The organism is Novosphingobium sp. AAP83 (assembly GCF_001295795.1).
Lineage (GTDB): Bacteria > Pseudomonadota > Alphaproteobacteria > Sphingomonadales > Sphingomonadaceae > Novosphingobium.
Genome location: NZ_LJHY01000016.1, coordinates 287,296 through 344,353, shown reverse-complemented (window position 1 = coordinate 344,353; position 57,058 = coordinate 287,296). Strand labels below are relative to the sequence as shown.

53 protein-coding genes, 3 tRNA genes and 1 other RNA gene (2 of these 57 running past the window's edge) are annotated in these 57,058 nt (G+C 59.0%); 36 read left to right on the top strand and 21 right to left on the bottom strand.

Annotation, left to right across the window (positions count from 1 at the left end):
* On the bottom strand, nt 1-1,170 hold the 5' portion of the coding sequence (locus IP81_RS08370) for an MFS transporter (RefSeq protein ID WP_054107519.1). The gene continues 135 nt to the left of window position 1, outside the view; 1,170 of the gene's 1,305 nt are visible here — the first part of the coding sequence; the start codon lies at nt 1,168-1,170; its stop codon lies beyond the left edge, outside the window.
* A gap of 150 nt (nt 1,171-1,320) precedes the next feature.
* Between IP81_RS08370 and pgsA the strand changes: the two genes are divergently transcribed.
* Nucleotides 1,321-1,914: a CDP-diacylglycerol--glycerol-3-phosphate 3-phosphatidyltransferase gene (gene pgsA / locus IP81_RS08365; protein ID WP_054107752.1), complete on the top strand. Its 594-nt coding sequence runs from the start codon at nt 1,321-1,323 to the stop codon at nt 1,912-1,914.
* A gap of 7 nt (nt 1,915-1,921) precedes the next feature.
* On the opposite strand, the gene IP81_RS08360 is transcribed toward pgsA, so the two are convergent.
* The 4 genes from IP81_RS08360 to rnd form a co-directional block, all read right to left on the bottom strand.
* Nucleotides 1,922-2,221, bottom strand: coding sequence for a CcdB family protein (locus tag IP81_RS08360; protein WP_054107518.1), 300 nt, complete (start codon nt 2,219-2,221; stop codon nt 1,922-1,924).
* Nucleotides 2,221-2,472, bottom strand: coding sequence for a type II toxin-antitoxin system CcdA family antitoxin (locus IP81_RS08355; protein ID WP_054107751.1), 252 nt, complete (start codon nt 2,470-2,472; stop codon nt 2,221-2,223). The genes IP81_RS08360 and IP81_RS08355 overlap by 1 nt, the downstream gene beginning before the upstream one ends.
* Before the next feature lie 32 nt (nt 2,473-2,504).
* Nucleotides 2,505-3,401, bottom strand: a complete 897-nt coding sequence (locus IP81_RS08350) for a hydrogen peroxide-inducible genes activator (RefSeq protein ID WP_054107517.1) — start codon at nt 3,399-3,401, stop codon at nt 2,505-2,507.
* A 129-nt stretch (nt 3,402-3,530) separates the two neighbouring features.
* A complete protein-coding gene (rnd, locus tag IP81_RS08345; protein ID WP_054107516.1) occupies nt 3,531-4,766 on the bottom strand; it encodes a ribonuclease D in 1,236 nt (411 codons plus the stop codon).
* Nucleotides 4,767-4,933: 167 nt separating this feature from the next.
* Here rnd and aspS point away from each other — a divergent pair, with 167 nt between their 5' ends.
* The 8 genes from aspS (at nt 4,934) to IP81_RS08305 (ending at nt 14,670) form a co-directional block, all read left to right on the top strand.
* Nucleotides 4,934-6,715 (top strand): aspartate--tRNA ligase, encoded by a 1,782-nt coding sequence (gene aspS, locus IP81_RS08340; RefSeq protein ID WP_054107515.1) that lies wholly within the window; start codon nt 4,934-4,936, stop codon nt 6,713-6,715.
* A 115-nt stretch (nt 6,716-6,830) separates the two neighbouring features.
* A complete protein-coding gene (locus tag IP81_RS08335) occupies nt 6,831-7,067 on the top strand; it encodes an acyl carrier protein (RefSeq protein ID WP_054107514.1) in 237 nt (78 codons plus the stop codon).
* 163 nt (nt 7,068-7,230) lie between these two features.
* Nucleotides 7,231-8,493: a beta-ketoacyl-ACP synthase II gene (fabF, locus tag IP81_RS08330; RefSeq protein WP_054107513.1), complete on the top strand. Its 1,263-nt coding sequence runs from the start codon at nt 7,231-7,233 to the stop codon at nt 8,491-8,493.
* A 14-nt stretch (nt 8,494-8,507) separates the two neighbouring features.
* Nucleotides 8,508-9,482: an endolytic transglycosylase MltG gene (mltG, locus tag IP81_RS08325; RefSeq protein WP_054107512.1), complete on the top strand. Its 975-nt coding sequence runs from the start codon at nt 8,508-8,510 to the stop codon at nt 9,480-9,482.
* A gap of 291 nt (nt 9,483-9,773) precedes the next feature.
* Nucleotides 9,774-10,295 (top strand): 2'-5' RNA ligase family protein, encoded by a 522-nt coding sequence (locus IP81_RS08320; RefSeq protein WP_369800722.1) that lies wholly within the window; start codon nt 9,774-9,776, stop codon nt 10,293-10,295.
* Nucleotides 10,296-10,328: 33 nt separating this feature from the next.
* Complete coding sequence (locus tag IP81_RS08315) at nt 10,329-11,612, top strand: adenosylmethionine--8-amino-7-oxononanoate transaminase (protein ID WP_054107511.1); 1,284 nt, start codon at nt 10,329-10,331, stop codon at nt 11,610-11,612.
* A 73-nt stretch (nt 11,613-11,685) separates the two neighbouring features.
* Nucleotides 11,686-11,761, top strand: a tRNA-Thr gene (locus IP81_RS08310).
* A gap of 584 nt (nt 11,762-12,345) precedes the next feature.
* The gene (locus tag IP81_RS08305; RefSeq protein ID WP_054107510.1) at nt 12,346-14,670 is read left to right on the top strand and encodes a TonB-dependent receptor; all 2,325 of its coding nucleotides are present in this window, start codon (nt 12,346-12,348) and stop codon (nt 14,668-14,670) included.
* A 95-nt stretch (nt 14,671-14,765) separates the two neighbouring features.
* Here the strand turns inward: IP81_RS08305 and IP81_RS08300 are convergent, their stop codons facing one another.
* Nucleotides 14,766-16,274, bottom strand: a complete 1,509-nt coding sequence (locus IP81_RS08300) for a tetratricopeptide repeat protein (protein WP_054107509.1) — start codon at nt 16,272-16,274, stop codon at nt 14,766-14,768.
* A gap of 17 nt (nt 16,275-16,291) precedes the next feature.
* Here IP81_RS08300 and IP81_RS08295 point away from each other — a divergent pair, with 17 nt between their 5' ends.
* Genes IP81_RS08295 through IP81_RS08260 form a run of 8 tightly spaced genes read left to right on the top strand, consistent with a single transcriptional unit; the run spans nt 16,292 to nt 23,394 of the window.
* A complete protein-coding gene (locus IP81_RS08295; protein ID WP_054107508.1) occupies nt 16,292-16,612 on the top strand; it encodes a putative quinol monooxygenase in 321 nt (106 codons plus the stop codon).
* Nucleotides 16,609-17,370 carry an SDR family NAD(P)-dependent oxidoreductase gene (locus tag IP81_RS08290; protein ID WP_054107507.1) on the top strand — a complete coding sequence of 254 codons (762 nt, stop codon included), beginning with the start codon at nt 16,609-16,611 and terminating at the stop codon, nt 17,368-17,370. Before IP81_RS08295 ends, IP81_RS08290 begins: the two co-directional genes overlap by 4 nt.
* A gap of 31 nt (nt 17,371-17,401) precedes the next feature.
* Entirely contained in the window at nt 17,402-17,848 is a 447-nt protein-coding gene (locus IP81_RS08285; RefSeq protein ID WP_054107506.1) for a cupin domain-containing protein, read from the top strand.
* Nucleotides 17,849-17,851: 3 nt separating this feature from the next.
* A complete protein-coding gene (locus IP81_RS08280) occupies nt 17,852-19,138 on the top strand; it encodes a M24 family metallopeptidase (RefSeq protein ID WP_054107505.1) in 1,287 nt (428 codons plus the stop codon).
* An 18-nt stretch (nt 19,139-19,156) separates the two neighbouring features.
* Nucleotides 19,157-20,152, top strand: coding sequence for a thiamine pyrophosphate-dependent dehydrogenase E1 component subunit alpha (locus tag IP81_RS08275; RefSeq protein WP_054107749.1), 996 nt, complete (start codon nt 19,157-19,159; stop codon nt 20,150-20,152).
* A 12-nt stretch (nt 20,153-20,164) separates the two neighbouring features.
* The gene (locus tag IP81_RS08270) at nt 20,165-21,157 is read left to right on the top strand and encodes an alpha-ketoacid dehydrogenase subunit beta (RefSeq protein WP_054107504.1); all 993 of its coding nucleotides are present in this window, start codon (nt 20,165-20,167) and stop codon (nt 21,155-21,157) included.
* Between the two features lie 10 nt (nt 21,158-21,167).
* On the top strand, nt 21,168-21,407 hold the full coding sequence (locus tag IP81_RS08265) for a biotin/lipoyl-containing protein (RefSeq protein WP_054107503.1): 240 nt from the start codon (nt 21,168-21,170) through the stop codon (nt 21,405-21,407).
* 4 nt (nt 21,408-21,411) lie between these two features.
* On the top strand, nt 21,412-23,394 hold the full coding sequence (locus IP81_RS08260; protein ID WP_054107502.1) for a pyrroloquinoline quinone-dependent dehydrogenase: 1,983 nt from the start codon (nt 21,412-21,414) through the stop codon (nt 23,392-23,394).
* Here IP81_RS08260 and IP81_RS08255 read toward each other — a convergent pair.
* Nucleotides 23,369-24,157, bottom strand: coding sequence for a TetR/AcrR family transcriptional regulator (locus tag IP81_RS08255; RefSeq protein WP_054107501.1), 789 nt, complete (start codon nt 24,155-24,157; stop codon nt 23,369-23,371). The two genes, IP81_RS08260 and IP81_RS08255, sit on opposite strands and share 26 nt — an antisense overlap.
* 179 nt (nt 24,158-24,336) lie before the next feature.
* Between IP81_RS08255 and IP81_RS08250 the strand changes: the two genes are divergently transcribed.
* Nucleotides 24,337-25,956, top strand: a complete 1,620-nt coding sequence (locus IP81_RS08250) for a PQQ-dependent sugar dehydrogenase (protein ID WP_054107500.1) — start codon at nt 24,337-24,339, stop codon at nt 25,954-25,956.
* A gap of 605 nt (nt 25,957-26,561) precedes the next feature.
* Entirely contained in the window at nt 26,562-27,767 is a 1,206-nt protein-coding gene (locus IP81_RS08245; protein ID WP_054107499.1) for a trans-acting enoyl reductase family protein, read from the top strand.
* 214 nt (nt 27,768-27,981) lie between these two features.
* Here the strand turns inward: IP81_RS08245 and IP81_RS08240 are convergent, their stop codons facing one another.
* The 6 genes from IP81_RS08240 to IP81_RS08215 form a co-directional block, all read right to left on the bottom strand.
* Nucleotides 27,982-28,944 (bottom strand): fumarylacetoacetate hydrolase family protein, encoded by a 963-nt coding sequence (locus tag IP81_RS08240; protein WP_054107498.1) that lies wholly within the window; start codon nt 28,942-28,944, stop codon nt 27,982-27,984.
* 3 nt (nt 28,945-28,947) lie between these two features.
* Nucleotides 28,948-29,727: a cyclase family protein gene (locus tag IP81_RS08235; RefSeq protein ID WP_054107497.1), complete on the bottom strand. Its 780-nt coding sequence runs from the start codon at nt 29,725-29,727 to the stop codon at nt 28,948-28,950.
* A gap of 30 nt (nt 29,728-29,757) precedes the next feature.
* Nucleotides 29,758-30,915 carry a S9 family peptidase gene (locus IP81_RS08230; RefSeq protein ID WP_054107748.1) on the bottom strand — a complete coding sequence of 386 codons (1,158 nt, stop codon included), beginning with the start codon at nt 30,913-30,915 and terminating at the stop codon, nt 29,758-29,760.
* Nucleotides 30,916-30,917: 2 nt separating this feature from the next.
* Nucleotides 30,918-31,820: a VOC family protein gene (locus tag IP81_RS08225; RefSeq protein ID WP_054107496.1), complete on the bottom strand. Its 903-nt coding sequence runs from the start codon at nt 31,818-31,820 to the stop codon at nt 30,918-30,920.
* Nucleotides 31,821-31,830: 10 nt separating this feature from the next.
* Nucleotides 31,831-32,946, bottom strand: coding sequence for an FAD-dependent oxidoreductase (locus IP81_RS08220; protein ID WP_054107495.1), 1,116 nt, complete (start codon nt 32,944-32,946; stop codon nt 31,831-31,833).
* A 127-nt stretch (nt 32,947-33,073) separates the two neighbouring features.
* Entirely contained in the window at nt 33,074-33,841 is a 768-nt protein-coding gene (locus IP81_RS08215) for a TonB-dependent receptor plug domain-containing protein (protein WP_054107494.1), read from the bottom strand.
* A gap of 139 nt (nt 33,842-33,980) precedes the next feature.
* On the opposite strand from IP81_RS08215, the gene IP81_RS08210 reads away from it, so the two are divergent.
* The 4 genes from IP81_RS08210 to IP81_RS08195 all read left to right on the top strand — a co-directional run bounded on the left by IP81_RS08210 (nt 33,981) and on the right by IP81_RS08195 (nt 36,506).
* Complete coding sequence (locus IP81_RS08210; protein ID WP_054107493.1) at nt 33,981-34,889, top strand: LysR family transcriptional regulator; 909 nt, start codon at nt 33,981-33,983, stop codon at nt 34,887-34,889.
* Nucleotides 34,890-34,975: 86 nt separating this feature from the next.
* Nucleotides 34,976-35,458: a DUF6379 domain-containing protein gene (locus IP81_RS08205; RefSeq protein WP_054107492.1), complete on the top strand. Its 483-nt coding sequence runs from the start codon at nt 34,976-34,978 to the stop codon at nt 35,456-35,458.
* A 57-nt stretch (nt 35,459-35,515) separates the two neighbouring features.
* Nucleotides 35,516-35,830: a hypothetical protein gene (locus IP81_RS08200; protein WP_054107491.1), complete on the top strand. Its 315-nt coding sequence runs from the start codon at nt 35,516-35,518 to the stop codon at nt 35,828-35,830.
* A gap of 184 nt (nt 35,831-36,014) precedes the next feature.
* The gene (locus IP81_RS08195) at nt 36,015-36,506 is read left to right on the top strand and encodes an MFS transporter (RefSeq protein WP_197274574.1); all 492 of its coding nucleotides are present in this window, start codon (nt 36,015-36,017) and stop codon (nt 36,504-36,506) included.
* A 49-nt stretch (nt 36,507-36,555) separates the two neighbouring features.
* Here the strand turns inward: IP81_RS08195 and IP81_RS08190 are convergent, their stop codons facing one another.
* From IP81_RS08190 to IP81_RS08175, 4 genes are all read right to left on the bottom strand, one after another.
* Nucleotides 36,556-38,433, bottom strand: coding sequence for an ABC-F family ATP-binding cassette domain-containing protein (locus IP81_RS08190; protein WP_054107489.1), 1,878 nt, complete (start codon nt 38,431-38,433; stop codon nt 36,556-36,558).
* A gap of 31 nt (nt 38,434-38,464) precedes the next feature.
* Nucleotides 38,465-38,540, bottom strand: a tRNA-Ile gene (locus IP81_RS08185).
* A 40-nt stretch (nt 38,541-38,580) separates the two neighbouring features.
* Entirely contained in the window at nt 38,581-39,570 is a 990-nt protein-coding gene (locus IP81_RS08180) for a polysaccharide deacetylase family protein (RefSeq protein ID WP_054107488.1), read from the bottom strand.
* 39 nt (nt 39,571-39,609) lie between these two features.
* Nucleotides 39,610-41,358, bottom strand: a complete 1,749-nt coding sequence (locus tag IP81_RS08175; RefSeq protein ID WP_197274573.1) for a HAMP domain-containing histidine kinase — start codon at nt 41,356-41,358, stop codon at nt 39,610-39,612.
* Between the two features lie 275 nt (nt 41,359-41,633).
* Between IP81_RS08175 and IP81_RS08170 the strand changes: the two genes are divergently transcribed.
* Nucleotides 41,634-42,092 carry an Lrp/AsnC family transcriptional regulator gene (locus tag IP81_RS08170; protein WP_054107486.1) on the top strand — a complete coding sequence of 153 codons (459 nt, stop codon included), beginning with the start codon at nt 41,634-41,636 and terminating at the stop codon, nt 42,090-42,092.
* Between the two features lie 13 nt (nt 42,093-42,105).
* Here IP81_RS08170 and IP81_RS08165 read toward each other — a convergent pair whose 3' ends face one another.
* Nucleotides 42,106-42,396: a chorismate mutase gene (locus IP81_RS08165; RefSeq protein WP_054107485.1), complete on the bottom strand. Its 291-nt coding sequence runs from the start codon at nt 42,394-42,396 to the stop codon at nt 42,106-42,108.
* A 93-nt stretch (nt 42,397-42,489) separates the two neighbouring features.
* On the opposite strand from IP81_RS08165, the gene IP81_RS08160 reads away from it, so the two are divergent.
* The 5 genes from IP81_RS08160 (at nt 42,490) to ffs (ending at nt 47,686) form a co-directional block, all read left to right on the top strand.
* Nucleotides 42,490-43,503, top strand: a complete 1,014-nt coding sequence (locus IP81_RS08160; RefSeq protein WP_054107484.1) for a polyprenyl synthetase family protein — start codon at nt 42,490-42,492, stop codon at nt 43,501-43,503.
* A gap of 27 nt (nt 43,504-43,530) precedes the next feature.
* Entirely contained in the window at nt 43,531-44,547 is a 1,017-nt protein-coding gene (locus tag IP81_RS08155) for an aldo/keto reductase (protein ID WP_054107483.1), read from the top strand.
* Between the two features lie 37 nt (nt 44,548-44,584).
* Nucleotides 44,585-47,047 carry an ATP-dependent helicase HrpB gene (gene hrpB, locus IP81_RS08150; RefSeq protein WP_054107482.1) on the top strand — a complete coding sequence of 821 codons (2,463 nt, stop codon included), beginning with the start codon at nt 44,585-44,587 and terminating at the stop codon, nt 47,045-47,047.
* Between the two features lie 55 nt (nt 47,048-47,102).
* Entirely contained in the window at nt 47,103-47,381 is a 279-nt protein-coding gene (locus IP81_RS08145; protein WP_054107481.1) for an ETC complex I subunit, read from the top strand.
* 210 nt (nt 47,382-47,591) lie between these two features.
* Nucleotides 47,592-47,686, top strand: an RNA gene (ffs, locus tag IP81_RS19615) — signal recognition particle sRNA small type.
* Here the strand turns inward: ffs and IP81_RS08140 are convergent.
* Nucleotides 47,682-48,173 (bottom strand): DUF4188 domain-containing protein, encoded by a 492-nt coding sequence (locus IP81_RS08140; RefSeq protein WP_054107480.1) that lies wholly within the window; start codon nt 48,171-48,173, stop codon nt 47,682-47,684. The genes ffs and IP81_RS08140 overlap by 5 nt on opposite strands.
* 98 nt (nt 48,174-48,271) lie before the next feature.
* Between IP81_RS08140 and IP81_RS08135 the strand changes: the two genes are divergently transcribed.
* The 5 genes from IP81_RS08135 (at nt 48,272) to IP81_RS08115 (ending at nt 54,479) form a co-directional block, all read left to right on the top strand.
* On the top strand, nt 48,272-50,077 hold the full coding sequence (locus tag IP81_RS08135) for a DNA polymerase III subunit gamma/tau (protein ID WP_054107479.1): 1,806 nt from the start codon (nt 48,272-48,274) through the stop codon (nt 50,075-50,077).
* Nucleotides 50,074-50,409 carry a YbaB/EbfC family nucleoid-associated protein gene (locus IP81_RS08130; RefSeq protein ID WP_054107478.1) on the top strand — a complete coding sequence of 112 codons (336 nt, stop codon included), beginning with the start codon at nt 50,074-50,076 and terminating at the stop codon, nt 50,407-50,409. The genes IP81_RS08135 and IP81_RS08130 overlap by 4 nt, the downstream gene beginning before the upstream one ends.
* Before the next feature lie 28 nt (nt 50,410-50,437).
* Nucleotides 50,438-51,412 (top strand): VacJ family lipoprotein, encoded by a 975-nt coding sequence (locus IP81_RS08125; protein WP_082356047.1) that lies wholly within the window; start codon nt 50,438-50,440, stop codon nt 51,410-51,412.
* Nucleotides 51,413-51,607: 195 nt separating this feature from the next.
* Nucleotides 51,608-54,013: an endopeptidase La gene (lon, locus tag IP81_RS08120; RefSeq protein ID WP_054107476.1), complete on the top strand. Its 2,406-nt coding sequence runs from the start codon at nt 51,608-51,610 to the stop codon at nt 54,011-54,013.
* Nucleotides 54,014-54,206: 193 nt separating this feature from the next.
* Nucleotides 54,207-54,479: an HU family DNA-binding protein gene (locus tag IP81_RS08115; protein ID WP_054107475.1), complete on the top strand. Its 273-nt coding sequence runs from the start codon at nt 54,207-54,209 to the stop codon at nt 54,477-54,479.
* A 111-nt stretch (nt 54,480-54,590) separates the two neighbouring features.
* On the opposite strand, the gene IP81_RS08110 is transcribed toward IP81_RS08115, so the two are convergent.
* Nucleotides 54,591-55,442, bottom strand: a complete 852-nt coding sequence (locus IP81_RS08110; RefSeq protein WP_054107474.1) for a hypothetical protein — start codon at nt 55,440-55,442, stop codon at nt 54,591-54,593.
* Between the two features lie 31 nt (nt 55,443-55,473).
* The gene (gene rlmB, locus IP81_RS08105; protein ID WP_054107473.1) at nt 55,474-56,289 is read right to left on the bottom strand and encodes a 23S rRNA (guanosine(2251)-2'-O)-methyltransferase RlmB; all 816 of its coding nucleotides are present in this window, start codon (nt 56,287-56,289) and stop codon (nt 55,474-55,476) included.
* Nucleotides 56,290-56,460: 171 nt separating this feature from the next.
* Between rlmB and IP81_RS08100 the strand changes: the two genes are divergently transcribed.
* Nucleotides 56,461-56,546 (top strand) — tRNA-Tyr (locus IP81_RS08100).
* A gap of 398 nt (nt 56,547-56,944) precedes the next feature.
* On the top strand, nt 56,945-57,058 hold the 5' portion of the coding sequence (gene yaaA / locus IP81_RS08095) for a peroxide stress protein YaaA (protein WP_054107472.1). 672 nt of this gene lie beyond the right edge of the window; 114 of the gene's 786 nt are visible here — the first part of the coding sequence; it begins with the start codon at nt 56,945-56,947; the stop codon falls past the right edge of the window.

Genomic DNA, 57,058 nt, shown 5'->3' with positions numbered 1-57,058 from the left:
TGCAACCATCGCACCGGAATTGACAATATTGTTGGCTGCAATCGTGCGCGCGGTTTCAGACTTGTCGACCACGGTGGTGAGAAACGCATAGAGCGGCACCACGAACATGCCGCCCGCAATCGCGATGAACAAAAGGCTGAGCAGCAGCGGGATCGCAAGCGGTTGGGCGATGAACTGGCTTGTATTCATCAACTGTGTGCCCATGTGCTGCGGCCAAGCCTGACATACGAAATGGAACGCGGCGATAAAAACACCCATCGCGATGACCGAGGCGGGCGCATAACGCGCTGAAACAGTGCCTTTAAGCAGGGCGTTGATGGCAACCGAGCCAATCGCGATGCCAACCGAGAACATCACCAGAAACAGACTGGCGACCTCTTTGCTGGCGAATAGCACGTTCTTGGCCAGGGGCGGAAACTGGATGAACAGGATCGTGCCGACTGCCCAGAAGAAGCTGATGGCGATGATCGCCATGAAGACCTGGCGATGCTGCGTGGTTCTGCGGATCAGGTTTATGGATGAGCGCAAGATATTGTAATCAACGTGCTGGTCCTCAATCGTGGGCGGTGCCGGAGGAACTTCGCGGGCGGTGAGATATCCGACCAGCGCGGTAATCACGACGCCTGCAGCGGCAACCTCGACCGGAATCCATCCTGCCAGAATCGTGCCAGCAAGGATTGCGATATAGGTGCCAGCCTCAACCAAGCCGGTGCCTGCCAGCACTTCGCCTTCGTGCAGATGCTGCGGCAGAATAGCGTACTTGATCGGGCCGAAGAATGTGGAATGCACGCCCATTGCCAAGAGGGCGGCCAGCATCAGCGGAATGGCGATAGGTTGGACTTCAAAGCCCGCCCACGCCATCGCAAGGCCTGCACCGCCCACCACCATGATTGCGACTTCACATGCCTTGACGATGCGGATGATCTTCGCCTTATCGCGCATATCGGCCAATTGGCCTGCAAGCGCGGACAGCAGGAAGAACGGAAGAATGAACAGCGCCGAGGCAATTGCAGAAAATCGCGCTTCGGCGGCTTCGGAATTGTAAACGCTGTAAACGACGTACAGGACCATCGCGTTTTTGTAGAGATTATCGTTGAACGCGCCCAACAGCTGGGTGATGAACAAAGGGAGGAAGCGGCGCGTGCGCACCAGATGCGTCGATGTTGTCATTTATCTCTTGCCAGCACCTGTCTTGCGCGCACCCTTAACCCCGCGATGAAGATCGGCAAGAGGGATTTGCCTGAAAGAAATTCGCTTCACCGTGTCTAACCGGTGCATGTTACGATTCCGTTTGACGCAAATGATGGGTATGCAGGTGTCATGTTGTCCTTGCCCAACCTGCTCACGCTGTCGCGCATTTTCACGGTTCCGGTGCTGGCGGCCCTCCTCTGGTGGCCTGAATGGCGGCCGGGTTATGGCATTGCCTTTGGCGTTTATTGCCTGATGGGCATTACCGATTACTTCGACGGCTATCTGGCACGGGCGCAAGGTGCGGTGAGCAAACTGGGCATTTTCCTCGATCCGATTGCCGACAAGATTATGGTGGCAGCGGTGATTCTCGTGCTGACCGCACAAGGCATTTTGCGCGGGCCCTATGTGGGCGATATGCATGTGATTGCAGGGTTGATCATTCTGTTGCGCGAAATCGCGGTTTCGGGCTTGCGTGAGTTTTTGGGCGGGATCCAGGTTTCTGTGCCGGTGAGCCGTCTGGCCAAGTGGAAGACGACGTTCCAGATGGTGTGCCTTGGCGCCTTGATTCTGGGGCAAGCGTTGCCGGGGTGGACGGCAGACATTGGTGTGATCGTGGTCAACGTGCCGCATACGGTGGGCTTGACCACGCTGTGGGCAGCAGCGGTGCTGACGCTGGTGACCGGCTGGGATTATCTGCGGGTGGGTTTGAAGCACATGGACTGAGGATGTATCAGAAACCGGTGATTAGGGTGTCTAACGCCCTGTTTACATCATCGTTTCTATCTGAAAGCGTAGCAATTTTATCACCCAAGTCCCTGACAGAAATAGACGCAAGAAACTGCGTCGCCATCACATAAGACTCCCCACCCAGTTCGATGAGCGGGTTCAGGTGTCTAGCTGGCTTGGGTGCATCTGCGACCGGCAAGAGCGGAACGACGACCCGGGTATCAAGAAGTTCAAGAATGTCTGCCTGACAATCAACTAACAGCGTTTTATCAGCCTTGGCATAATACACGTCGTACTTTGCCATTAGAATTGACGATAGCGCGCCAACGGCAAGCCATTACGTTCTACCCATTCGTTTGAACTGACGAGCGCCGCAGCGTTTTCCGCTTTCCATTGCTGCGCATAAGTTTGCGCGATTTCTGCCGAAAGCCCGGCTTCGCATGCCCTTGAAATGTTTACGCCCAAGCGTTTTGCCTCAGCAACAAGGCCTGAATCCAATGAAACGTTTGTAGCCTTGCGTGCGCCAGCGGGGAAGTCATGCTTGTGCTCGGTCATATGCGCATTTTTCTGCGCATGCCCGGCAAAAGTCAACCCGCCCGCAATTCCGCAGCCAACAATCTGAATTCCTCCGCCCGTGGGCTGTTTTTGCGCCAGACGATGGCGATGTCGCGCCAAGCGTGGTCGGCTTTGAGGGGGCGGACGACGATCTGGGTGTCGTGGAGGATGCCCGCGTCGATTGCCATTTGGGGCAGCATCGTGAGGCCGAGACCATTGTCGACCATCTGGACGAGGGTGTGCAAGCTCGTGCCGATCATCGTGGCGCTGGCGCGCATTTCGGGGCGATTGCAGGCGGCAAGCGCGTGCTCTTTGAGGCAGTGACCGTCTTCGAGCAGGAGCAGTTGTGTTTCGTCGATCATGTCGGCGGTGATTGTGGCCGGTGGATCGCGCGGGTCATCTTTGGGGAAGGCGACGAACAACGGGTCCTGAAACAGCACTTCGGCTTCGACTTCGCCGGTGGCGTAAGGCAGCGCCAGCAGCACGCAATCGGCGCGGCCGTGGTGGAGCGATTCGATAGCGGCGGCGCTGGGCTCTTCGCGCAGGAACAGCTTCAATTGCGGACGCTCTTTGCGCAGGCGCGGCAGGATGCGGGGGAGCAGGAACGGCGCGATAGTGGGGATCACGCTCATCCGCAATTCACCGCCCAAGGGCGTGCCATGGCTTTGCACGAGTTCGGACAGTTCCTCGGCCTCACGCAGCAGGCGGTGCGCTTTGGCGACAACCTGATTGCCGAGCGTGGTGAACCGCACGACGCGGCGGGTGCGTTCAACCAACATCACGCCCAGTAGTGATTCGAGTTCGCGCAGGCCCGCTGATAGCGTGGATTGCGAGACGAAGCAGGCGTCTGCTGCGCGCCCGAAATGCCCGTGTTCGTGCAGCGCGACGAGGTATTGCAACTGCTTGAGGGTGGGCAGGTATGTGCTCATGGCGCGTCCGGTCCGGGTGTGGTGCAGCGTCCTTCGACAGGCTTAGGACGAGCGGGTATGGGAGGAAACCTAACCAACTCGCGACAAATCACAACAGCCGCTCACTCTGAGCTTGTCGACGGATATTGTTCAATCCTCGACCGCAGTGGCAACTTCAGGCTCTTCCTCAACCGCAGGCTCTGCGTCGGCATCGCCGATGTCATCGACATGGGTCATCTTCAGCTTGCCGTTGACGACCGCGAAGGCGAGCTTGCCTTCGACCAGATCGAGCGCATCGCGACCGAATTGTTCGAATCGCCAGCCTTCGAGGATCGACAGGTTCTTGCGCTGTCCGGCGGCGAGCAGTTCAAGATCGTCGGTGCGGGCGAGCAGGCGCGCGGCGATGTCGATTTCGCGGCTGCGGATTTTGAGCAGCAATTTGAGCAGGTCGGCAACCAGCGCACCTTCTTTGCCAAGGGGAGCACCGCGCGGGGCCTTGGGCGGCATTTCGGCTTCGGTCAGCGGTTTGGCGTCGGCGATGGTTTGCATCAGGCGGCGGCCGATGTCGTTTTCCTTCCAACCGGTGGAGAGGCCGCGCACTTTGGCAAGGTCTGCCTGATCGCGCGGGGGGTGGCTGGCGATATCGGCCAGTGTTTCATCGCGCATGATCCGGCCACGCGGGATGTTCTTGTCCATCGCTTCGCGCTCACGCCATGCGGCCAGCGCCTTGAGGCGGCCAAGCACCGCGGGGTTGCGGCTGGGCGCGCGGATTTTCTGCCACACGGTTTCCATATCGGCGCGGTAATTCGCGGGATCAGCCAGCTTTTCCATTTCGATATCGAGCCAAGCGCCGCGACCGGTTTTGATCAGGCGCTTCAAAAGCTTGGGGAAAATCTTGGAGAGGTGTGTGACATCACCGATAGCATATTCGATCTGGCGTTCGGTTAGCGGGCGGCGCGACCAATCGGTGAAGCGCGCGCCTTTGTCGATTGCCAGGCCAAGCCATGATTCGACAAGGTTGGAATAGCCGATCTGTTCGGACTGGCTGACCGCCATCATCGCGATTTGCGTATCGAAGATCGGGTGAGGGGTCTTGCCGGTGAGATTGTAGATGATTTCCACGTCCTGACCGCCAGCGTGGAAAATCTTCAGCACGTTTTCATTGTCGCACATCAGATCGAGCAGGGGCTTCAAGTCCATGCCCGGCGCCAGCGGATCAATCGCGGCGGCTTCCTTGTCATCGGCGATCTGCACCAGGCACAATTCCGGCCAATAGGTGTTCTCGCGCATGAATTCGGTATCGACCGTGATGAACTCGCCTTGGGCAAACCGGTTGCAAAGGTCGGTGAGGGCTTCGGTCGTGGTGATGAGCGGATGTATCTTCATCGGACTTTTCTGGTATGGCCCGATGGTGAAAAGGGCCGGGTGGTGTCCCCTGCCGGAGACTTCGCGTTAGCCTGCTTAGGGGCTTTGGCTTGACAAATCCGCAGCCATCGCCTGTTAGCCGCGCTTGTTTCCCCTGCCCGATTGCAGACCGATTGGAAAGAGTTTCGATGCACCTTTATCGTTCCCATACCTGCGGCGCCCTTACGCGCGGTGATGTCGGGCAGACTGTCCGCCTTTCAGGCTGGGTGCATCGCAAGCGCGATCACGGCGGCGTCTTGTTCGTCGATCTGCGCGATCACTATGGCATGACGCAGATCGTGGCCGATGTGGACAGCCCGGCGCTGGCGATCCTTGAGGGCTTGCGCGTCGAATCTGTCGTTACGATTGATGGCGAAGTGAAGGCGCGTTCGGAAGGTACGGTGAACACCAACCTGCCGACCGGAGCGATTGAAGTTTACGCACGCGGCGCGACGGTGCTGTCTGCTGCCGAAGAGCTGCCGATGCCGGTGGCGGGTGAACAGGAATATCCCGAGGATATCCGCCTGCGCTATCGCTTCCTCGATCTGCGCCGCGAAACGCTGCACGCCAATATCGTGACGCGCACCAAGGTGATATCCGACATGCGCCGCCGGATGGAAGGCGCCGGATTTACGGAATATTCCACGCCGATCCTGACGGCGTCCTCGCCCGAAGGCGCGCGCGACTTTCTGGTGCCAAGCCGCATTCATCCGGGCAAGTTCTATGCCCTGCCGCAAGCGCCGCAGCAGTATAAGCAATTGCTGATGGTGGCGGGCTTTGACCGTTACTTCCAGATCGCTCCGTGCTTCCGCGATGAAGACCCGCGCGCAGATCGTCTGCCGGGCGAGTTCTACCAGCTCGATCTGGAAATGAGCTTCGTCACGCAGGAAGAAGTTTGGGAAACGATGGAGCCGGTGATCGGCGGCGTGTTCGAGGCCTTTGCAGGTGAGCGCGCCGTAACGCCGACGGGAAGCTTCCCGCGCATCCCTTATGCCGAATCGATCCTGAAGTATGGTTCGGACAAGCCCGACTTGCGCAACCCGATCATCATCCGCGAGGTTTCAGAAGAATTCCGCGAATCCGGCTTTGGCCTGTTCGAAAAGATTGTGGGCAGCGGCGGCACTGTCCGTTTGATCCCGGCACCGAACACCGCGGACAAGAGCCGCAAGTTCTTTGATGAAATGAACGATTGGGCGCGTGCTGAAGGCCATGCAGGGCTGGGTTATGCCACGCGCAAGGCTGGCGTGTTTGGCGGCCCGATTGCCAAGAATCACGGCGAAGAGAAGATGGCCGCGCTGTTTGATGCGCTGGGCCTTGGGCCGGACGATGGCTGCTTCTTTGCCGCTGGCAAGGAAGAGCAGGCCGCGAAACTGGCCGGCCTTGCCCGCACCCGCGTGGGCGAGCAGCTTGGCCTGATTGACAAGGACCGCTTCGAGCTGTGCTGGATCATCGACTTCCCGTTCTACGAATGGGACGAGGACAACAAAAAGGTCGAATTCAGCCACAATCCGTTTTCGATGCCGCAAGGCGGGATGGATGCGCTGTGCAATCAGGATCCTTTGACGATCAATGCCTTCCAGTACGATCTGGTTTGCAACGGATTCGAAATTGCATCGGGTTCGATCCGCAACCAGTCACCCGAAACCATGGTCAAGGCGTTCGAGCTTATCGGCCTTTCAAAAGCCGATGTGGAAGAGCGGTTTGGCGGGCTTTACCGCGCGTTTCAGTATGGCGCACCGCCGCACGGCGGCATGGCCGCGGGCGTGGACCGCATCGTGATGCTGATCTGCGGCGCGCAGAACTTGCGCGAAATCACGCTGTTCCCGATGAACCAGCGAGCCGAAGATTTGCTGATGGGGGCTCCGTCTCCGGCAGCACTTAAACAACTGCGTGAACTGCATGTGCGCGTGGTTGAACCGAGCAAGGGATAAGCTGGATCGTGTTTGCGGTGTGCCCAACATCACCACACCACTTGCCAGCCAGCATTCCGTTGATTAGGGCGAAAGCCGAACCAGAAACACTAGCTTTCCTTCGAAGGGGCATTTCATGAGCGATACCGCCGACCGCGTTAAGAAGATCGTTGTCGAGCACCTCGGCGTCGAGGCAGACAAAGTGACCGAAGAAGCAAGCTTCATCGATGATCTGGGCGCTGACTCGCTCGACATTGTCGAGCTGGTCATGGCCTTCGAAGAAGAATTTGGCGTCGAGATCCCTGACGATGCGGCCGAGAAGATCTCGACCGTGCAGGATGCGATCAAGTTCATCGACGAAAACAAGGGCTGATCGCCCAGAGCCACCCGGGCTTCCTGTCCTGCGCATTGCTTGACCGCAGAGCGCTTGGATCGAGGAGCCCCCTAGCCTGTAACAGGCGGGGAAGGGGAGGACTTCGGCAGGCTCAGCCTCTCTTTTGGGGCTGAGCCTGTTTGCATATTTCCCGGAGATTTCAATGCGTCGTGTCGTCGTTACCGGACTTGGCCTCGTCACCCCGCTGGGTGCAGACGTGGAAATCGTTTGGAAAAACCTGATTGCCGGTAAATCTGGCGCAGGCCCCATCACGCGTTTTGACGCGAGCGATCAGAAATGCCGCATCGCGTGTGAGGTGAAGCCGGCAGACCATGAATATGGCTTCGATCCGAACAAGCGCGTTGACCATAAGGTACAGCGGCAGGTTGATCCGTTCATCATCTATGGCATCGATGCGGCAGGGCAGGCGATTGAAGATGCCGGCCTTGAGGACATGCCCGAAGAGATGCGTTTGCGCGCGGGCTGTTCGATCGGTTCGGGCATCGGCGGGCTGCCGGGAATCGAGAGCGAATCACTCGTGCTGGCCGCGAAGGGCCCGTCGCGTGTTTCACCGCACTTCGTCCACGGTCGCCTGATCAATCTGATCTCGGGCCAGGTTTCGATCAAGTATGGCCTGATGGGACCGAACCACGCGGTGGTCACCGCCTGCTCCACCGGCGCACACTCGATTGGTGACGCAGCGCGGATGATCCGCGATGACGATGCCGACATCATGCTGGCAGGGGGGGCAGAAGGCACGATCTGCCCGATCGGCGTTGCCGGGTTTGCACAGGCACGCGCCTTGAATTGCAGCTACAATGATCGTCCCGAACAGGCGAGCCGCCCTTACGACAAGGACCGCGACGGCTTTGTCATGGGTGAAGGCGCGGGCGTTGTTGTGCTGGAAGAGTACGAGCACGCCAAGGCGCGCGGCGCGAAAATCTATGCCGAAGTGGTCGGCTATGGCCTGTCTGGCGATGCCTATCACGTGACCGCACCCCATCCCGATGGCAAGGGCGCGGAATTGGCCATGCGCATGGCGTTGAAAAAGGCCGGGCTTAGCGCGGGCGACATCGATTATGTCAACGCTCACGGCACCTCGACCATGGCAGACACGATCGAACTGGCGGCGGTAAAGCGCGTGCTGGGCGATGACCTGTCGGGCGCTTCGATGAGCAGCACCAAATCCGCCATCGGGCATTTGCTGGGCGGTGCAGGTGCTGTGGAAGCTATCTTCTGCATCCTCGCGCTACGCGATCAGATCGTGCCGCCAACGCTGAACCTTGAAAACCCGGATGAGGGCACCGAAGGGGTCGATCTTGTGCCTTTGGTGGCAAAGAAGCGGCAGGTCCGCGCCATTTTGAACAATTCGTTCGGGTTTGGCGGCACCAACGCCAGCATCATCATGAAGCAAGTGGAAGACTGAGAGGACTGACGGCCATGGCGCGGCGTCGCAAAGGCTTCCCTGTATTGGCTGGCGCGCTGCTTGTGGTTGCTCTTGTTGCATGGCTTGTGGGGGGCTGGCACGCCAGCGGCCCTTTGGCCGAGCAGGTTGAGTTCGACGTGGGCGAGGGCGCTGGCCTCAGCGTTCTTGCCGACGAACTTGAGGCAAGCGGCGCGGTAGAATCCGCCACGCTGTTCAAACTGCGTGCCAAGTTGTTGGGTGGCGGGACCGAGATCAAAGCGGGCTCGTTTCTCCTGCCCAAAGCGGCGAGCGAGGCGACCATCCTTGAAATTCTCAAGGGTGACAAAGTTATCCGCCGACTGATCACCATTCCTGAAGGCATGCCATCGGTGATGGTGGTGGACCGGTTAATGGCCAACAAGGATCTGACCGGCGCAGTTGATGTGCCCGAAGATGGCAGTGTTCTGCCCGATAGCTATGACTGGCAAAAGGGTGAAAAGCGCGCTGCCGTGCTCAAACGCATGCAAGCCGCGATGGACAAGACGCTGGCCGAGCTTTGGGCCAAGCGCACCGCCCGCACTGTGGCCAAGACCCCGCAAGAAGCGCTGATCCTTGCCTCGATTGTCGAGAAGGAAACCGGCAAGCCGGATGAGCGGCGGATGGTGGCGGGCCTCTATTCCAACCGCATGCGGCAGGGCATGCTGCTCCAGGCTGATCCTACGATCATTTATCCGATCACGCGGGGAAAACCGCTGGGACGGCGCATTCGCCAATCTGAAATTCAGGCGGTCAATGGCTATAACACTTATACGATGGTCGGGCTGCCCAAAGGGCCGATTACCAATCCGGGGCGTGATTCGATTGCTGCCGTGCTTGATCCGGTAGAGACTGATGCGTTGTTTATGGTGGCAGACGGCACCGGCGGGCATATTTTTGCAGATACGCTGCAACAGCATAATGCCAACGTCGCCAAATGGTTCGCCCTACGCAAGGCGCGCGGCGACATGTAAAAAATCTGGAGATGCCTCCATTTCGGTTAAAATCTCTATTATCGTTAACGTATTTTCCCTAAGCAGGTTCTCGGAGGCACGGGGTGACGCTTCTTAAGCATCGCCCGGGATCCAGGGAACACTCCGGCTATGCCGGATGAACTGTGTAAACAGTTCGCCGCGGCTTTGCCGAGTGTTCCCCTACTTCCTTCAAACTCGGGCCTTTCCAGATTGTCCCGACATCCGCTTGCCTTTGCAGCCTGACATGCGAAAGCTGGCATTGTGCAGCCACCAAGTTCTTCCGGCGCGCCGTTGATCGTAACGGCCGAACTGCCTGCGCCGATGCAGGCATGGGCCGATGGTTTGCGCAAGGCGCACTTCCCGCCAGAGCGCAATCAGGTGAGGGCGCATGTCACCTTGTTGCACGCCCTGCCGCCTTATGTCCTCGATGAGGCGAAGGCGTTGCTATCGCGCATCGCCGCGCAAAATCCCCCGGTTGAAGCGCGGCTGACAGGCGTGATGGACCTTGGCAGCGGCACCGCCTTGCGCATCGAGAGCCCTGCCATGATGGCACTGCGCGATGAAGTGGCCGATCACTTCCACGGATTGCTGACGCTGCAAGACGATCATGTTCCGCGATTGCATATCACCGTGCAGAACAAAGTCCTGCGCAAAGACGCCATTGCGCTGCAAATGCATCTTCAGGAGGCGTTTGCGGCACGCTCCTTCAGCTTTGCCGGGTTGGCGCTGCATCACTATCTGGGCGGGCCGTGGGGTGATGCGGGGCGCTGGTCCTTTCGTGGTGGCAGTAGGGGAAGGCGTCAGGGCGCTTGAACCTTGCCCCGGATAAGGGCATCTGGCGTTGCGATGACACAGCAACCCGATTGGTACACCCGCGGACGCCGGCACGTCTGGCTGCCCTATACCCAGATGCAGACCGTGCGCCCGCCACTGCCTGTGACATCTGCCAAGGGCGTGCGACTGACATTGGCTGACGGGCGCGAACTGGTGGATGGCATTTCGAGCTGGTGGGCTACCGTCCACGGTTACCGCCATCCCCATATCGAAGCCGCCATTCAGCGCCAGCTTGAAACGCTGCCCCATGTCATGCTGGGCGGATTGGCGCACGAACAGGCCTATATTCTGGCAGAGCGGCTGGCAGCGATGCTGCCCGGCGATCTGAACCATGTGTTCTACAGCGATTCCGGATCGGTCGCGGTGGAAGTGGCGATGAAGATGGCGGCGCAGTTCTGGCTTAATCAGGGCCAGCGCCGCGTCAAATTCCTGTGCTTTCGCGGCGGCTATCACGGCGACACTTTCGCCACGATGAGCGTATGTGACCCTGATGAGGGCATGCACAGCCTGTTCAAAGGCGCGCTGCTCGAACAACTCGTGGTCGATCTGCCGCGCAATCCGGCCCAAGAGGCTGCGCTGGGCGAATTGCTTGACCGGCATCGCGGTGAACTGGCCGGGATTATTGTGGAACCGCTGGTGCAGGGCGCGGGCGGCATGGTGTTCCACGATGCGTTTACGCTCCAGGCCTTGCGCCGTTTGGCAGATGCGCATGATCTGTTGCTGATCTTTGACGAGATTTTCGTCGGCCTTGCGCGGCTGGGCGACGACATGTTCGCGTGCCGGATTGCCGGTGTGCAGCCCGATATCGTCACCCTGTCCAAAGCCTTGACCGGCGGTACCTTGCCACTGGCTGCCACCATCGCCAGCGCGCGGATTTATGAAGGCTTCCTTTCGGACGATCCGCTGCACGCATTGATGCACGGGCCGACCTATATGGGCAACGCGATGGGCTGCGCTGCCGCCAACGCCTCGCTCGATCTGTTCGAGCAGGAACCGAGGCTTGAACAATCGCGCACCATAGGCCGCCAACTGGAGCGCCTGCTCGCCCCGGCGCGCGATCTGTCCGGGGTGCGCGATGTGCGGGTGCGCGGTGCCATCGGCGTGATCCAGCTGGATGGCACGGCCCCTGCCGACCTCCTCTCTGCCGCCTGCATCGCCCGAGGCGTGTGGCTGCGCCCCTTCCGCGACATTCTCTACACCACGCCCCCGCTGATCACCAACGAGGCCGACATCACGCAGATCGCCACCGTAATGGTTGAAGCGGTCACCGAATGGAGCAACGAAACCCGAGGCTGACCTCAGCCTAACGAAAAAACGGTTGCCTAGCCCCCCACCCATAGGTAAAGGCCCATCCCTGCCCACAAGGCACGCCGCTTTAGCTCAGTCGGTAGAGCACATCATTCGTAATGATGGGGTCAGAGGTTCGAATCCTCTAAGCGGCACCACCTTCTTTAAGGTGCTTTCCCAAGGAAAATCATGGTCTTCCTACCAAAGTGCGTTACCTTTGACGGGCCGATTTTGACTGCCGAACGGGCGTAAACTCCACCCGACCCACGCCCAACCCGATGTGCTCTGCTTTAGTCCTTGCGTTCATGGACTGGGAGGGGCTTTCGGCTGGTCGCCGGTCATCGATTTAATACACTCCTCGCGGCATGTCGGGCAGCAAAAGCTCTATGAGCAGACACTCGTCGGCTTTCTGTTCATACCGCAGCGGCGGCATACAACCACTGTTTCTGACGGCGGCAATACTCCTGCAGAGGCAGGCGGCTTAACCCGATTTTTGAGTTCGTGCCAAAGAAGCTGGCCTATCCCCTTTTGCGAATTTTCCACATTGAACGACGCCTTTTTGGTTCGGCGGATTTCCTCGGCTGGAAATCGCGAATGATCTTGGCAAAATAAAATCAATCATGCTTGATTTTTCCTCTTTCAAAAAATGAACATATATGTTTGTTTATGGCTGCGCCGGAGAATGGCGCGTCACACTTCGAGCCGTGTCAATAAACGGCCGAGTGCCACTTGGGAGAGTGCTATGGGTGGTTTCCGCCGACGTAAATTCGTTGCCTGCTCGGCAATGTTCGCTGCTATGATTTCAGGCGTCAGTTCAACAGCATTGGCCCAGACCGATGCTCAAAGTGGTGCCGACCAAGACCAGACATCCAGTCTTGACGCGATTGTGGTAACGGCGCGCCGCGTCTCTGAATCGTTGCAGGAAACGCCCGTTGCAGTCACATCGTTTTCTTCGCAGGCAATCGAACGCAAATTCGCAGTCGATATTCGCGCGCTAACCGGCGACATTCCTAACGTCGTAATCACCAATGTTCCCGGGTTCAACGCTGCCTCGATCGGTATTCGTGGCCAGTCGACAGGCGACATCATCCTGACTTTTGAACCTGCCATCGGTGTCGTTGTCGACGATTTTGTTCTCGCCCACGTCCAAACCCAATTGTTTGACTTGTTCGATATCGAGCGAATCGAAGTTCTTCGCGGGCCGCAGGGAACCTTGTTTGGCAAGAACACCGTTGGCGGCGTTGTGAACGTGATGACAAAACGGCCGGACGACAAGTTGGCCGCTGAACTCCGTCTTGGATATGCAAACTTCAACACGTTCTCAGCAAAAGCGTCGCTTAACGTGCCGATCAGTTCCAACCTCTTTTTCCGGGCGTCAGGATCGTATCTGAAAGGCGACGGGTTTTACAGGCAGTCCAAATCCAACACGGTCGATGTCGTTCCGGGGCAGACACCTGGTGACAACCGTCCGCTCGGAAGCCCCGAGTATTTTAGTGGGCGTGCCAAATTGCTGTGGGAACCATCTTCCGAAACGGACGTGATGCTGACCTACGAGATTTTGCGTGATCGCGGAGGCAGTCCACCAAGTGTCAACGAGTCACCACGAGGCTTTCTTTTTGATGTTCTAGGTTTTCCTGGCATTCAAACGACCGGAGGAAGTCCTTTTGACACCGGTACAACCCTCTGTGCAGGCGACGCCAACGCTCCTCGCTGCCCAGGTACATTAAATGGCCATCGCATAGATGTTGACGGAGTCTATCTTCGCGCGGAACACCGTGCCGCAGATCTGGGAGCTTTCACCGTTGTCGGCGGCTACCGCCGGGCAAAATCCATCCTGCCCTCTGACTATACGGGCGAAAATGCCTATCTATTTGTTTCTACTCGCGATGATGTTCGCGAACAATATAGCCTCGAAGGCCGGTTCAGTTCCGATTTTTCGGATCGGTTCAAGATAACTGTTGGCGGCATGTATTGGGGGCAGACGCTGGACGCGAGCGCAACATCGTTCCTCGGGTTCCTTCGCTTCCTTGGCGACCCTACCGCGCTTAGCGACCCGAACCAATCTACTGCTGATTACAAGGTCGACAGCTATGCCGTATTCGGCGAGGCCGAATACAAGATCGCAGATCCACTATATGCCTTCTTCGGGGCGCGATACACCAAGGAAGACAAGTCATTCTCTGTTCGGCCACAAGTGCGCCGTTCCACAATTGCTACCGGCTTCTGGCCAGAATTTTCTGACAACGCCAGTTTTTCCAAACCAACTATCCGCGCTGGTGTGCGGTGGGAAATTGCCGATAGCGTAAACAGCTACTTCACGTACAGCCAAGGGTATAAATCTGGCGGCTATAACGAGCAGGCCATGACGGCAACATCAGCGCTTCCGTTCGGGGAAGAAACTGCCGACAGCTTCGAAGTCGGCATCAAGACCGAAACGGCAGACCGCAAGCTACGGTTCAACGCAGCGGGTTTCTATGTCAAATATAACGACTTGCAGCGCGACGCGGTGGTGCCGTTCACGGACCCGATCACAGGCCTTCCAGGGCAGGAAACCCGCACTACCAATGCCGGATCGGCCGAGGTCTACGGGATTGAAATGGAATTCGCCGCAGTGCCTGTTAACGGCCTCACCCTTGGGGCTTCATTCGGCTGGCAAGAGGCAAGATACCTTCAATTCTTCACCGATATCGATGGCAGCGGACGCAATGTCGATGCAAGCTTCCTCAAGCTGCGAAATGTCCCCGAAGTCACCGCGAACCTGACGGCAAATTACGAATTTCCGCCACAACCTTGGGGGTCGGTCAGTGTAAATGCCGATATGAATTACCAGTCCGAATTTGAATCGGTAACCTTGAACGCTGAGCGGACGCAGGGCGAGGCCCGCACGCTTGTCGGGGCCAGTCTGATCTGGTCTTCGCCTAGCGATCGTTATCGAGTGTCGGTGTTCGGCCGCAACCTTTTGGACAAGGTCTATCGCGTATCGGCAAATTCGGTCGCTGGATTGTTCAACTTCACCAACTACGCTCCTCCAAGAACATACGGTATTGAGCTGGCTGCAAAATTCTGATGGTCGTACCAAGGCGATCCTTGTTTTTTGCGCCAGCACGAGATGACCGTCGTGCCGGTCTGGTTAAACCTTGGGGTTTAACCAGACCGGTGCGGTTAGCGTTCAAGGCGATGAGGCCGCCCGACGCCCATCGGAACACAATCGAACGCAATACTCAGCCGAGGCTGATCTCCGGAAAATGGCAAAGTCCCATGCCAGATATAAGACGGAAACAGGATCATTCGGCCGGCAGCGGGTTCGTATCGCCGCTGTATTCCACCACCACCGAGTTCGTTCGGCAGGGCACCCATAACAAGCCAGCCCTCTTCACTTGCAGAAACGACATTTGGCAAATCGGGGTAATAAACGCCCGAGAGCCAGTTGGGAGCATGAATATGCGCCCCGACCTCGCCACCCGGGTTCAGGATAGTGCCCCACATCGTCAGCGACCATTTGTCCGGACGCGCCATCTGAAAGGGATGATCGCCTTCGGGCAGGTTGGTGAGATAAGTGGAGATGGCATTTTTTGCCAGATTGATGAGCGCGGAGAGTGCAGGCGTTGTGGCATCGGCCAGATCGTCACTCTGCCAGCCTTGACGCGTAACCAGTCCCTTAGGGTCAAAGGTCAGCGATGTGTGGCCGGAAAGCTCTCGGGCCAGTTCTGCATCAAAGGTTTTTCTGCTGGCAAAACCATCAATTTCTTCAAAGTCGATGATTTTTACAAACCGGTCGAGATCCAGCATTGCTTCAAGATCTGTATGGAGCCCGGCCCGCGCAAGGGCCGCGCATTTCAGTGCCATCGGGGTGGTGACGCTGGGAAGGTCACTGATCAATTGGTCCGCGAGCGTGATGGCTTCCCGATAGCGACCGGTTTGCACGAGTACGCGGGTAAGATTCACACCGATTGGGTGAAACAATCCGGCTTTGTCGATGGAAGATCGATAGATTTCTATCGCGTCGTCGCGCTCTCCTTGAGCCTCAAGGAGCATACCCAACTGGTTCGAGGCACGGGGGTGTTCCGGATACCTTGCCAGCATGGCCTTCACCTCGTTGACCGCAGCATGACTGTCAAGCACAGCGAGGGCATCGATCCGGTTCAGCCGGGTCTCAAGGTGGTCGGCGCGCAACATCAGTGCGCGGTCATAAATCCGCAAGGCTTCCGCTGCCTTGCCAATGCGCGTGAGTGCAATGGCAAGATTGTTCAGCGAATCAAAATGCCGATCATCGATTTCGAGCGCCCGTTCGAGGTGGGGGACCGCTTCGCCGGGGCGCCCGGTTTCAATGAGACAGGCTCCGAGATTGGCAAGTGTAACGGGTGCGCGCGGGCGCAATGCCAACGCTTCCTGCAAAGCTGTAATAGCCTCGTTAAAGTGCCCGGCTCGCTTAAGGGCCAAAGCGTGGTTGCCCAGCCGGGCAGGATTAGCAGGATCGCATTCTCTGGCGCGGCCAAGCGCAGCAAGTGCGGCTGGAATGTTGCCGGCGCGCTGTTCGATAATGCCGAGCAAGGTGAGCGCATCGGCGTCATCAGGCGCTGTAGCAAGCAGATTGGTAATCAGTGGACGAGCCAGTTCGGGCTTGGGCCCCTGAGCCAGTTGCGCGGCATTCTGCAACACTCTCTCACTCATCTGAAAAGGCCTGACTAATGATCGGTATCGTCATGCATGTCCGTACAAAACCGGATAAGTCAAACGAGTTTGCACAATTGATGACCCAACTCCAGCAAGACGTGCGGGCCGGCGAGCCTGACGTGCTAGTGTATCAGGTCATGCGCTCGGATGACGATCCTTCGGTCTTCCTGATAACAGAAGTGTTTGCCAACGAAGCGGCCTACCTCGCTCATCCTGAAATGCCGTATCACAAGGCCATGTCGGCAGCAGGATGGGCCTGCGTCGAAGGCGAGCCTGTCATAACGCGCTGCAAGCCTTTGACGGATACCTCCACCGGCGGAGGCATGGCGCTATGACCGGCCTTACGGGCCAAGTCGCGCTGGTTACCGGCGGCACATCGGGCATTGGCGAGGCTGTTTCGCGGGCATTGACCGCACAGGGCGTGCGTGTGGGTGTGCTCTCGAACGCGCCTCAAGATGAGCTCGATGCAGCAGTTGCCCGGGGGGACATCGCCTGTGCCAGACAGCTTGATCTTGCCGATGCCGCTGCCGTCATGCGCGGCGTTGCAGAACTTGCCGATATCCTGGGACCAGCCCAGATCCTGATCAACAATGCGGCTGTCTGGCAGTCGAACCCTGTTCCAGAAAGCCCGATTGATCTGTTCGATCGCCATATCGACGTCAATTTGAAGGGTAGCTTCTACGTTACCCAAGCGGTTCTGCCAGCCATGATTTCCCATGGGGAAGGGCGCATTGTCTTTGTCAGCTCGGTTAGCGGTACCGCTGGCCGCGCGGGCGACAGCGCCTATTCGGCTTCGAAAGCTGGCGTCGCAATGCTTGCGCGCGCACTGGCTACAGAGCAAGGCCCCAAAGGCATCCGGATCAACTGTGTCTGCCCGGGCGCGGTGGCAACGCCATTGACCGCGCCGTTGCGCACGCCCGAGGGCGAGGGAGCAATTGCCTTGCTGATGGAAGGGCATCCCAGTCCGAGGCGGCAATTTTTCATGGACCCTGTCCAGATTGCCGACCTGATACTTTTCCTCGTCAGTCCAGCGTCAAGCGCGTTGCATGGCGCGGTCATTGCTGCGGATGAGGGTCTCACTGCCACGATGTAAGCCCGCCCTAGGCGGCCCAAGGAGAGTGATAATGATAGCAAAACACGATGCCGGAAAAATCGGTGACCTGATCATCAACATCGCCGATGTTGATACGCACGAACTCGGGGAAGGCACGAGCATCCGCCTCCTTCGCTATAGCGAAGAGACAGGCGACTGGGTTTTGTGGGTCTCGATGCAGCCTGGCGCGACCTTTGCGCCACATTGGCATCTCGGTCATGGGCAGTACTTCGTCGTCAGCGGTGAATTGATTTATGATGTAGGGTCTGCGCCAGCTGGCACATTCGGGTACGAGCCGATCGGTTCTCGTCACAGTCAGGCCCGCTGCGAAGTTCCGACGGAATACCTTTTCATGGGCCACGGCGCCGTTGCCTTCACCGATGATGCAGGAGAAGTGCGATTCATCCTGAACCACGAATTCTTGCGCGATCTAACTGCTGGCACCCCGCAGGCAGATATCTCCAAAGCAGCGGCCTGAACCATGACTGGCCAGCATATTACGCGCCTTCGCTCGCGCATGGCATCTGAAGGGCTTGCGGCTCTGGTGCTCACGCATCCCCACGACGTGCGCTATGTCACCGGATATCATTCCGTCCTTGAACGCTGGACGCAAATGGAACCGTTTGCCGCTGCAATTATCCCGGCAAATCCATCATCCCCCGTAATTCTAGTTATTCCAGAAGCGACTGTTGGGGTGGTGGCTGTCTTGAACCGCGATGCCCAGACCTGCCAATTCGACGAAATTCGCACCTTCGACATGCTGAATTTTTGTGAGGTCAGCCGTTACATCGATCCGGACCGCAAAGCGTCCCAATTGGCCGATGATGCTATGGCAATCGCCGGTAGTATTCGCGGAAGCTGTCAACCCGACGTTGCCGCCGCCGTCGGCGTTGCACTGGCCGATCACGGGCTGACAAACGCAACGATTGGTTTTGATGAGCACCGGATGTCTGTGGCGGTTGGTCGCCATGCACCACATACGTTCGTCGATGCACTCGATATGATCATGCAGGTGCGCGTCGTGAAGACGCCGGAGGAGTTGGCCCGCTACCGCAAAGTTGGCAAATTGGCGGACAGCGTCATTTCCCATGCCGGCAGCCTGCTACATGAAGGTGCGGACTGGAATGATGTCCAGGCGCGTCTGTGTGATTTCATGGTGCGAAACAAGGTCATCCCGGTGGATGATGGCGGCATGCTTTTCGGCGGAAGTTACGAGGGCGATGATTTCATCCCCGACCTCTTTCGCACTGCCGGCAATCGCGCGTTGCGCAGCGGTGATATCGTCATTCTCGAGACCCAGGGGCTGCATGACGGGCTTTGGATCGACATCAACCGCACGGCAGTTATCGGCAAGCCGACAGCTGCCTATCAACAACTGCACAACATCTTGCGCGACGGCTTCCTCAAGATGGTCGACCATCTACGACCGGGTGTTTCGACCAACAGCTTACCTGCGATCGGACTGGAACATCTGCGCGCAAACGGCGTGACATCGCCGGAAAAGCTGCTCGTCGTGGCGCATGGCATCGGCTTCATGCCGCTGGAAATCCCCTTGCCCTATCCCTCTGCGGGGCTCGCCGGGGTCAAGCAGGGTTTCATCATGGAGGAGGGGATGCTGATCAGCCTTGACAGCCTGTTTTTCGGCACACGCCATGGGCCCTGCCACATGGAAAACGTTTACGCCATCACCAGCGGGGCCGCAGAGCCGATGTATTCTGCGCCGCTGGAATTGATTGTCGCAGGTTCGATACCCGCACACGCCCAATAAGATTGAGAGAAGATGACGATGACCGACATCTCCAATAGCAACGCGCTTGAAAAATTGCGGCGCATGCTGCGCATAAGGCATTTCGAAACGGTAGCCGAGGCCATTCATGCCAAAGGCGAGATCCCGGGCGCGCTTCACACTTACGCCGGACAGGAGGCTTCGGGCGTTGGTACCTGCATCGTGCTGCGCAACGATGATTACATGGTCGGCACGCACCGCAGCCACGGCCACCCGATCGCAAAGGGTGCAGCGCTTCGTCCGCTGATGGCTGAACTGCTGGGCAAGGCCACCGGCATCTGCAAGGGTAAGGGCGGATCCATGCATCTGTCGGATTTCTCGGTCGGCAGCCTTGGCGAGACCAGCATTGTGGGGTCCGGTGTGCCGGTGGCGGCAGGGGCAGGGCTGGGTTCGAAACTGCTTGGCAATGACCGAGTGACCTTGTGCTTCTTCGGAGATGGCGCAACGGGTGAAGGTGCTTTTCACGAAGGCATGAACCTTGCTGCTGTTTGGAAACTGCCGGTTATTTTTTGTTGCGAAAACAATGGTTATGCAGTTTCAACCCCATCTTCGGCAGGGGTGCCGGTCAAGCACATGACGGACCGTGCTAAAGCCTATGACATGCCTTCTGCCCAAGTGGATGGACAAGATGTCGATGCCGTCGAAGCTGTCATGGCTGAAGCTGTGGCGAGAGCGCGAAGCGGTGGCGGCCCAACCTTCATCGAAACCCTGACGTACCGTTACGCAGACCATGCCGTGAATATGGGCCGGGTGTTGCTTGATCGCGGGGACGAGGTCGACGAATGGAAAAAGCGCGACCCCATTGATCTCTACCGTGCCCGCCTGCTGGATTCGGGCGTCGCGGCAGATGTTCTCGCCCGGATCGAGGATGAGGTGTCCGCAGAAGTGGCCGATGCGCTGCAATTCGCGCGGGACAGCGCTTATCCGACACAAGCTGAAGCCTTTGACGACGTCTTTGTGGATCGCCTTCCGATCCCTGCCTTCGTCCAAATTTGAACGGACACGATCATGGCCAAATTGACTTATCTGGAGGCGATCCGGCAAGCTCAGTTCGATGAGATGCAGCGCGATCCAACCGTATTTCTTATGGGTGAAGACCTCGTCTGCAACGTATTCGGTACGGCAACCGGCCTCGTTGAAGCTTTCGGCACAGAGCGGGTGCGCGATACGCCTATCTCCGAAAACGGCTTTATCGGAGCCGCAGCCGGTGCAGCGATGGTCGGAACACGCCCGATCGTCGATGCGACTATCTCGTCCTTCCTGTATCCTGCGATGGACCAGATCATCAGCATCATCGCAAAATCACGCTACATTTACGGAGGGCAGGCCCGTCTCCCCTTAGTGATCCGCAGTTGCATGTTCTATGGCAATTCCAACGCTGCCCAGCACAGCGACCGGCCTTATTCCATGTTCATGAACGTGCCCGGCCTCAAGATCATCGTGCCATCCAACGCCTATGATGCACTCGGGCTGCTCAGAGCTGCAATCCGTGATGATAATCCGGTGCTCTGCTTTGAGGACAGCACGTGCTGGTCGGGTAAAATGGACGTTCCCGAGGATCCGGACTTTATGATCCCGCTTGGTTGCGGGGACATCAAGCAAGAGGGAAGCGACATCTCTATCATCGCCATCGCCGGGGGAGTCCCTCTGGCCATGAAAGCGGCCAAGAAGCTTGCAAAGGATGGTATTTCGGCAGAGGTAATCGATCCGCGCAGCTTGGTGCCGCTGGACATTGCGCTTATTTTGCAGTCGGTCCGCAAAACAGGCCGTGCGATTGTAGTTGATCCGGCGCATCAAAATTGCAGCGCAGCCAGTGAAATTTCCGCGCAGATCGTCGAGCATGCATTCGATGCATTGCGCGGGCCGATCCTTCGGGTGGCCACGGCCGATACGCATTTGCCGTTTTCGCCCGACATCGAAAAGCCGCTTTATCCCACTGTCGATCGTATCATCGCCGCTGCCAGCCAACTGGTGCGCAGCGATACCCGTATGAAAGCTTGAGGACACGAAAATGGCAAAACTCAAGGTACTCCTGCCTCAATTCGGTATGGGAATGCAAGATGGCGAGATCGTCCGTTGGCTCAAATCTGTCGGTGATACTGTCGCCGATGGCGAGCCACTGGTGGAAATTGAAGCCGCAAAGACAACCGTGGAGGTCCCTTCACCTGCGGCTGGCACGTTGATCGAGATTGTTGCCGACGAAGGCGATACTGTCGACGTGCGTGCTCATATTGCCACGATCGAAGTCTGATTCCATGGCTCGTCGGCTCCTTCTCGTAATCGCAACGGTCGCTATTGCTGCCGGCGTGCTCTGGTGGCGTGCAAATCCTGCGCTGCCTCCGTTGGTAATCCCGCAAGGAGGCCCAGCCAACACCGAATGGGCGCAATGGGGCGCTAACAATGCGGGCACACGCTATACCGCAGCCGCACAGATAACTCCCGGAAATGTAGGGCACCTCAAGGTTGCTTGGCGTTACAGCACGGGCGAGCTCACCCGGCGTCAGCCGGCACAGCTCGTCAACAGCACAAATGAGACAACGCCAATTCTGGCAGCAGGAAATCTGATCACCTGCACGCCGTTTTCGCGTGTCATCGCTCTGAATCCGGCGACAGGGCGGGAGGTGTGGGTTTATGACTCCAAGGTCGATCCCGATTTGGCCTTGCCCGATCAATATGCCTGTCGCGGCCTGTCGCAATGGCAGGATAATGCATTGCCGGACACAGCCGCCTGTCAGACACGTATCGTGCTTGCAAGTGTCGACTTGCAGTTGGTCGTCCTTGATGCCCGTACGGGGAAGCCTTGCCCGGACTTTGGATCGGGTGGGGTCGTGCGTGTTGATCCCGGCCCTGTTCATCACAAGGGTGAGGTCAAACTTGCGGCTCCGGCAACCGTGGTGTCCGACCGCATCATCGTTGGCTCCTCGGTTTTGGACAATGTCCGGGCGTCTGCCCCGCGCGGCATTATTCGTGCATTTGACATCAGAACCGGTGCGCCTGCATGGACTTTTGATCCCATTCCGCAGGAGGGCGGTGCAGATAAGGATTGGGGCGGCGATAGTCGCCATACGACCGGTGCGGCCAACATGTGGTCGGTCATGGCAGCAGACGAAGAACGCGGCCTTGTTTTTCTGCCAACGTCGAGCGCTTCCCCGGATTACTATGGCGGATTGCGGCCAGGCGACAATCGGCACGCTAACAGCATCGTGGCGCTTGATGCGCGAAGCGGCAGGCTTGTCTGGGCCCGGCAGCTTATTCATCACGACATCTGGGATTATGATACCCCTGCCCAGCCAACGCTGATGGATATCGTCCGTAACGGCAAATCGATTCCCGCGCTGGTTCAGCCGACCAAACAGGGCTTTGTCTTCATCCTCGATCGTCGCACCGGCGCCCCGCTGTTTCCCATTGATGAAATGGCGGTTCCGCAAGGCGGAGTTCCCGGAGAATGGCTATCGCCCACGCAGCCTCGTCCGCGTTTGCCTGCCCCGATAGTTCCGCAAAAGGTGACGCCGGACGATGCGTGGGGCTTTACCTTCTGGGACAAGGCTCAATGCCGCAATCTGATTGCGCAATACCGCAGCGAAGGCTTGTTTACCCCCATTACCGAGCGCGGCACCATCACGTATCCCGCCGCCTCGGGGGGGGCTAACTGGGGTGCTGGTGCAATCGATCCAGCAAGGCAAATCTATTTCATCAACAGCAGCCGCATCGCCTCTGTCATCAAGCTCCGCAAACGTGAGGGAAGCGGCAGCGGTACAGTGCAACTTTCGGCACACGAGGATGTCTCGCCGATGGCTGGCACGCCTTACGAGGTAAAGCGCGAATGGCTGCTTTCACCAATGGGCGCGCCCTGTACAAAGCCACCATGGGGAGGGCTGACGGCAATCGATCTGGCGACAGGGAAAACACTATGGGACGTGCCATTGGGCACGATCAACCACGAATTTCCTGTTCCCTTATGGTTCGACGTCGGGCTTGGTACGCCGAACATCGGAGGCCCGATCACCACCGCTGGCGGGGTCCTTTTCATCGCCGCTACCATGGACGGGTTTCTACGCGCATTTGAGATGAAAAGCGGGAAGGAACTGTGGCGAGACAAGTTGCCCGGCGGCAGCCAGACGACGCCGATGAGTTACATGGCAGGCGGGCGTCAATATGTGGTCGTCGCGTCAGGCCAGCACATGTGGTTCCAGACCGGGCGCTCGGACGAGATTATCGCTTATGCTCTTCCGCGCTAGAAATCGCCCCTGCAAAGTGGAGACCGGCATCCCGTTCCGCTCGGTTGGTCGAAGCCAAGGAGCCGATTTCGCTCGAACCGAGCTGGGCTTGCTTCGCGACCAACATCTTGATGCAAGCCTCGCGGGCGGCTCCGGTAAGCACCAAAGCGGCCATCTTGAGAAAGTTGCTGTGCAGTTCCAACCGGCATTGCTCGGCCGTTACTTTACGCGTGGCCCAACGTTGGTAGACCAGAAATTCCATGGACACGAACTCTTGGGCAATGCGCTCGAGATCAAGGCGCTTTTCGGTATTGCCCGCCAGGATTTCACGGTCGAGCCAGTTGCGGCAACGGTTGTAACCGACCGAACGCAATTCCTGGATTGCGGCCTCGCGCTGCTCCATCGAGAAGTAAAAGCCGATGACAACCCGCGCGTATTCGTCGTCCCGCTCCATCTCCGAGACCATCCAGTCCAACTCGGCAAAGACGACGTCGATCGAGTATTCGGCCTGTCGTTTGGCCAGATGCCTGCGCACCTCGCTCAACCGGTCCTGCACCGTGGCCTGAACCACGCCTTCCTTGTTTCCAAACAAGCGGTAAATCGTGCGGGGCGCCACTTCCGCTTCACGGCTCAGCCGTTCGATCGTGAGTGCGGGAATGTTGCCTTCACCCAGAATACGATGGGCGCAATCAATGACTCGCTGGCGCCGCTTTGTCATGATCGCGCTTGTATATTTACGACGCTGGATGGCCGCTCTGTTAGTATCGGTGTCGCTGATTTTCATTCACAATCATGTCCGAAGAGTTTTTCTAAAATCAAAACAAGACAGGCGTTGAGGTCATCGAGAAGAAGGTTTGAGCATGGACAGCAATGCCCGGGAGTAAATGCTCGTGGCATCAGCCTGCAGGAAAAATTGCGTTCTACAAAAGTAACTGCGCAGGCAAGGAGTTTTTCGAGGTGGTCATGAAACACAACAGCAAAGGGAACGCGCAGTTGCGGCGTTACGGTCCGCCGACGATTTCGGTATTCGCATGTTTCGCCCTTCTGATGACAGGCCTCAGCCGTGCGGCAACTGCCGATCGCGTGGATGATCGAGGATACTGGACTGAAGAGGTGGTCAACGGATTGGATCACCCGTGGGCAATGGCGTGGTTACCGAACGGCGATATGCTGATCACCGAACGACCTGGAAAGTTGCGCATCGTAAAAAAGGGAACCTTGCAGCCAAAAGCCATTGAAGGGGTGCCGGAGGTATTGAACGGCAGCATTTTCGATGGTCTGCTGGACGTTAAGCTTGATCCTGATTTTGCAACAAACAAAACACTTTACCTGACATTCGTAACCGGTACCGACAGCGCCAGGACCGGATCGATCCTCAAGGCTCGTTTTGACGGCGAGCGCCTCGCTGATCAGCAGATAATCTTCAGCACAGCCCGGCCAGCCCCGCCGGGAGGACCCAGCATCCTCAGAATACTGTTCCTGCCTGACAAGACCATGCTGGTTGGCGTGGGTTCCGGCGGGCAAGGGAGCCGCGGGATGGTGCAACGGACCGACAATCATTCCGGGAAGATCATCCATATCGACCGTGACGGTCGTGCCGTCGCCAACGGTCCGTTCAGCAAGGTCGAAGGTGCTCTGCCGGAACTGTGGGCAATCGGGTTCCGGAACTCTGCCGGGATCACCCGCACCGACGACGGTCGCATCTATGTCATTGATCTAGGACCAAAGGGTGGGGACGAGTTGAATCTCGTAAAACCTGGTGGCAACTATGGCTGGCCGTTGGTTTCGTGGGGTTTTGACTACACAGGGCGCGCCATGTCCGACAAGCAGGAAGATCCCGCGTTCGTGGATCCTGTAGCATCCTGGTCGCCATCACGTGCGCCGTCCGATCTCGTCTATTACAACGGCTCGCAGTTCCCTCGCTGGCGCGGAGACTTTTTTACAAGCGAACTGATGGGGCATGTGGTGCGCCGCCTGCGCATCAAAGACAATGTTGTGGTGCAGGAAGAAGCGTTGATGGATGACATCAAGGAACGGATTCGTTCTGTGGCTGTCGGCCCGGATGGCTTTATCTATGCGATAACAGACTCTTCAAAGGGCCGTTTGCTGCGCATCCGGCCAGGTGCGCCTTCCGCGGCCCAAGCGAAACGTGTTGCAATGCCGTTCCAGAACCCGGTTACGGGCGACATGATAAAAGACTTCAACAGCCGCGGCGTCTATCAGGAGCGGTTTACCCAGACATTGTTCAATTTCAAATATGATGAAGAACGCGCTCGCAAACTCTTTGGGCAGAATTGTGCCAGTTGCCATGTTGCCGGCAGCTTCACCACCGGAGAGATCGGACCGAACCTGAACGGAGTCTCCACCCGTCGGTCCGGCCAATTGCCGGGATACAGCTATTCTGCGGCTTTGCGAGATCCCAAGACCAGCGTGCAATGGGATCGCGATACGCTGGTGGCCTTCATCTCCAACCCGCAAACCTATTATCCGGGCACAAAAATGGTGGCTTCGCCGATCGATGACCTGGAAACCGTGCTCCAGATCGCAAGCTATCTTGAAAAGTCAGCAAGTGAAAATCCGTAGCCAGTTATAAATGGACTAAAGATGTTCAAACCTCTCCTTTGTCTATGCTTCTGGTTAACACCAACTTGGCCGTTACTTGATTTCTCGCCTGGCCTGAGGCGATTTTCCTGATCAAGAGGACCGCCAAAAATCGCTCGCAGGATTGCTTGAGCCCGCCCGCTGGACAGCGTCGCAGCTTTGCAACGATGAACCTCATCGCCGCTGCGACTGCTCCTCGCCAGCAGACGGGCTCAAGCAATCCTCATAGATCAGGATCACTGCAGGTTGGTATTGCTGCCTTTTTCATTGCGACGACGATCGGGTTCACGCTCGTTCGCTTACGGCTGCGTCAGCAGGTTTAAAGCCATTCGTGCAGTGTAGAGCTTGCGCGACCTTGACGCGCTACCCGTAGCCGATAGCGGTAGCGGTAGATATAGACTTTTGCCCCTGCTGGCGTGACCTTCAAGCCCAAGCCTTCACGCTGCGCTGTTCCAGCGTGTGGAAGGGGAGCTTGTTTATTGGCTTGCTGATGCAGGCAGTTTCTTACACACTTTTGCCGCCGGTACACGGGGGCGGCTGCTCAGCCGGTGTCGGCAGCCCCAATTCTTGGGGCACTGGAAACAATTATGACGCATAAGAAATACGAGATTATCGTTTACGGGGCCACCAGTTTCGTTGGCCAGATCATAACGCGGTACATGAAAGATCAGTTTGCAGACGGGTCGGTTGTGTGGGCGATTGCCGGACGGTCACAAAGCAAGCTGCAACAAGTGAGTGACGAGATCGGGCTTTCTGGAATTGACATGATCGTGGCTGACGCGGCGGATGAAGCCGCATTGCAGCAGATGTGTGCGCAGACCAAAGTCGTGATGTCCACCGTCGGCCCATATGCGCTTTATGGTGATTTGCTGGTGCAGATATGCGCCACAACCGGCACGCATTATTGCGATCTGACGGGGGAACCGCAGTGGATCCGCAAGATGCAATTGCGCCATGAAGCGGACGCGAAGAAGAGTGGCGCGAGGATCGTTCATTGCTGCGGCTTTGATTCTATCCCCTCTGATATGGGTGTCCATTTTCTGCAACGCCAAGCCCTGGAACAGTTCGGTGAAACCTGTGACCGGATCGACATGCGCGTGGCAACCATGAAGGGTGGCGCTTCAGGCGGCACCGTTGCGAGCATGATCAACATGGTCAAGGAAGCGGTGGTCGATGCCGATCTGCGCCGCGAGCTGAAAGACCCCTACAGCCTGTGCCCGCCGGGGCATCAGTTGTCTGTCCAGCAACACGATGTGAAGATCGCATATGACGATGCCTATGGCGCATGGATAGCGCCCTTCATCATGGCTGGCATCAACACCCGGGTCGTGCATCGCTCAAACGCGTTGAGCGACTATAGCTATGGTGCTGAATTCAGGTACGAAGAAGCCATAGTGACCAAAGGCAAGGGTGTGGCCCGGGTGGCGACTTGGGGCATGGGTGCGCTGATGATCGGGCTGGCGATACCCCCGGTCCGCTGGCTGCTGGAAACCAGGGTGCTACCAAAACCGGGCGAGGGACCGGACGAGAAGGCGCAACGGGAAGGACGGTTTGATCTGGTTTTCCTTGGATCAACGGCCAAGGGCGACAAGATCAGGTGCCGTGTCACCGGTGACCGCGATCCCGGCTATGGATCAACCGCCAAGATGCTGTCTCAAGCCGCAGCGTGCCTTGCCAAAGACGTGCCGGATGAAGTGCCGGGAGGCTTTTGGACGCCAGCGACGATCCTTGGCGACAGGCTGATCGCCCGGCTTCAGGCGCACGCCGGACTTACGTTCGAGACAATTCCATAGACGGTCTTGCGCGTAGATCCGTGCTGTAGCCGCGCTCATGGGGCGAGTGGCGCTATGCTTGCGCAGCGCGTAAAAAAAGGGGCCAGCTTGCGCTGGCCCTTGGAAAGTTTGGGAGAGGATGCCTGAAAGGCGAGTTTGTTTTCGTTCAGATCGCACTTTGCTGCAAGTGCGAAGAGTAGCGTTGCGGTTGCGTTTTTTGCAATAGACTTGAGGCTCAGATGCTGACGATCTGCTGATCAATCGCGCCGAACAGGGTGTTCCCATCGGGCCCGCGCGCTTCCATGCGGATAGTGTCGCCAAAGTGCATGAAGCTGGTGGCGGGGGCACCGTCGGCGATGATTTCAATGGCGCGGCGTTCGGATATGCAGGCAGAACCGCAGACGGCGTATTCTGCGTTCGAGACGGTGCCGGTGCCGATGATGGTGCCAGCGACAAGATCGCGCGTGCGGGCGGCGTGGGCGACGAGTTCGGGCAGCGAGAACGCCATCTGTTCGCCGTTGACGAGGCCGAACCGCTTGCCGTTCCACACCACTTCCAGATCAAGGCAAATGCGGCCATCGCGCCAGCCTGAGCCCAGTTCATCGGGGGTGACAGCAAATGGTGCCATGCTGCACGCGGGCTTGGCCTGAACCCAGCCAAAGCCGGTCTTCATTTCAACAGGGGCGATGGCGCGGAGCGACCAATCGTTGATCTGGACGATCAGGCGGATGTGCGCGGCGGCATCGGCGGGGCTGGTGCCCATCGGCACAGCATCGACGATTACGCCGAATTCCCCTTCGAAATCGATGCCGTCGCTTTCATCGGGGAAGGGCACGGGATCGTTGGGGCCATAGAACCGGTCGGACATGCCCTGATACATCAGCGGGCGCACCTTATCGATCGGGTCAAGCCCAAAGGCCACCTGCATCAAATCGCCGTGGGTAGGGAAGGCCGATCCATCGAGCCATTGCCATGAGCGAGGCAGGGGCGCGCGCAAGGTTGCGGGATCGAGGTGCTCCCCCGAACCTGCGGCGAGGCTTTGTCCTGCCAGCATGAGTGCAGGCTGCGCCGCCTGCCAGTTCTCAAGCGCTTGGAGCAGGTTCGGGAAGCCCGCGATGGGCGCGCAATGCAAGCCGTCTGCCGATACGATCACCAGTTCGCCATCGGGCGTGCCATTTTGCCGGGTTGCCAAGCGCATTGATCAATCCTCAAAAATGGCGACGGCGCGGGTCCATCCCGCTGATGCGCCTTGGATCTTGTGCGGGAAACAGCTGACTGTAAAGCCGTGCGGTGGCAGAACTTCCAGGTTGTGCAGCTTTTCGAGATGGCAATAGCCGATATCGCGACCGGCCTTATGCCCTTCCCAGATCAACGAAGTATCACCGGTTTCCTCAACCTTGCGCGCGGTGTGGACGAAGGGTGCGTCCCAGCTCCAGGCATCGGTGCCGGTCACGCGCACACCGCGCGAGGTGAGGTAGATTGTCGCCTCGTAGCCCATGCCGCAGCCACGGCTGACATAATCGGGATCGCCCAGCGCCTTTCCAGCGGCGGTATTGACCAGCACGATATCGAGCGGTTGCAGATCATGGCCGATCCGCGCGAGTTCTTTGGCAACATCGTCGGCGGTGACGACATAGCCATCGGGCAGGGCGGTAAAATCAAGCTTCACGCCGCGCTGGAAACACCATTCGAGAGGGATTTCATCAATCGTCAGCGATGGTTTGCCGCCGTCTTGCGTGGGGTGGAAATGCCATGGCGCATCCAGATGCGTGCCGTTGTGCGTGGTAAGCTTCACCCATTCCACCGCAGCAAAACCTTCGCCATCGGGCGTCTGGTCTGCGGTCACGCCGGGGAAAAAATGGCCCAGTTCGTCCATCGTCTCACCATGCTTTTGATAGGTGATTTCAGGGCGAAGGAACGGTGGGTCGCTGACCACATCGTTGCAAAGCGTAATCGAGAGGTCGACAAATCGGCGCGTCATAGTCTTTCCAATTCAGGCAAAAAGTTGGGGTTAGTTGGTGTTGCCACCCAAAGTCTCGGCAAACCAGTCGGCCAGCAGATCGCGTCCATAAGACATGTTATCCGCGCCCACATGCTCAACACCGCCTTCACGTGGGGTGAAGATCACCTTTTTACGGTGCGGCGAATTGACCAGTTGCTCATAAAGATCATCGGCATAGCCAACGCTGATCTGGCGATCTTTGGCACCGTGCGTGACGAGGAATGGCACCTTGATGCGGTCCATGTGGCCGTTGAGGTTCATCGCCGATGACCGTTCGAGGAAATCGTCCATGTCCATGGCACCAAATGCCCAGAACACGTGCGCCCAGTAATGCGGCACCGGATTTTCGCCTTCATTGGCGCGGCGCTTGTCCTGCACTTCGCGCCAATTGTGATTGGCGCCCCAAACTGCGCCGCTGGCAAAGCGGGGCTCATAGGCAACCGCGCGCGGGGCAAAGTGGCCGCCAAGGCTGATACCGGTCATGCCGATACGCGCGGGGTCAACATCAGCCTGTTGTTCCAGCCAGTCGACGGCCTTGGAGGCCCAGTTCTCGCTATGGGGGTCAACAGCCAAGTTCTGAAGGCGCAAGGCCTCACCACTGCCGGGCTGATCTACGCAGAGCGTTGAAATGCCGCGCCGCGCCAGTTCATGGGGCAGGCGGGTCCAGTAGAGCAATTCCTTGCAGCTATCCAACCCGTTGCAGAACACCACCACCGGCTTTGGCCCATCGCCGGGTGCGCGGGTGAACAGCGCAGGCATGGTGCCAGTTGCCAAGGGGATTTCCACCCGTTCGCGGTTGAGCTTTCCCAGCACTGTCGATTTCTCGAAAGCCGTGCGCGCCTTGGCATAAGTTTCGGTGCGGCCCGGAGCGCCGTGGCCCTGCATGCGTTCGGCGGTGAACAGATAGAGCGAGGCGCGCTCCAGCTTGTCCGACGCGGAAAACAGGCGACCTTTGGCTTCATCTTCTGATGCCAGTTCAAGCAGCTTGGCACCCATAGCGGCCCATTGCGCCATGAATTGCGGCGTTCCGGCATCAGACCCGGAAGCGGCAGCATCCTTGATCGGTTGGCACATATCGATGATTTCACCGATCCGGCCACCGCTTTCCATCGCGATCGCGACCGAGAGGTTCCAGATGTAATTCGGAAAGTATTCAAACAGTGCCACGATCAATCTCCCGCCGACACGAATAGGTCGGGATTAGCTACAGAGTGCGGCATGGTTTGTGGCCCGCCGACGCCGATACCCCACTGGTCCATCACCAGCGGCGCTGGCGGGTAGACTTTGGGTTCGCGGTTTTCGAAATCTACCACTTCGAGTTCCGCGGTATATTCGGTCACAAAGCCACCCGGTGTGACGAAATAGCTGAACGTGTTGTTGCCAGCGGTATGTCGTCCCGGCCCCCAACTGATGTTTGTGCCCTTGACCTTCAGGCGGTGTGCGCCGCGCATCATGTCGTCCACGCTCAACATATCATAGGCCACGTGATCAAGGCATGGCGGCCCGGGCAAAATTGCAAGCCGGTGATGCGCGGTATTGCAGCGCAAGAAGCACATGAAATCGCCGAGCCAATCGCTGATCTTGAAGCCGAGCACATCGCAGAACCATTTGACCAGCCCGTGATGATCGGGCGAGTGGAGCACGATGTGGCTGATCCGTTCGGGCACAGCTTCCCAACGCTCCAGCTCGCGCGCTGGTCCGCGCGCGACATCGCTCGAAATCTCGAACTGCAAACCATCGGGTGTAAAGAAACGGAAGCCGTATCCGCCCCCGGGGCTGGTCAAGTCGCGCGGGGCATGGACGATCTTTGCGCCTGAAGCTGCAACCTTGCCATGCAGGTCATCAACGCTTGCGCGGTCTTCGGTTGCCAAGGCAACAATGTCGATGCGGTTGGCTTCGGCTTTGCGCAACCGGACAACATGATGTTCGTCATGCCCCGGTGTTTTCAACCAGACCGTAGTATCATTGCCTTCCACCAGTTCCAGGCCCCACAAGTCTAGATAATAGGCCTTTTCAGCATCCAGATCGGCAACACCATACCCGACGTAGCGGATGTCGTTCACGCGGCTCATGATTTTTCCCTCAGATCGGTTGTGCGGTTACGGCAAACATTTCGCCGGTGGCCAAGTGGTTGTCGACAGGCAGGCCTTTGCCCAATTGTCCGTTGCAAATCGCCAGACTGCTCTCGACAATATAGCGGCAGCGTTCAAAGCGGCGGTCGCGGAAGGCCGCGAGGGCATCTTCGACGCTGTCATGGCGGGTCAGTTCTTCGGCCAAAACGATGCTGTCCTCGATGGCCATGCCCGCTCCTTGGCCCAGATGCGGCGTGGTTGCGTGCACGGCATCGCCAATCAGGCCGATCCGGCCTTTGTGCCAAGGCCCGCGCACCATCAGGGCTTCCAGCGGGCGATAGACTACGCCTTCATCGTCGGTAATCTGTTCGGCCAAGGCCTTGATCGCAGGCGAGCAGTTCGCCAGCTTGGCACGCATGACCCCGGCCAGACCTTCTTTGGCATGGCGGGGGTTATCGGGTTCCGGCGTAGTGGCATAGATGTACATCACATCGTGGCTCATCGGCACCAGCCCGATGCCGGTCGGTCCGTTATAGACTTGCAGCGCATCCATATCGGCAAGGCGCGGCAGGTTGTATCGCCAAACGGCCTGACCGGTGAACTCCGGACCTTCGGTATCCGGAAAAATCGCCCTGCGCGTATCGGAGTAAACTCCGTCTGCGCCGATCACGACGCCATAGGCTGCCTCTGTGCCATCCGAGAAACGGACGTTCACGCAGGTGCCATCGTCGTCAAATGCCTGGACTGTCAGACCGAGACGCAGATTTGCACCGAGCGCCTGCGCGCTATCGCCCAATACCTTTTGCAAGGCGCGGCGGCCAATTCCGACATTGGCCGGACGTCCTTCGACCAGACGGGGCGAGGGGACCCGGGCCACTTTCGTGCCATCAGGCGTGAAAATATCGACCGCGTCAAAACCACAGGCGGCAGAGAGGAATTCGTCCAATATGCCAAGCTGTTCCATCGCACGAACCACGTTGGACTGCTGGATGATGCCGACACCGTAAACTGACCATTGCGGATCACGTTCGGCCAGGGTGACGCGATGCCCGCTGCGGCGCAGCGCGATTGCAGATGTCAGTCCGCCAATACCAGCGCCAACCACGAGGACATTCAAATCTTGCATCACCAAATTACCTCATCGATCACTTTTGTGGCGTTGGCTGCCACGGGAATTACGTCGCCTTTAAAGAGCTGGCTGTCAGGCAGAGCCATCCAGCCAGCTCTTTAAGGTGGAGCTTAGCACTTCACGCTCATATTCGCGCCACAGAGCGGAACGAGTCGAGCGAGCACGTGCTTACCAGCGTCAGCTTCGGGGTTGCCTGACCGCCGTTGTTGCGGACGCCGGGTTGCCGTGTGTCGACGAAAGTGGTGCCGGGTTCCTGAAACGAATACAGGGCGTTGAGGCGCAGTGCAGCAGTGGTTCCTGGCGGGATGTTCAGCACTTCGCGGACCGCTACACCACTGGCACTGCCGGCCGCATCGCGTTGCACGATTTCAACACCGGTCTTGCCGGAATAGACACCAAGCTTAGGCTTGGCGGTGACGATATTGAGCAAACCTGCCGAGGCATTTTTGCCGAAGAGTAGGCCTTGCGGGCCGTTCAAGACCTCGATCCGTTCAAGATCGATGAACTGCGGAGCAGCGAGGAACAGGCGACCAAGGTTCACTTCGTCAAGCAACAGCACAACGCTTGAATCGATCGTGTCGGTGAATGTCAGCGTACCCACGCCGCGCACGAAAAACCCGTTGTCGCTGCCGATCTGCAATGGTGGCGCGGCACGCGCGATCTGGTTCAAATCGTTGATCTGGCGGGATTGGATGATGTCTGCGGTAACCGCGGTCAAGCTCACCGGGATCTTCTGCAAGCTCTCGCTGCGGCGCTGGGCGGTTACGATGATTTCGGTTGAAGAAGCCGCGCTGGCGGCGCGGTCTGCTTGTTCCTGAGCATAAGCCGAAGTGGCCGTCACCGTCAGGGCCGTTCCCAAAGCCAAGATCAATTTGGAGCTTCTGGCAGTCATGCAACCTCCTCCAAAAATCCTGCTGTAGGCGCAGCTGTTTGAAGGGTGATAGTGATCGCGACTTCACAATGAAAATGAATTAAATTTTGTATTACATATCAGTTTTCATTATACCTCATGCGCTGCAGAGGAGGCTGCGATGCGTTTCAAAGGGCTTGATCTGAATTTGCTCGGCATACTTGATGCACTGATCGCGCAACCGAACATCACCCGCGTTGCCGAGCAGATGTATCTTAGCCAACCTGCGGTCAGCGCTGCGCTCAACCGGTTGCGCGATTTCTTCGGCGACCCGTTGTTTGTATTGCAGGGTCGCAAACTGATACCCACCGCACTGGCATTGCAACTTCAGCCCCATGTGCGGCTGGTGCTCGACAACGCAGACACCGTGGTAAGCACCACTTCGCATTTCGATCCTGCCACATCGACGCGCCATTTCCGCATTTGCGCTTCTGACTATCTGACGCTCGTCATTTTCCGTCCGATGCTCAGCCACCTGGCCGAAATAGCACCGGGGCTGACGTTCGAGATGATTGCGCCAACGGAAAATGTAATTGAAGTACTGAACAGCGGTGAACTGGACGTGTTCCTCTCGCCGCGCGAATACTTGAGCAAAGAGCATCCTACCCAGCCTTTGCTGGAGGAGCGTCATGTAGTGGCGGGTTGGTCGGAAAATCCTATTTTCGCCACCGAACTGACGATGGAAGCATTCGAAGCAGCGGGGCAGGTGGCGGCGCGATTGGGCAACGTCAACCGAACATCATTTGCTGAATCGCGATTGCGCGCGATGGATTTGCGGCGGCGGATTGAAATCATGGTGCCATCATTCGGGCTTATCCCTGATTTGCTGGTGGGCACGCACCGGATTGCGGTGATGCATGAACGGCTGGCTGCCTATGCCGCGCAGACCCTGCCGATCACCTATTGCGCATTGCCATTTGCGTTCCCGAATCTGACCGAGGAACTGCAAATTCACCGGACGCGCGACAAGGACGCAGGGTTGCAATGGTTCGTGCAGCGCATCTTCGACTTTGCGGGGCCACCCCAATAGGCTGGTTTGCTGCAAGGCTGATAGTTGCAGCGGCCGATGGGGGAAGCTAACGCAAGGGCCATGCACAACCAGCCACTCAGGAGGAAATGTTCCTTGGCCAGATGACGGTGGAGGACTGTGCTTCCTTCGCTGCTTCCATCGGCGCCCATGGCATCGAAATCCTGCCCGAACAGAACATGCCAAGCTTTCCTCACATAACCGAGACGCAAGTGGGGGAATGGCAAGACATGGTCACGCGCCATGGCTGCCAATTCACCGCCTATGCGCGCTTTTTGCGCACAATCGAAGAGGCGGATCGACTGGGCACGCAGCATCTCGGCATTGACGGCGCAATCCTGCCGTGTTCCGCCATCATGTTTGACGAAGGTCCTGGGCCGCTGCCTCTGGACCAGATGGAAACAGCGTTTGACCGGTGCTGGCCATTTGGTGCTTCAGCCACGATTTTTATCGATTTCCCCGGCGGCTTTCCTTCGGGCGAACACGCACTGTCGCTCCAGCAGAAGTCGCGCATCTCGTACATGCCGTTTCCATCGCTTAACAATGACGAAAAACGCATCTCGATATGCTGACAAAACAACGGCGGGGGAGGGGGTGTTTTGTGCGGAAATTGCGGATGGGGATGATCGGTGGCGGGCCGGGTGCATTTATCGGCCCGCCACAGCATTGCCGCAGAACGTGATGCCGGGATCGATTTTGTCGCCATTGTCACGCATTTCACCGCCGCGAGCACACGCACCCCGGTGAGCCATCCCGAAGGTTTTCTCGCAGCTTTTGCCAACATCTACCGCGATGTCGCTGATGTGTTGCGGGGAATCCCGGCGCCGCTTCTGCCCGGCATAGACATCACATTGCGGGGTATGACCTTTGTGGACACCGCCTTGCGCGCCAGTGCGGACAAGGCAGGCTGGATGAAGTTGCGCGTTTCGGTAGAAAAGCTGTGAAAACAATCAAAGGTTCAGGCCTTTTCCTTGCCCAATTCGCCAGCGACACAGCGCCTTTCGATTTGATGGGTCTGTCAAAAGTGCGGCCCCATCACTCACCGCAGGATGCGGCACGCGCGCCAAGGGCATCGCGCTGATCCTCGCGAAAATCCTGCCGGTCATTGTGATTGTGTCGCTGTTGCCAGTGATACGCAAACTTTTCGCTGAATTCGGGGCATTGCCTAACGCTGGTTTTCTCCTCCCGGCGATTGTCACGATCCCATCACTGGTCTTTGCGATTTTCTGGCCGGTCGCCGGGGTCATCAGTGACCGTTATCGCCGCAGGCAAAGCTTTGTCGGCAGCCGTGAACTGATCCTTGCCAGCCGCGCGCTGCTTGGCATCGCAGAAGCCTTTGCGATCACCATCTCCAGCGCCCTGATCGAGGACTATTTCGGGGAAGACTGCCATCACTCGACGGCGTGGGTGGGTGTTTCTACATCCATCGCCGCAACGGCGCTAATCGCGGTTGGCGGGGCTTTGGCCGATGTAAGCTGGAGCGGACCTTTCGCCATTCATATTGCGGCCATTCCAGCCTTGATCATGGCCATTCTGGTCATTGAAGAGCCGCATACAAGTGCCAAGCCTGTCGGAACATCGCAAAACCGTTTGGATTTCCCTGGCGCGCTGCCCAACTGATCATTCAGGACCTGGAACAGGATTGAAGCACCGCGTTCCGCGCGGCAATTCAGCTCGCGGCTTCCAGCGCTTCACCCGCCAACATCCAGGCCTCTTCCGCCTTTTCCAGCTCTTGCGCCAGCTTGCCGCGCCGCTGGGAAAGCTCGCTCATCGGCAGTTTTGCAAGTGCTGGGATCGCGCTGGCGGGCTCGAACATCGCACGGTCCACTTGCGCCAGTTCGGCTTGCAGCTTGTTGACCGCAGTCTCGGCCTCGGTCTGCTTTTTCTTCAGCGCCTTGTATTCATCGCGGGCCAGCGCGCGGGCCTTGCGGTCCTGTGATGTGCCCTTTTCCTTGGGCTGGCCTGATTGCCCGGTTTTGGGCTGGTTCCGGCCGAGGATGAAGTCGATGTAATTCTCGATATCGCCGTCATAGGGCTTGGCCGTGCCACCATCGACCAGCACCAGCCGGTCGGCCACCAGTTCCACCATATGCCGGTCATGGCTGATCAGGATCACCGCACCCTGATAGGTGTTGAGCGCCTGCACCAAGGCTTCGCGCGCATCGATATCAAGGTGGTTGGTCGGCTCGTCGAGCACCAGCATATGCGGCGCATCGCGCGTAACCAACGCCAGCGCCAGACGCGCGCGTTCGCCGCCCGATAACGTGCCGACTTGCGATGTGGCGCGCTGACCGGAAAAGCCGAAGCGGCCCAATTGCGCGCGCACTGCGCCGGGCGATTTGCCATCCATCGCGCGTGTCATCAGTTCCAGCGGGGTGGATGCGCCCGCCAGTTCTTCCACTTGATACTGCGTGAAATAACCGACCTGCATCTTGCCAGTCGCCTGCATCTGCCCGTCCATCGGCGCCAGTTGCGCAGCGATCAGGCGCGCGAGCGTGGTCTTGCCGTTGCCGTTGCGGCCCAGCAGCGCGATGCGGTCATCCGGATCGATGCGCAAGTTCAGCCGCGACAGGATCGGTACGCCCGGCGTGTAGCCGACCGAGGCAAGATCGAGCGTGATCAGCGGCGGGCGCAGCTCTTCAGGATCGGGAAAATCGAAGCTGAGCGACGGGTCTTCGATCATCGCGGCAATCGGCTGCATCTTGGCCAGCATCTTGGCGCGCGATTGCGCTTGCTTGGCCGTGGATGCGCGCGCGCTGTTGCGGGCGATGTAGTCTTTAAGGCGGCCAGCTTGCGCTTCTTGCGCCGCGCGGGCGGCGGCTTGCTGGGCAAGGCGTTCGTTGCGCTGGCGTTCAAAGCTGTCGTAACCGCCGGGGTAAAGCGTCAGCTTGCCTGCGTGCAGGTGGACGATGTGATCGACCACATTGTTCAGCAGATCGCGCTCGTGGCTGATCACGATCAGCGTGCCGGGGTAGGATTTGAGGAAGTTCTCCAGCCACAGCGTCGCTTCCAGATCCAAGTGGTTTGAAGGCTCGTCGAGCAGCATCACATCGGGCGCAGAGAAGAGCAGCGAGGCCAAAGCCACGCGCATTTTCCAGCCGCCCGAAAAGCTGTCGAGCGGGCGCGCCTGCATATCCTCGTCAAAGCCGAGGCCGATCAGAATGCGCGCGGCGCGCGATGGCGCGCTGTAGGCATCGATCGCCAGCAGGCGTTCATGCACATCGCCTAGGCGGTCTGGATCGGTGCAGGTTTCGGATTCTGCCAGCAGTTCAGTGCGCTCGACATCGGATTCGAGCACGGTTTCGAACGGCGATTTCACCCCGTTCGGCGCTTCCTGTGCGATATAGCCAAGCTTCGTGCGGCGCGGCATTTCAACCGAGCCTTCATCGGGCTCGATCTCGCCGATAATGGCTTTCACCAGTGTGGATTTGCCCGCGCCATTGCGGCCAATCAGGCCGACCTTGGCGCGCGGCGGGATCGCCACGGTGGCTCCGGACAGGATGTCGCGCCCGCCCAGACGCACGGTAATGCCATTAATCGTCAGCATGAAAACGCCCAAATGTTGGCGGGAAGGAAGGTGGTGGGCCCGGCAGGATTTGAACCCGCGACCTAGCCGTTATGAGCGGCCAGCTCTAACCACTGAGCTACAGGCCCATCGCCGACGCCGGTACACAGGCACGGCCCGATTGGCAAGCTACCCCGGACCAGTTTGCTGCGTTGCGGCCATGATTTCGCGCACACAGGCGGGCTTTACCCCGCGCTTGGCCAGATATCCGAACACCCCGCGCCACCAGTCATAGAATGCGTCAAGCTCGGCTTCACTGCGCACATAGGGGGTGTGGCCGGGGCAAATCGATGGGCTGTGGAACGAAAACACCAGAACGGGCAGGCCATCATCAAGCGCGATATCGATGCCCTTGATCGCTTCTTCCAGCGTGATGCCTTCGGGTGTCAGCGGGATACGTTCGAGCAATCCCAGCCGCGCCAGCGCGCCGCGCAGCCGTGGCGCGCGCCACAGCGCCGGATAAATCGCCTTGCCCTGCTGGCGTAGCAAACCCCAGAACACCGTGGTCAATGGCAGTTCCATCAGGCCTTTGGCCTTATCGATCCACCATGGCAGCAGCGGCAAATCGCGGAAATTCACGCCGCCGTTATAGCTGTAATCAAACCGTGATCGCACGGATGTGTCGATAGCGATGCCGTTGTCCGAGAGGATCGAGGCGGTGGCTGGCCCCACGCCATAGCGTCCGGCACGATAGATCAACGGGGCCATGCCAAAAGCCGCTTCGATGCTATCGCGCAAGGTGGCAAATTTGGCGCGTTCAAGCGCTTCGGGCAGATTTCCAGAAAAGCTGTTATGCTCGCTCACGGTCTCGTCAAAGGGCGGGCTGACCCATGGATGCAATTGCACGCCCACTTCGGCGCGTCCCGCCTTGACCGCTTCGCCCAGCACTTCAACTGCAAGGGGCGACGTGGCGATAGGATAATCAATCAGGTAGACCGGTATCACGCCCATGCCTTCACAGAATTGCTGGAAGCGTGCAATGCGGGGCACATGGTCCAGCCCATGGCTGGTGCGGTCGAGCGGCTTGCTCCAGTCAAACTCTTCTTCGGTATCGACAGTCACCACAAAACGCGTGCCGAATGCCGGATCGAACCGGACGAAATCAGCATCGCGCGGCATCGCGGTGATGTTCGCTCTCTGGTTCAATTTGCCCTCTGCCTAGCCAGAAAACGATTGCCGACCGGCGTCTCGGTCATCAGCCTCAAGCGTATGGTCGGGCCCATTGCCGGTCAAGGTGGGCAAGCCAATAAGGAGGAGGCCTTCGTCGCGCCGCAAAGCGCCGCCGCCCGCTTCCAGTTCGGCCCGGGCCAGCCGCAGGCTAAAACCATTGCCCAGCATGGCTGATGCCGCAAACGATCCGCCGCTTGCCGAGCCATCGGGCGCAAACAGGGCGGCATCATCAAGCCGCTGCAAGGATGCGGGCAATGTAATGGTCAACCTCGCCAGATCGGGCTGTGGTTCCAGTGTTATTGCTAAGCGTTCGCCCGGGGCAACGCTCGACGCGATGACCGATAGCACGCGCCAGACGGAACGCTCCACCTCGTCGGGGGCAAGCGATACTGTCAGCGGTTCAGGCGGCATCGTCACGTCAAGCCGGACATTTCGCGCAGTGAGGACCGGCGTCACCTGCTCCACCATACGCGCGATGATGGCGGCTGCATTGGCCTCGCCGTCCTCGATGCCCATCGCGCGGCTTTCCAGTTTTACCAGCCGCTCGACCTCTTCAAAGCCTGCCAGCATTTGCGCTGCATCTGCTGCGATGCTGGCGGCCATCGCGCGATATTGATGCGGGGTCTGGCCAAACACTTGCTGCTGGATGACCTCGGCAAAGCCCTGGATCGCGTTGATCGGGGTGCGCAATTCATGCAGCAACTGGCGCAGGCGGTCAGCTTCAACTTCCGGCGTGATCTGCGGCTCGGACGGGGCGGCAAAGGCCAAGGCCATCGGTCGGCGAAGGCGCAGCAAGTAGCCGGTGAAGCTGTTGCTATCGCGCGAAAAGATCGGCGTGCCATCGGCCTGCCACTGGCCTGCCACGTAATCGGCACCCGCAATCGCAAGGCGTCCGGCAACGATCGGCTGGCGCTGGCGGAAAGCGCCCGCCATCGCCTCGTCGCAATGGACCGGCGCCGATAGGTCTGTGGCAAACAAGCGGCTGCCGATCAGCATGCCAGCCGGATCAACCCCTGCATGAACCACCATGCCCTCGGCATTGGTCCGCAAATCGATTGAAAGAGGCGGTTGGCGAACCGAAGTATGCACTTCCCCGAACGGCAGGAGCGGCGCAACGCCATCGGCGCGCGGCAGTAGCAAGGCGGCATCGCGTTCTGCCCGCTTGCGGCGGAACGCTTCGATCCGGCGCACAATTGCGCCAACGCCTTCGCCCTGCGTGGATGGCGGGGCCGGTTCGGGCTTAGGCTCGGGTGCCCGGAAAACCGGCATCACCGGGCCGTGATTGGACGCAACTTCGGCTTCCGGTTCGGGCAAGAGAAAATCGTTTACGCCAAGCCGGGCCAGCACGTCGCGCACCCGCTCACCCAGATCGGTGCGATGGCGCAGGAAACCGCGTGCGGTGGTGGGCAGGCGCGGGATCAGCGCGATCCAATCATCTTCGGGCAACCGCGCCGATGCGATGATTGCCGAAGCGATGCGGGGGCTGCTTTGCGCAAAATGATAGACCAGCACGGCCGAACGATGTGAAGTGCCCCGCAAAATTGCCGCGCATTCCTCGACGGGCAAGGCATCTGCCAGCGAATCGATTCGGTCCAACGCCGAGGCATGGCGCTCTGACCATTGCGATAAAGGCACTGCACCCACCAGATCGATGAGCTGCCGCAATTGGGTGCGGCCCGCCAGTTTTCCGGCTGCGTTGGTACGCAGCACGGTCTCAAGGCGGTCATCAACGATCATCAAATTTTCGCAAGTCCATTCATCCGGCTGCCAAAGAGTCATGCTCCGGCGCGCCACTCCTGACCGAAACGACTGTTTAGCCTACTTAAAGCTAACAAATCGTGGCCGTTTGCAAAAGGCCGCTATCCACTGCGTTGCAATGTGGGACGATTACGATATGAAATAACTTTATAAGCGTCCGGCGTTCGCTTTTGTGCGGAAAATTGTCATATTGGCTTCTTTCCGAACGTGAAGACCGGAAAATTTGAAACAGATTATCAAAAGGCACAGCACCTGTGGACGCGATTGACCGGCGGCTTCTCGCTGAACTTCAGGATGAAGGGCGTGTAACCAACGTCGAGCTGGCACAACGCGTTGGTTTAACCGCTCCGCCGTGCCTGCGCCGCGTGCGTGCGCTCGAAGATGCGGGCGTGATCAAGGGCTACCACGCCGAACTTGATGCATCAAAGCTGGGCTTTGCGATTACCGTTTTCGCGCTCGTCAGCCTGAAAAGCCAGGCCGAGGAATCGCTGCGCCAGTTTGAAGAGCACATGAAGACGCTGGCCGAAGTGCGCGAATGCCACATGCTCAATGGCGAGATCGATTTTATCCTGAAGATCGTCAGCCGCGATCTGCAAAGCTTTCAGGAATTCCTCACCAGCAAACTGACGCCGGCGCCAAATGTCGCCAGCGTCAAAACGTCGCTGACGATTCGCACCGCCAAACAAGTGCCGGGTGTGCCGCTGGAGGATTAAGAGGCCTCGACAATCAATCAGGCTTGGCTGCCGCCTTTTGATGGTGGCGGATGACTTCTTCGATCACGAAGCGCAAAAACTTTTCCGAGAATTCGGGGTCCAGCTTGGCATCCTCGGCCAGTTTGCGCAGGCGGGTGATCTGGCGCTCTTCACGGCCCGGATCGGATGCGGGCAATTTGTTCTGTGCCTTATAGGCGCCAACGGCTTGTGTTATGCGAAAACGCTCGGCCAAGATGTGGATCATGGCCGCGTCGATATTGTCGATCGACTGGCGATAGCCTGCCAGCACCGCGTCTTCGCTCATTCCCGTATACCCCATCCAAATGCTTAATCCGTCCGCTACCGCGCAAGATGCATCTTGCCAAGCGCCGCGAGGGACGCCAAGCGACACAGCACGATGACAGCGACCATTCACACCCTGCCGCGCAAGGCGGAACCTTCGCTCACCCCGATGATGGCGCTTGTCGCCGAAGGCATGAACAGCGTCAACGCGGTGATCCTTGACCGGATGCAATCGCGCATCCTGCTGATCCCGACGCTTGCGGGGCACCTGATCGCGGGCGGCGGCAAGCGCATGCGCCCGATGCTCACTTTGGCCAGCGCGTCGTTGCTGGGATATGGTGGCAGCCGCCATTACAAGCTGGCCGCTGCGGTGGAATTCATCCACACCGCAACGCTCCTCCACGATGATGTGGTCGATGGATCAGACATGCGGCGCGGGAAGAAGACCGCGAACATCGTTTACGGCAATCCTGCCACCGTGCTGGTTGGCGATTTCCTGTTCAGCCGCAGCTTCGAACTGATGGTCGAAGACGGCTCGCTCAAAGTCCTGCGCATTCTGTCAAATGCCTCTGCGGTCATCTCTGAAGGTGAAGTCGATCAATTGGTCGCGCAGCGCCAGATCGGCACGACCGAGGAAATGTATCTCGACATCATTGCCGCAAAGACCGCCGCGCTGTTCTCTGCCGCCTGCCGCATCGCAGCGGTTGTTGCAGAACGGCCCGAAGCCGATGAACAGACGCTTGATTCCTATGGCAAGAACCTTGGGATCGCGTTCCAGTTGGCCGATGACGCTATCGACTATGATTCTGATGCTGCTGAAATGGGCAAGGATCAGGGCGACGATTTCCGCGAGGGCAAGATGACCTTGCCGGTGATCCTCGCGTATGCGCGCGGCAACGATGAAGAGCGCGAATTCTGGCAGCAGGCCATCGCAGGTGATCGCTCGTCTGACGAGGATCTGGCCCACGCCATCACGCTGATCCGCAATCACGATGCGGTCAACGCCACGCGCGAACGCGCCCGCATGTATGCCCAACGTGCTATTGATGCGATTTCCGGCTTCCCCGCCAGCGCGGCGAAACTGGCGATGACCGAAGCGGCGGAGTTTGCAGTCGCTCGCCGGTTCTAAACAGATCATCCCCATCGGAGAGTTTCCATGCAGCATCGCCGTCTCGGCAAGTCCGCCATTGTCGTGTCCGACATCTGCATGGGCACGATGACCTTCGGCAGCCAGACGGACGAGTCCACCGCGCTGCGCATTCTGGATCGCTGCTATGATGCGGGGATCAACTTCTATGATACGGCCGAGGGCTATCCCGTGCCGCCCGAAGTCAAATGGGTTGGGCGGACTGAAAACATCGTTGGTAAATGGCTGAAAACCAAGCCGCGCGATGGCATCATCCTTGCCACCAAGGTTTCCGGCCCCAGCCACACCTGGTTCCGCTCGCCTTGCCGTGAAGGCATGACCGCGCTGGACCGGCGCAATATCATTTCGGCGATTGATGCCAGCCTGACCAAGCTCGGCACCGATTACATCGATTTGTACCAGACCCATTGGCCCGATCACGATACGTCCTATGATGAAACCATGGAGGTTCTCGATGAACTGGTCCGTGCCGGCAAAGTGCGCATCGCGGGCTGTTCGAACGAAACAAGCTGGGGCCTGATGAAATCGATCAGCACCGCCGAACGCCTTGGCACCGCGCGCTATCAGACGATCCAGAACAACTTCAGCCTCAACAATCGCCGCTTCGAAGATGAACTGGCGCAAGTGTGCCGGATGGAAGGGGTCAGCCTGATCCCTTATTCACCGCTGGCAGGCGGTGTGCTTTCGGGCAAATACAACGGTGGGGCCCGGCCTGAAGGCGCACGCTTCTCGCGCTATCTCGCGATGGAAGGCCGCCAAGCCAGTATAGGCCGCCGCTTCGTGAATGACCGGTCGCTCAGTTCCACCGAACGCTTCATGGCAATCGCCGCCGAAGCGGGCCTCGATCCCGTCACTTTTGCCGTCGCATGGTCCAAGCAGCACGATTTTGTTGCATCCACCATCGTTGGCGTCACCACCGAAGCGCAAGTTGATCCGATCCTTGCTGCGGCTGACCTTGTCCTGCCCGCCGATGTTATGGCCGCCGTTGATAAAGTCTCGCGCGAAATCCGCTATCCCATGGGGTGATTGCCACACCGGCACCTTTGCCGGTAAGGCCCCCGGCGTGAGCGAATTGCCGATCCACGCTGTCCTGCCAGACCTTCTCGCCGCCCTGCGCGCGCGGACAAGTGCTGTGCTGATCGCGCCGCCCGGGGCCGGCAAGACTACCGCCGTCGCGCCTGCCTTGCTGGATCAGGTGTGGTGCACCGGCCAAGTTATCGTGCTGTCCCCCCGCCGGGTCGCCGCGCGCGCTGCGGCAGAACGTATGGCCGAATTGCTGGGTGAGGAAGCGGGCGGCACCATCGGCTACGTCACCCGGCTCGATGCGAAACGCTCTGCCAAAACGCGCGTTCTGGTGATGACCGAGGCGATTTTCGTCGCCACGATCCTTGGCGATCCCGAACTTACCGGCACTTCTGCCGTGCTGTTCGATGAAGCGCACGAACGCCATCTCGACAGCGATCTCGGCCTTGCCTTGGCGATCGAGGCGCAAGGCGTGTTGCGCGATGACCTGCGGCTCGTCGTCATGTCGGCCACCATTGATGGCTCGCGGTTTGCCGCTTTGCTCAATGATGCGCCAGTGATCGAAAGCGAGGGCAAGGCCCATCCGCTCACGCACAAATGGCTGGGCTCGCGGCCCGATGTGAAGATCGAAGCGGCGATGGCATCGGCCATTCAAACGGCATGGCGCGATGAAACGGGCGATATCTTGGCGTTCCTCCCCGGCGTCGCGCAGATTGAACGCACCGCCGCCCTACTGGCCGAACGGCTTCCCAATGCGCTGGTCTTGCCCCTTCACGGCCAAGTCGAACCCGCCGCCCAACGCACCGCGATCAAGCGCGATGCCCAAGGCCGCCGCCGCATCGTGCTGGCCACCAGCATCGCCGAAACTTCGCTGACGCTGGACGGCGTATCGGTCGTCGTCGATGCAGGCCTTTCGCGCCGCGCCGAATTTGACAAGGCGGCAGGTGTCACCCGCCTTATCACCACCCGCGCCAGTCAGGCCTCTGCCGCCCAACGTGCTGGCCGCGCTGCGCGCCAAGGGCCGGGCGTTGCCTATCGCCTGTGGGAAGAGGCCGCGCACGCTGGCCGTCCAGCCTTCGATCCGCCCGAGGTGACCACCAGCGATCTTGCGCCCCTTGCGCTCACGCTGGCGCAATGGGGTGCAGGCGATCCGGCGCAAATGGCGTGGCTCGATGCGCCGCCAGTGCCCGCGCTTGGTGCAGCCAAAGCCGCATTGCAGGCCTTGGGGGCACTTGACGGGGAAGGGCGGATTACCCCACACGGGCAGGCAATGGCGCGGCTTTCAATGGAGCCTGCGCTCGCCCACATGCTGCTGTTCGCTGCCGCACGCGGCCAAGCCACAGAGGCGGCACGGCTGGCGCTTTTGCTGCAAGAACGCGGCCTTGGCGGGCGGGGCGAAGACCTTGGCCGCAGGCTGGATCGCTGGGCAGGGGAGCGCGGCAACCGCGCCGATGCCTCGCGCAAACTGGCGGCACGTTGGGCAGATACGGCGGTCAAAGTGCTTCGGCAGACCGCGCCTGCTGCCGATGGACGCGCAGAACAAGTCCCCACCGCCATCCTGCTTGCCGAAGCCTTCCCCGACCGGATCGCCCGCGCGCGCAGTGCCTCGGGCGAGGAGTGGCAATCCACCGGCGGGCGCGGCTACCGGCTTGATCCCGCATCGCCATTGGCCACCGCCAAGTGGCTTGTAATTGGCGATGCGCAAGGCGAGGCCAAAGGCGCGCGGATCACCGCTGCACTGGCCCTCGAAGAAGCTGAAGTCCTGCGCCATTTGTCACACCGGATCGACGAGCGCCACGCACTCTCGTGGAACGCCGCCGAAGCTCGTGTCGAAGCACGGCTGGAGCGGCGCTTGGGCTCCATCGTGCTCGCACGCGTGCCCGATCCCAAGCCTGATCCCGATGCGGTTGCGGCTTTGCTCATCGCCCAAGTGCGCGAAGCGGGCCTTGCCATCCTGCCACTGGGCGATAGCAGCAAGGCCCTGATCGAACGCGCAGGCTATGCCGGCCTCGAAGCGCTGTCCGAAGCGGGATTGCTGGCATCGCTGGAAACTTGGCTGGCCCCTCTTCTGAATGGCCGCCGCGATCTGGCGCTGTCGGCAGGAAAGCTGCACGATGCTCTGCTATCCCGCCTTGATTGGAACGAGCGGCAGGAACTCGAACGCCTCGCCCCCGCCGATTTCCGCTCTCCGGCTGGCACCACGCACGCTATCGATTATGCGCATGACGGTGGCCCATGCGTGGAACTGCGCGTGCAGGCGCTGTTCGGGATTGATCGCCACCCTTGCGTGGGCCAACCGCCGCGCCCGTTGTTGCTCTCGCTCACCAGCCCCGGCGGCAAACCGATCCAGACCACGGCAGATTTGCCCGGCTTTTGGCGCGGATCGTGGAAGGATGTGTGCAAGGACATGAAGGGCCGTTATCCGCGCCACCGCTGGCCGGACGAGCCGTGGACCGAAGACCCCAGCCTCAAGACCAAGAACGCTTTTAACCGTTCGCGCTGAACATAGGCGATTCCCGCTCTTGATTCTGCCCGCGATTCGACGCAGTGCAGCATCTATGTCAGCACGCATCTATCAGCGCCCCAAAAACGCCATGCAGTCCGGCAAAGCCCGTACCAGCGATTGGCTGCTCGAATTCGAAGCATCGGAGGCCAAGCGCCCCGATCCACTGATGGGCTGGGCAGGCTCGGGCGATACGCAAGCGCAAGTCGTGCTGAAGTTCGAAACCGCCGAAGAAGCGAAGGCCTATGCCGCGCGCTATGGCATCGAAGCGCACGTGATCCCCACGCCCGTGCGCAAGCTCAAGCTGCAAAGCTACGCTGATAACTTCCGTTAAGGGTTAAAGCCCACCCCCGACCCCTCCCGCAAGCGGGAGGGGAGAAGAAAAGCGAGAAACCACTCCCGCTTGCGGGAGGTGAGCGAGACTTAGCGAGCCGAAGGCGAGCTTAGTCGCAGTGGGGTGGGCATAGCGCGACGCCGCATATCACGACACCACGCCAATCCCGAACCCACTGGACAAACCCGCCACTCCCCGCCATAGGCCGCAACGGGAGTCGGTCGGACGCTTGCGCCCGCCAACCTGGTCAGGTCCGGAAGGAAGCAGCCACAACGGTTTGCGGCGGGTCGGCCGGCTCCTTTATCCCTCTTCAGATGCGCCCCTCATCCGCGAACGCGCGGCGTTGCGCGATCCGGTCGCGGGCACGATCCCTGCCACTTTGCCAAGCCCGAACAGTGGCATGTTGCCATAAATCGTTTCATGCTCGCCTGCGGCCACGGCATATGTCTCATGAAAAATGCCCACCGTGCCATCGCTGCCCACCGATTTGTTGAACGCGCTCCACGCAGGCCAATGCAACTGGTCGCGATTGCGGGCATAGGCTTCAAGACTATCAAAATCGCGCCAGTATTGCAGCAGCACGATCGTGCGATGATTGCGCAGCATCGTCTCTATGCCCAGAAAGCCGCTTTCGGGATTGCGGTACAGTTCGGCAATCATTGGCCCCATGGCGCGCACCACGGGGAGCCATTTGCCCACTTTGCGGAAATGGTTGATCCGCATGCCGATCACGAAGAACACAAGCGGTTGGTCAAAATCCGCAGTAAAGCGGCCGGAATGGATCGTGCTCATGCCAACAAGGTTGCATTGTGCAACTTTATTGTCAATCCACCGTTTACCCGCGCACAGACATTCGACAATCGGGCGTCGAACGCCTAGTTAGGCAGGCGATGGACGAATCCACTGACATGTTTGGCGATGGGCCCGAAGACGATGAGGACGACGATCAACCGTCGTCTGCTGATCTCGAGGCGGCTGGCCAATCGTCGATGTTCGGCGAACCTGCGCCCGTAACCGCGCCACCACCCCCGCCAAACCCCGCGCCAGTCGCTGCTCCCAAAGTGCAGCCCTATCGCGTTCTGGCGCGCAAATATCGCTCACAAACTTTCGCCGAACTGATCGGGCAGGATGCGATGGTCCAGACGCTGGCCAACGCGATCCGGCGTGATCGTCTGGCGCATGCCTTCTTGATGACCGGCGTGCGCGGGGTCGGCAAAACCTCCACCGCGCGCCTGATCGCCAAAGCACTCAACTGCATCGGGCCTGACGGGCAGGGCGGCCCGACCATCGATCCGTGCGGGGTGTGTGAGCCCTGCGTTGCCATCGCCGAAGGCCGCCATATCGATGTGATCGAGATGGACGCCGCGTCGAACACCGGCGTCGATGACGTGCGCGAAATTATCGAAGCCGTGCGCTATGCCGCCGTTTCGGCGCGCTACAAGATCTACATCATCGACGAAGTTCACATGCTGTCGCGCAATGCTTTCAATGCCTTGCTGAAGACACTTGAGGAACCGCCTGCGCATGTGAAGTTCCTCTTCGCCACCACCGAAGTCGATAAGCTGCCCGTCACCGTCCTGTCGCGCTGCCAGCGGTTCGATCTCAAACGCATTCCGGCCCCTTTGCTCGCCAGCCACTTCGCGATGATCTGCGAAAAGGAAGGCGTCGATGCCGATGCCGAAGCACTTTCGATGGTTGCCGCCGCTGCCGAAGGTTCAGTGCGCGATGGCCTCTCGATCCTCGATCAGGCGATCAGCCACGCCGATCTGGTCGGCAGCGATGATGGCCGCACGCATGTTTCGGCCGATCAGGTCCGGCAAATGCTCGGCCTTGCCGATAAAACCATGCAGCGCCGCCTGCTGGAAGCCGTGCTCTCGGGCAAGGGCGATGCGGTGCTCGCAGAAGTCGCGCAGCAATATGCACTGGGGATTGAACCCATCGCGATGATGCGCGCGCAGATGGACGTCGTCCACCGCGTCACCGTCACGCAGATCGGCGGCGTCAGCCCCGATGTGCGCTCCACCGAAGAACGCGAAGCGCTGGAGGCTTGGGCCAAGACGCTGGCGGCGGGGCAATTGCACCGGTTGTGGCAATTGCTGCTCAAGGGCTACGAGGAAGTCAAGACGGCGCCCGATCCTCTGGTTGCCACACAAATGGCGCTGTTGCGGGTGATGCACGCGGCCGAAATGCCCGATCCCGGCGGCCTCATCCGCAAGCTTGAGGAACTCTCCTCGCGTCCAGCCGTTGCGTTTCAGGCTCCGGCTGGTGGGGCAGGGCCGGTGGCACAGGCAGCGCCTGCTCCTGTGGCGGCGGTCAACTGGGAAGCGCTGGTTGAAAAGGTCGAGCATGTCTCACCGCTCGTCGGATCGACAATGCGGTTGGCCGTACGGGTGGTTGACCTGACGCCCGGCACACTGCGCTATCAGTTGGCGCCGGGCGTTCCGGGTGATCCGGGTGCGGAAATCCGCCGCGCGCTGAACCACGTGACGGGTGAAGCATGGATTGTTGAACAGGCTGCGGGCGATGCTTTGCCCAGCCTCGAAGAATTGCGGGCAGCCAAAGAGGCGGCAGAAGCTGTCGCGCTGAAGCAGAACCCGCTGGTCAAGGCCGCACTGGAAGCCTTTCCGGGCGCGGTCATCGTTGATGAAGATAGCTCGCCAGAGCATGAAAAAAGACCTTGGAGCAAACGCGCATGAAGTCGATGGAAGAGATGATCCAAGCCGCTCAGGCGGCTGCGCAGACCATCCAGAAGCAAATGGAAGACGCCCAGAACACGCTCGATTCCATTCAGGTTGAAGGTTTGGCAGGCGGCGGCGTGGTGCGCATCCGCGCTTCTGCCAAGGGTCGCGTGATCGGCGTTTCGATTGACGATACCCTGCTCGTGCCTGCCGACAAGGGCATTCTTGAAGACCTGATTGCTGCCGCCTTCAACGATGCGCGCGGCAAGGCCGATGCTGTGGCCGCCGAAGAAATGCAGAAAGTACAGATGGCTGCCGGCATCCCGCCCGGATTCAAGCTGCCGTTCTGATTGGCCCGATGATCAAGGAAATCCGGATTTGAGTTTGACCATTCTGGCTGGCGCTGCGCTCCTTGCGGGGCCAGCCGCGCTTATGGCCGATGTGCCCACGCAGGACGCTACGCCGCGATCAGTGTCGGTGCCTGAAACAACACCATTGCCGGAATTTGTGCCGGACCTTACCGCTGCCACGTCACCGCCCGAAGCTGCGCAATCCGCTCCCCCAGCCGATCAAGGCATCGTCGTTTCGGGTGATCGCAGCCCTGCGCAAGACCCGATGCAATCGGTCAATCAGGCGTCTTATGATGCGGTTCAGGCGGTTGATGGTGCAGTCATCGCACCTATGGCGATGCAATATCAAAAAGCCATACCGCGCCCGATCCGCACCGGTTTGCGCAACTTTCTGCTGAACGTGACCGAGCCGATCGTGGCGCTCAATTATCTGCTGCAATTGAAGCCGGGCAAGGCGGCTGAAACGCTTGGCCGCTTTGCGATCAACTCAACCGTCGGCATCGGCGGGGTGATCGATGTGGCAAAGAAGAAGCCGTTCAATCTGCCATACCGGCGCAACGGCTTTGCTTATACCTTTGGCTATTACGGTATCGGCAACGGGCCTTACATGTTTCTGCCGCTGGTCGGCGCCACCACATTGCGCGATGTAATCGGCCTCGGCCTTGATCGCTTCCTCATGCCCTTCGCGGTCGGTGGACCATTGCGGCATCCTGCCTATGTCTATGGCGGCTTCGTCGTACGCTCGCTTGATGATCGGGTCGAGAACGACGCATTGTTCAAACAGATCGATGAGGAATCAAATCCTTACGCTTCCTACCGCGAGTTCTATCTCAAGACGCGTCAGGCCGAGATTGATGCGCTGAAGGGCAAAGTCGCTCCTCCACCGGAAGATACGACTGTGCTGCCAGAGGTTGCTCCGGCCCCCGTTCCGGCACCGACCCCTGCGCCACCGCCTATGGAATTCATCGCGCAACCGGTCGTCCAACCGCTACCAACAAACTAAAAACCGCAGCGCTCGTTTTGCCCGCGCGAATTGTGCCTATGGCGGTGTTAACGGTTTTTCCACCGGACAGGGTGGCATCCTTGTGGGCATGATCCACAAGGGAAGTGCGCAATGCCATTGCGGCGGGGGCGCGGCCTCCCCATATCTCGGTTATGCCTTGGGCAGCTTGCCCGGAACGACGGAAATGAAGTGCCAATGAATCTCTATCCTCTGCTTCCCTTGCGTGACATTGTGGTGTTCCCCGGCATGGTTGTGCCGTTGTTCGTCGGACGTGAAAAATCCGTGTCGGCGCTTGAAGCTGCCATGGCTGGCAACAAGGATATCTTCCTGCTCGCGCAGCTTGATCCCGGTTGCGACGATCCTGACCGTGATGACCTGTATGAAACCGGCGTAATCGCTTCGGTTCTGCAATTGCTGAAGCTGCCCGATGGCACCGTGCGCGTGCTGGTTGAGGGCAAGGACCGCGCCAAGCTTCACGATCTGCGCGAAGAAACCACCAGCAACGGCGTGATGTTGATTGCCCAGGTTGAACAGCTTGAACCCGTGATCGCCACCAGCACTGAAATCCAGGCGATGATGCGCTCGGTCGTCGATCAGTTTGCTGAATATGCCAAGCTTTCAAAGAAGCTGCCGCAGGATGCTGGCGGCCAGTTGGGCGATATCGAAGATGCTGGAAAGCTTGCCGATTCCGCCGCTGCCAATCTGGCGGCAAAGGTGGCTGACAAGCAAGCTGTGTTGACAGAAGCTGATCCGCTCAAGCGCCTCGAAATGGTGCTCTCCTTCATGGAGGGCGAACTGGGCGTTTTGCAGGTGGAACGCAAGATCCGTGGCCGCGTAAAGCGCCAGATGGAAAAGACCCAACGCGAATACTACCTCAACGAACAGTTGAAGGCGATCCAGTCCGAACTGGGCGGCGGCGATGATGGCGAAGCCAACGAAATCGCTGAACTCGCTGAAAAGATTGATAAACTCAAGCTCTCGAAAGAGGCGCACACCAAGGCGCAGGCGGAACTGAAAAAGCTCAAAGGCATGCAGCCGATGAGCGCGGAAGCCACCGTCATCCGCAATTACCTTGACGTGCTTCTCGGCCTGCCGTGGGGCAAGAAGAGCAAACTCAAGCGCGATCTGCCAGCAGCGCAAGCCGTGCTCGACGCCGATCACTATGCGCTCGACAAGGTCAAAGACCGTATCATCGAATATCTCGCGGTTCAGGCGCGCACTAACAAGCTCAAAGGCCCGATCCTGTGTCTCGTCGGCCCTCCGGGCGTCGGCAAGACCTCGCTTGGCAAATCGATCGCCAAGGCAACCGGCCGCGAATTCATCCGCCAATCGCTGGGCGGCGTGCGTGACGAAGCTGAAATCCGTGGCCACCGCCGCACCTATATCGGCTCGCTACCGGGCAAGATCGTCACCAACTTGCGCAAAGCTGGTACGTCCAACCCGCTGTTCCTGCTCGATGAAATCGATAAGCTCGGTCAGGACTTCCGGGGTGATCCCGCATCGGCCCTGCTCGAAGTGCTTGATCCTGAACAGAACTCCAAGTTTCAGGATCATTATCTCGAACTCGATTACGATCTGTCCGACGTGATGTTCGTCTGCACCGCCAACAGCCTCAACCTGCCGCAAGCGCTGCTGGACCGCATGGAGATCATCCGGCTCGAAGGCTATACCGAGGACGAAAAGGTCCAGATTGCCGAACGTCACCTGATTGCCAAGCAAGTCGAAGCGCATGGCCTCAAGAAGGGCGAATTCGAACTCACGCACGAAGCCTTGCGCGATCTGATCCGCTATTACACCCGCGAAGCAGGCGTGCGTACGCTTGAGCGGGAAGTCGCGCGTCTGGCGCGCAAATCGCTGCGTCAGATCCTTGAAGGTAAGACCAAGAGCGTCACCGTAACCCCTGAAAACCTCGATGAATTCGCAGGCGTGCGCAAGTTCCGGCACGGCGTTTCCGACGAGGAAAATCAGGTCGGCTCGGTCACGGGCCTTGCGTGGACCGAAGTTGGCGGCGAATTGCTCACGATCGAAAGCGTCACCGTTCCCGGCAAGGGCGCGGTGCGCACCACCGGCAAGCTGGGCGAAGTGATGAGCGAAGGCGTGCAGATGGCCTTCAGCTTCGTCAAAGCGCGCAGCCCCGCCTATGGTATCAAGCCCTCGATCTTCCAACGCAAGGACTTGCACATCCACTTGCCCGAAGGCGCAGTGCCCAAGGACGGCCCGAGCGCAGGGATCGGCATGGTCACCGCGATGGTCTCGACGCTCACGGGCATTCCGGTGCGAGCAGACATTGCGATGACCGGGGAGGTAACCTTGCGCGGGCGTGTGCTCGCTATTGGGGGCTTGAAGGAAAAGCTCCTCGCGGCGCTGCGCGGCGGCATCAAAACGGTGCTGATTCCCGAAGAAAACCGCAAAGACCTTGCCGAGATTCCAGCGAACATCAAGGAAGGCTTGGAGATTATCCCGGTCAGCCACGTCGATGAGGTGCTGGCGCACGCGTTAACCTCCAAGCATCAGGCGATTGAATGGACCGAGGCCGATGATTTGGCCACACAACCGGGCCATTCTGCGGCAGGACCGGCTTCGTCACTGACCGCACATTGAGTTTATGGCCCGTAACCGCGAAAGCGGCTACGGGCCTGATAACCGCTTGAAAGGGGCTGTTTTCGGGTCGGGTAGAAGCTACAAATCCCTATTAACCTTTGACACAATCGTGTTTCTAAGGTTTCTTGGCAGCTCTCTGGAGGGCGATTCCAACCCAACCTTTTACAAGAAAAAAACTTAGGGGGTTCTGCGAATGAACAAGAATGATCTGATCGGCGCAGTAGCTGAAGTCAGCGGTCTGACGAAAAGCGACTCAACCAAGGCGGTCGAAGCGGTTTTTGAATCCATCACCAGCGCATTGGTCAAGGGTGATGAAGTGCGCCTCGTTGGCTTTGGCACTTTTGCCGTGGCAAAGCGTAAGGCATCAACCGGCCGCAACCCGCGCACGGGTGAACCCATGTCGATCAAGGCCTCTTCACAGCCAAAGTTCAAGGCAGGCAAAGGTCTGAAAGACGCCGTCAACTAACGAATTTTGCGCCCGGTTTCGGCCGGGTCGATGGTAACGAAAACACCGTGTCAGCCGTTGGGTGGATGCGGTTTTTTGTGCGCCCTCATGCCGCAGGGCACGATGCCTGTCTCAGGACCCTGTACGCACCAGCGCCGCAGGTGCCGCTGCGGTGCGCGCATTCACCTTCCACACCAGTTTCTGGCCGCGCGGAACAGGTATCGGTCCATCGTCGGTATTGTTGGTCAGAATATCGCCATCGGTCACCAACGTCAGCAGACCATCCAGCGTCGGCATGCTGTCGGCACCGCCGTTGTTGGCAGAAGCCGCCGCCATGCCCATCATCGGTGACGATGTGGCTGCTGAACTGAACGCAGGTGCCTCTAACCGAACCGACCCGTCATTACGCCGGATCAGCGTTACGAAAGGCGTTACCATCGGCAGCTTTTCGATCATCGGGAACGTAAAATCATGATCGAGCCTGCCAGTGATTGCATAGTCCACCTCGAAGCGGCCATCGCCTTTATCGATCACCGATTTCCAGCCATGCTGGCGGCGCAAACGTTCGGCAAATTCCTGCGCGGCGCGCGGATCGGCTGGATCAATGCCGCCCAGCATCGATTTCATCATGGCCTCTTCGGACTTCTTCTTCTGCGCTACGTTCTCTTTGGCAATGGCGCGTTGCTCTTCCCAGTTGGCCTTCTGGTCGGCGATTTCATTTTTTGAACAAGCACGTTCCTCGCCCGATGAATCGGTATAGCAGGCTGACGGTGCAAACACCTCCTCGGCGTCTTCGTTGTTGCGCTTGTCAGCCGCCATTTTGGAAAGGGCGAGCAGGTGAATCTCGCCCTTATAGGCAAAGCTGAACGTGCCGTCCTTGCGCAGATCGAGTTCGGACGTGAACTTGCCCGGCAGCAACATGCACCCGGCCAAGAGCAGAACCCCCACCGCAACCGCCGAAATTGCCGCCAAGCGCCGCATCATGCTTCTCCTGCCAGTTTAGTCCCGCGCCAGTTCACTCTTCGCGCGTATACACCGCATACAAGGCAATCGCAGTAGCGTTTGACACGTTAAGACTTTCTATCGCCGATGCCATGGGCAGCCGCGCCACGGCATCGCAATGCTGCGCCACATTGTGCCGCAAACCTTCGCCCTCGGCGCCCATCACGATCACCACCGGGCCTTTGGGAAGGGCCGATGGAAACACCGCTTTGCCATCACCATCCATGCCGATCCGCCAATAGCCTTCCTCGGCCATGCGTTCGAGCGCGCGTGAAAGGTTGACCACCCGCACCCAAGGCACCGTCTCCAGCGCGCCCGAGGCAGACTTTGCCAGCGTACCTGACTCGACCGGCGAATTGCGGTCCTGTGTCACCAGCGCAGCCACATCAAACGCCGCACACGACCGCAAAATCGCGCCCACATTGTGCGGATCGGTCACCGAATCAAGCACGACGATCGTGCGGCCTTCGGATTCGTCCAGAATATCGTCGAGCGCCACATCATCGAGCGGCAAGCATTCCAGTACCAATCCCTGATGCGGCGCATCCTTGGGTACAAGCCGACCCAGATCGGCCGCCTGCGCATACTCTACAGGCAGGGTGGGCGGCAGTTCAGCGTCGTTTTCGTCCAGCAACTGCTGGATCGCCTCGCGCGTGCCCGAAAGCTTTTTGCAATCGCGGTTGGGGTTGGTCAGCGCGGCTTCGATGGCATGGCGGCCCCACAGGCGCACAATGCCGCCAGTGGCCCGGCCTGATCCGCGCCCGTGTTTGTTCCGGGCTTCGCGGCCGCGCAGGGACTTGCCCTTTTGTTGATCGTTGTTGCGGGGCATCGGGCACCTTTTCTTCAATGACGTCTAAAATCGTGCCGCGCATGCCACTGTGGCCATTGACAGGCAAGCGATGCTTCGCCAAAGGACCGCCTCTCGGTCGGACGGCCTCCTTGTGGGGCCAACAAATCCGGCGTTCTTTTCGAAGAAAACCGGCACCGGCAGTACTGGTGTGGACAGGTGGCCGAGTGGTTAATGGCAGCAGACTGTAAATCTGCCCGCGAGAGCGTACGCTGGTTCGAATCCAGCCCTGTCCACCACCCCCTCATTCGCCGCCATTCGCGAATGACCGTGGAAATCCCGGAAAGTCTGGTCCTGCCACCACCAGCCCTTGAGGGGCTGAAAAATCAAAAAAACGCTTATTTGCGCTTCCGATTGCTGCACGAAAGGCAGGGAAGCCGCGTTCAAACTTTCCCGGAGTGCGGGTTCCGTACAATTGCAAGATTGTAAGCGGGGGCGTCCTCGGATGTCTCTGCGCCCTTTCAAGGTGCGGTTAAAGCCAACACAGGCAATGAGGCCAGGAAAGGTGATATTGGGGGGCACGGCTTGGTCGGCGCATTTGATTGCCGAACCGTTTGCTTTAATCTCATCGAAAATCTAGCGTGCCTGCACCTGCGCAGCGCTCACCCGTGTCTATGCCACGAGGAAACAACACAACGTGATTACCTTGCTATCACCTGCCAAGAAGCTGAACTTCGATCCGCTTGAAACCCGGCATGAGATTACGCATCCACGCCTTGCGCAAGACACACGCGAGATTGCTCGCGTTGCC

Excerpts from the sequence above, each read along its gene's own strand:
- IP81_RS08260 (WP_054107502.1), top strand. The coding sequence starts at position 21,412 with ATGGCTCGTCGGCTCCTTCTCGTAATCGCAACGGTCGCTATTGCTGCC.
- pgsA (WP_054107752.1), top strand. The coding sequence starts at position 1,321 with ATGTTGTCCTTGCCCAACCTGCTCACGCTGTCGCGCATTTTCACGGTT.
- IP81_RS08265 (WP_054107503.1), top strand. The coding sequence starts at position 21,168 with ATGGCAAAACTCAAGGTACTCCTGCCTCAATTCGGTATGGGAATGCAA.
- IP81_RS08130 (WP_054107478.1), top strand. The coding sequence starts at position 50,074 with ATGAAGTCGATGGAAGAGATGATCCAAGCCGCTCAGGCGGCTGCGCAG.
- IP81_RS08160 (WP_054107484.1), top strand. The coding sequence starts at position 42,490 with ATGACAGCGACCATTCACACCCTGCCGCGCAAGGCGGAACCTTCGCTC.
- IP81_RS08180 (WP_054107488.1), bottom strand. The coding sequence starts at position 39,570 with ATGCCGCGCGATGCTGATTTCGTCCGGTTCGATCCGGCATTCGGCACG.
- IP81_RS08215 (WP_054107494.1), bottom strand. The coding sequence starts at position 33,841 with ATGACTGCCAGAAGCTCCAAATTGATCTTGGCTTTGGGAACGGCCCTG.
- IP81_RS08285 (WP_054107506.1), top strand. The coding sequence starts at position 17,402 with ATGATAGCAAAACACGATGCCGGAAAAATCGGTGACCTGATCATCAAC.
- IP81_RS08315 (WP_054107511.1), top strand. The coding sequence starts at position 10,329 with ATGACACAGCAACCCGATTGGTACACCCGCGGACGCCGGCACGTCTGG.
- IP81_RS08360 (WP_054107518.1), bottom strand. The coding sequence starts at position 2,221 with ATGGCAAAGTACGACGTGTATTATGCCAAGGCTGATAAAACGCTGTTA.
- rlmB (WP_054107473.1), bottom strand. The coding sequence starts at position 56,289 with ATGCCCCGCAACAACGATCAACAAAAGGGCAAGTCCCTGCGCGGCCGC.
- IP81_RS08290 (WP_054107507.1), top strand. The coding sequence starts at position 16,609 with ATGACCGGCCTTACGGGCCAAGTCGCGCTGGTTACCGGCGGCACATCG.
- IP81_RS08225 (WP_054107496.1), bottom strand. The coding sequence starts at position 31,820 with ATGAGCCGCGTGAACGACATCCGCTACGTCGGGTATGGTGTTGCCGAT.
- IP81_RS08140 (WP_054107480.1), bottom strand. The coding sequence starts at position 48,173 with ATGAGCACGATCCATTCCGGCCGCTTTACTGCGGATTTTGACCAACCG.
- IP81_RS08235 (WP_054107497.1), bottom strand. The coding sequence starts at position 29,727 with ATGACGCGCCGATTTGTCGACCTCTCGATTACGCTTTGCAACGATGTG.
- IP81_RS08240 (WP_054107498.1), bottom strand. The coding sequence starts at position 28,944 with ATGCGCTTGGCAACCCGGCAAAATGGCACGCCCGATGGCGAACTGGTG.
- IP81_RS08175 (WP_197274573.1), bottom strand. The coding sequence starts at position 41,358 with ATGATCGTTGATGACCGCCTTGAGACCGTGCTGCGTACCAACGCAGCC.
- IP81_RS08350 (WP_054107517.1), bottom strand. The coding sequence starts at position 3,401 with ATGAGCACATACCTGCCCACCCTCAAGCAGTTGCAATACCTCGTCGCG.
- IP81_RS08245 (WP_054107499.1), top strand. The coding sequence starts at position 26,562 with ATGACGCATAAGAAATACGAGATTATCGTTTACGGGGCCACCAGTTTC.
- IP81_RS08220 (WP_054107495.1), bottom strand. The coding sequence starts at position 32,946 with ATGCAAGATTTGAATGTCCTCGTGGTTGGCGCTGGTATTGGCGGACTG.
- IP81_RS08110 (WP_054107474.1), bottom strand. The coding sequence starts at position 55,442 with ATGATGCGGCGCTTGGCGGCAATTTCGGCGGTTGCGGTGGGGGTTCTG.
- IP81_RS08305 (WP_054107510.1), top strand. The coding sequence starts at position 12,346 with ATGGGTGGTTTCCGCCGACGTAAATTCGTTGCCTGCTCGGCAATGTTC.
- IP81_RS08270 (WP_054107504.1), top strand. The coding sequence starts at position 20,165 with ATGGCCAAATTGACTTATCTGGAGGCGATCCGGCAAGCTCAGTTCGAT.
- IP81_RS08295 (WP_054107508.1), top strand. The coding sequence starts at position 16,292 with ATGATCGGTATCGTCATGCATGTCCGTACAAAACCGGATAAGTCAAAC.
- IP81_RS08205 (WP_054107492.1), top strand. The coding sequence starts at position 34,976 with ATGTTCCTTGGCCAGATGACGGTGGAGGACTGTGCTTCCTTCGCTGCT.
- IP81_RS08155 (WP_054107483.1), top strand. The coding sequence starts at position 43,531 with ATGCAGCATCGCCGTCTCGGCAAGTCCGCCATTGTCGTGTCCGACATC.
- IP81_RS08250 (WP_054107500.1), top strand. The coding sequence starts at position 24,337 with ATGAAACACAACAGCAAAGGGAACGCGCAGTTGCGGCGTTACGGTCCG.
- fabF (WP_054107513.1), top strand. The coding sequence starts at position 7,231 with ATGCGTCGTGTCGTCGTTACCGGACTTGGCCTCGTCACCCCGCTGGGT.
- IP81_RS08115 (WP_054107475.1), top strand. The coding sequence starts at position 54,207 with ATGAACAAGAATGATCTGATCGGCGCAGTAGCTGAAGTCAGCGGTCTG.
- IP81_RS08275 (WP_054107749.1), top strand. The coding sequence starts at position 19,157 with ATGACCGACATCTCCAATAGCAACGCGCTTGAAAAATTGCGGCGCATG.
- IP81_RS08165 (WP_054107485.1), bottom strand. The coding sequence starts at position 42,396 with ATGAGCGAAGACGCGGTGCTGGCAGGCTATCGCCAGTCGATCGACAAT.
- IP81_RS08300 (WP_054107509.1), bottom strand. The coding sequence starts at position 16,274 with ATGAGTGAGAGAGTGTTGCAGAATGCCGCGCAACTGGCTCAGGGGCCC.
- rnd (WP_054107516.1), bottom strand. The coding sequence starts at position 4,766 with ATGAAGATACATCCGCTCATCACCACGACCGAAGCCCTCACCGACCTT.
- lon (WP_054107476.1), top strand. The coding sequence starts at position 51,608 with ATGAATCTCTATCCTCTGCTTCCCTTGCGTGACATTGTGGTGTTCCCC.
- IP81_RS08255 (WP_054107501.1), bottom strand. The coding sequence starts at position 24,157 with ATGAAAATCAGCGACACCGATACTAACAGAGCGGCCATCCAGCGTCGT.
- IP81_RS08145 (WP_054107481.1), top strand. The coding sequence starts at position 47,103 with ATGTCAGCACGCATCTATCAGCGCCCCAAAAACGCCATGCAGTCCGGC.
- mltG (WP_054107512.1), top strand. The coding sequence starts at position 8,508 with ATGGCGCGGCGTCGCAAAGGCTTCCCTGTATTGGCTGGCGCGCTGCTT.
- IP81_RS08210 (WP_054107493.1), top strand. The coding sequence starts at position 33,981 with ATGCGTTTCAAAGGGCTTGATCTGAATTTGCTCGGCATACTTGATGCA.
- IP81_RS08355 (WP_054107751.1), bottom strand. The coding sequence starts at position 2,472 with ATGACCGAGCACAAGCATGACTTCCCCGCTGGCGCACGCAAGGCTACA.
- IP81_RS08280 (WP_054107505.1), top strand. The coding sequence starts at position 17,852 with ATGACTGGCCAGCATATTACGCGCCTTCGCTCGCGCATGGCATCTGAA.
- IP81_RS08135 (WP_054107479.1), top strand. The coding sequence starts at position 48,272 with ATGGACGAATCCACTGACATGTTTGGCGATGGGCCCGAAGACGATGAG.
- IP81_RS08335 (WP_054107514.1), top strand. The coding sequence starts at position 6,831 with ATGAGCGATACCGCCGACCGCGTTAAGAAGATCGTTGTCGAGCACCTC.
- aspS (WP_054107515.1), top strand. The coding sequence starts at position 4,934 with ATGCACCTTTATCGTTCCCATACCTGCGGCGCCCTTACGCGCGGTGAT.
- IP81_RS08190 (WP_054107489.1), bottom strand. The coding sequence starts at position 38,433 with ATGCTGACGATTAATGGCATTACCGTGCGTCTGGGCGGGCGCGACATC.